Here is a 44,002-nt window from a genome sequence, read left to right as displayed (position 1 = left end):
TAACAGAGGTCGCTTGAGTATTACCTTGCGAAAACACTTGCTCATTAGCATCATTAAAATCACCATCTCTATTGTAATCAATCCACACTCCATAGGCTTCATTATATACAGTACCAGTCCAAGTTGGTGTTACAGTAATTGTATATTGAACGTCCTTAGTTAAAGTGGTAGAGATGCTGGTAAAATCTGAATAAAACTGAGGTCCAGAAGTATTATCAATTGTATTTAATTGAACTCTGCTAATATATTCATCGTTTGTATTTGTACTTGCAGCATTACAATAATTTAATTGAACATCAGTCGTGGTAAAGTTTATTGAACTACTGTAAGCAGAATTACTTCCACCAGAACATTTACTCCTAACTTGAGCCTCATATTGAGTTAATGCTGTTAAGCCATTAATATTTGAAGATATTCCATTTACAGAAGTAGTAATCCAAGAAGGTGCACCAACCTCACGATATCTTAAATCATAACTTGCTCCTGGTACAGCATCCCAACTTAAAGTTGCCGAAGTTGTTAACACATTTGATGCAGCCAATCCTGAAGGCACATCTGCATTACAAACCACTGGTGCTCCAATGGTAAAGTTGGTATTAGAAATATCAAAGAAGATATTATTTGCACCTCTTACCATGACTCGGTTTTGATTACCTTGATTGTTGGGAACTATAATGTCATGTGAGCCATCATTTGTCACACCAGAGGCTAATGTTATTGGGTAAGTATCACCTCCATCTGTAGATAAGAAAATATCAACATTGGCAGCGTTAACTCCGTTTCCTGTGGTTCCCGCAACATCCCAAGTTACAGTTTGAGTTGTTCCTGCATCCCATGTTACATTCGTATTAGGAGAGTTCAGAACAAAAGGACCAGCTGTTCCATTAACATTGACTGCCATATCATCACTATTATTAGTTCCTCCTCCTGCTACATTATCTCTAACTGTTAATCTAAAATTAAGTGTTCTAGCAACATCAGGAACTGCTTCCCATTGCCATGAAGTTGCGCCTGTTTTAATTGTTGAAAGTCTAGGAAAATATCTAAACGTATCTGATGTTGGTTCATAAGCTCTAAACGCAACTCCTGTGGTTGCATTTACACTTGGATATGTAGTTGCAGCATTATTTTCATCCATTTGCTCCCAAACGTATGTTAGTGCATTAGAAGGTGTATCTGCATCTGAAGCTGATCCATCTAAAACAAAAGCCGTTCCTTTTGGAATGGTATAATTAGAACCTGCGTTTACAACAGGAACAGCATTGCCAGTATTGGTATTTGTTTGGCAACTTGTTGTTTTTACATAATCGGTGACTTGTTCAATTGAAACAGCGTGGAAATTAGGTGTTACGTTTTGTTCTACATCAGTAGCACCTGTAATTCCTGCATAACTCATAATTGTTGTGCCACTTCCTGGTTCAACTTGTACATTGGTGCCTTCATTACCATTAAAAGTCCATGTATGGTTGGCTCCGAATTGGTGCCCCATTTCGTGTGCTACATAATCTACATCGAAAAATTCACCTTCAGGAACCGTAGCTGATGTCCAGCCACTTCCTTTTTGATTATTAACACATACACAGCCAATACATCCAGCATTTCCGTTATTTTGAAGATTAGCGAATAAGTGTCCGATATCATAATTTGATTCTCCGATAACACTGGTTAATGTGGATTGAAGCGCACTGTTATAACCACCTGTAGAATTTCCATAAGGATCGCTACTTGTACTTGTATATATAACGTCATCAGTATTATTAATTAAAACCATTGTCACGTTAAAATCTGTTTCAAAAATTCCATTCACTCTAGTCATTGTTTGAACTATTGCTGCCAAAGCCAAGGCTTTAGTTCCTCCATGGTAGTTTGTGTATTCTCCTGTTGTGGAAACCACTAACCTGTATGTTCTTAAAATACTATCATCCGCATTTCTAAAAGATATATTTTGAGAATTCATAGTGTTATTCATACTCTCAGTAACTGAACACTCAAAATCATTATCTATATTGATTTTGTTGGCTCTTGTAAATACAGAATATACTGAAGCATCATCAGTAAGAGTTTCAATAAATGTCGCAGGTTTATTAGCTGAAAATCGTATGCTTTGAAAACCTAAAGGGGTTACACTAAATCTGATTACTGCTGAAGGGTCATCTATACCTTGTCCAGCATAAGATTTAATTTCTGGATATCTTTCAGCAAGTTCTGGTTGCATAACTGAAGCTTCAAAAATTCTAAAGCGTTCAAAATCTCCATTTGCATTTGGAAATGACATCACCACATTTGATCCATTAGTGAATTTACCTCGCTGTGGTACATTAGCTAAAGTTTGCCTTAAATTTTCAGTATTTAAAGCAAATGTTTGAGATCTTGGCAGATCTTGTTTACTTGATTTTACAATAAAATTGTTACTAATTGTTTGTTTTTGCCAAAGCGAATTGCTTTGTGACATTGCAAAACTTGAGCTCATCACAAAGATGAGTAGGAGTAATTTAATTTTCATTTGTTTAGAGGGTTATAAGGATTAATCTAATTGCGAAAAAATTCGATAATGAAAATAGAATATTTTTATCAAAACAAAATTACTTTGTTGATAAGTTTTCAATGAATATTATGTATTTACGGTTTTTCCGTAACAAATTTGAAGAAAACTACTACAATTCTCACTTATTTAGCTTTATTATTAAGTAATTCATAATAACATAAATCTGGTTTTTAGAGTAAATAAAAAGCCGCCAAAGAAAACTTTAACGGCTATCAAACTTGTAAAACTTTACCATCCTTTTACGATGGTATTGTCTATGAATTTCTTACTTAATAATTATCTTTTTACTAATTGTACTAGATGAATTTATAAGTTGAACTAGATATACTCCATTAGAAAAATTAGAGGTATTAATATTATTGGTAGTTGTATCCTTTTCTAAGTTAGTTCTAATAATTTCTCGTCCTTGAATATCATATAAAATGAACGATGTATCTTCTTTTAATTGTCCATTAACAACAATTTGTTTTAGACCAGAATCGTTAAATACTTGAATTGTATCAAAATCAGAGCTTATAGTAGATAAAGTTTGAGGTTCAAATCTCAAATAAAAACGACCAGTTCCTAATAAATCTGAATCTGCTGTTAAATTATAATCAGAAGTGTTTAGTAGTGTAATTACATTTGTTAACGTATCTTCTAAGTATACATTATACTGTAAATCGTCTGTATTCATACTTATAACGACCTGTTGTCCTTGTAAAATATTAATTCCAAGAGGTATTAAAGTCGTACCATTAACATCGTTAAACCCTATGGTTTGTATTGCCATATTTAAATCTTGACCTGCTTCGGTTAATTCGGTATAAATCGAAAACGAAGAAGGCTCTTCTTCAAATAATTCTGCATCATAACCAATATCAAGACCAAGAGATGCATTATTTTCAAAGTAAATATCTGTATTCGAAGTTTTATCTGGTCTACTCATTGTGATGACAAAATGGGCAAGGTTTGAATTTCTTCCAGCAATAAAATCATCAGTGGTTCCTATGCTTCTCATAGAAGGGTTAAAAATTACATTTGAACTACCATTATCTTTTGATGAGACAAAGAATCCTTGACCTGGAGCAATTAAACTTCCAGGGTTATTATCTGAATACGCCATATTCCAAATGGTCCACTCAGTTCCAAATGTAAGATCTGCATCATACCCATATACTGCAACAGTATTAGGATCTAATTCATTCAAGTTAGCCATTAAGAAATCTTCTAATTTTATATAAGAAGTATATGGATTTCCGACTAAATTCCATTTAGTATAATCTGTTCCTGAATATACTATTGGGATACTTAATGCTGTATTTGTAACTGCACCTTCAAAAGTGAAGGTTCCATCATCAGTAGATGCTGCTCGATACCCTTTTGCTGCTTCTAAAGTAGCTGTCTCTGTATTAGAAAATAAAGTATAATCATTTAAAGGTTTTTCGAAAGGCCCAAATAAGTATAGTGTTTCTCCAGTATTGGCAAATATATTTGAGTTATTAGAAATGAAACTGGTAAAAACTTCACCACTTACAGGAGGTGAAATAAGATCATTTCCTCCAGGGTTATCGGTAACATGTCGGTTATATTTCACATTTCCAGTTACTGTACCATCAACAAGTAAACTTGAAAATATTGTAGAACTAGAGTTTAAAACAAGGTTTCCATTATTCAAAACATCAATATCTCCAGCAACCGTAATATTATATGCCTGATCGATATCAATTGAAGCTCCTGAATTTACAGTTAAATCATTTATACTAATATCTGTTGTATTCACATTGTAAATACCATCTAAGATTAATACATTGTCTGCAGTTGTCGTTCCGTCAGGCGCACTTGGATCCCAAGAACCTCCAGAATATAGTAAGCCATCATACTTTACATTTACAGTATAGTCTTCTACTTCACCATCAAAATTTGTTTCACAAGAAGTCGGGTCGGAATTGTATTTAGCAGACACTCTCATTCTTGTATTACCGAAAACCATACTTTCGGGAACTGAAACAGATACAGTTGGTAATGCTCCGTCGGCTACACCCTGTATATCTCCTAAATCATATTCTTCACCAGAATCATCAAAATCTCCATCTTTATTCCAATCAATCCATACAAAAGCATGAACTACAAAATTCCCATCGGTATCTACATGTACCGTGAGGTCTACTGATGTTCCTTGAGTTATATCCGTGCTTATATTGGTAAAATCTTCATAGCCTACATCTTTTGGTGAACCATCTACATTATCTATAGTACCAAAGATTACTCGTGTCACTCCAGTTTCATACTGTGTGTCTCCGAAAGAATCACAATAAACGGCTTCAATAACATTTACAGTTCGTACAACCTCAACAGCTGGATTACCTGCAGCATCACTTACGTTATAAGTAACAAGATAAGTTCCAAGTGTGTTTGGGTTAACTGTATCTCCTGCGATTACAATACTTGATGTTAAGTCGCCATCTTCATTATCAGAAGCAGTTGCTCCTAATTCAGAATATGCTGCACCTAAGCCTAAATTTATTGTGGCTGCTCCATTTAAAGTTATTACTGGAGCTTCTGTATCTGGAATTGGGTCTCCAATTCCAATCTCATCAATTGCTATATCACTAGCAAATCCATTACCAGTTGTACCAATGAACCTCAATTTAATATTTTGATTAAGATATCCTAATCCAACTAAATCAATATTTTGATTATTCCAAACATCACCTTGATCACCAGAAATTGTGAAAATATTTGTCCAAGAAGCACCATCGTCGTTAGAGGCTTCAACATCAATTGAACCTGTATCATCTCCAAACATGTGGTAATAAAAAGAAAGTGTTGCTTGAGTCAATCCATCTAAATCAAAACATGGACTTTCAAAGATTGCTGTTGCGTTAGCACCAATCTCTCCAGGAGAATTATTACTAGAGGCTTCAAGAAATAAATAATTACCTCCACCTGTTATATCATCTGAAGGTCCTGTATTTCCAGAAGGTGTTCCTCCTGCATCTAAAATCCAATCACCATCATCACCAGTTAATTGAGACCAGTCTCCTTCTCCTACATCAAAAGTTTCTAAGTATGGATACGACGTTATTTGAGTACCAGAACATGGAGGTAATGCTGGTGTCGTAAATGTAATTATACTTGAATAAGCAGATGTTGAATTGTCTGGACATCGACTCCTTATTTGAGTTTCATAATCTGTTTCCGGAGTTAAACCAGTTAAATCAAATGGCGTATTACTTGAAGAAACATCTATCCACGTCCCTGAACCAACTACTCTGTATTGAATATCAAATACTACTGCAGCTATTGTGTCCCAAGATAAACTTACTGAAGTTGCTGCAACATTAGAGCTCGCATAATTTGCAGGTACTGATGCTGTACAGCTAATTGGTGCCGCAATAGTAAAATCGGCATCTGAAATATCAAAGAATATATTGTTTTCTCCTCTCACCATGACTCTATTTTGAGTTCCTTGATTACTAGGTACAACAATATCATGTGAACCATCGTTAGTTACTCCTGTTGCCAAAGTTATTGGGTAAGTGTCTCCACCATCAGTAGAAAGAAAGATGTCTACATTAGCTGCATTAATACCGTTTCCAGTTGTACCTGCCACATCCCATGTTACTGTAGCAAAAGACCCTTCATTCCAAGTGATATTTGTATTTGGAGAGTTTACAACAAATGGTCCAGCTGTGCCATTAACTGTGACTTCTACATCACCACTACTGTTTGTTCCTCCTCCAGCAACATTATCTCTAACTGTTAGTCTAAAATTTAAAGTTCTTGCAATTGTAGGGACAGATTCCCATTGCCAAGTTGTAGCGCCTGTTTTAATAGTTTCTAGTCTGGGAAAATATCTAAATGTATCAGAGGTTGGCGCATATGCTCTAAAAGCAACACCTCCTGTTTTTGTTGGACTAACTTGAGTCGATAAGTTTCCATTATTATCTATTTGTTCCCAACAATATGATAATGTATTAGCGGGAACAGAAGCATCAGTTGCTGATCCATCTAGTATAAAAGCAGTTCCATTCGGGATGGTATAATCTGAACCAGCATTTACAACTGGTACAGCATTACCAGTAACGGTTTCAGTTTGACAATTTGTACTTTTCACATAATCTGTAACTTGTTCTATAGATAACGCATGGAAATTTGGGGTAACATTATTTTCAACATCGGTAGCTGGTCCTCCTGTTATTCCAGCATAACTCATAATAGTTGTTCCGCTTCCTGGTTCAGCTTGAACACCAGTCCCTTCACTTCCTGCATGTGTCCATGTATGGTTTGCGCCGAACTGGTGTCCCATTTCATGAGCTACGTAATCGACGTCAAAAAATTCTCCTTCAGGTACTGTTGCTGTAGTCCAGCCACTACCCTTAGATCCATTGACACAAACACAACCAATACAACCTGCATTTCCACTATTTCCACCAGTCCCAAATAAATGACCAATATCATAATTTGCTTCTCCAATTTCTGCTGTTAAAGTAGATTGTAGCTGACTATTAAGATTTCCAGTGTAAGGATCAGATCCTCCATCAGTATAAATTACATCATCCGTATTAGCAATTAATGTCATATTTACATTAAAATCTACTTCAAAAATACCATTCACTCTTACCATAGTTTGAACAATAGCTGCTAAAGCATCGGCAACAGTTCCTTGATTTCCGCTACTGGCATGATAGTCTGTATACTCACCTGTTGTTGAAACTGCTAAACGATAGTTCCTTAAAATACCATCATCTGCATTTCTAAATTGCATCGTATTGGCATCGATAACATTGTTTAAACTTTCAGACACCGAACATTCAAAATCATTATTCATGTTAATTTTCTGATCTCTAGAAAATACGGAATAAACATTGTTATCATCTGTAATGGCTTCTATAAAAGAAGCTGGTTTGTTAGCCGATAAACGCATACTCTGAAATCCAAGAGGTGTAACACTAAATCTAATCACTGAAGTAGGATCATCAACGCCTTGGCCAGCATAAGATTTAATTTCTGGATATCTTGCAGCAAGATCTGGATGCATTTCAGAAGTTTGAAAAATTCTAAAGCGCTCAAAACTTCCATCTGCACTTGGAAACGACAAGACTACATTTGAAGTATTCGTTGTAGATTTACCACGTTGTGGAACATTGGTTAACGCTTGTCTTAAGCTTTGAGTATTTAAAGTAAATGTATGAGATCTTGGAAGATCTTGTTTACTTGCTTTTACATTGTTGATGTTAATCGTTTGCTTTTGCCAAAGAGAATTGCTTTGAGACATTGCAAAACTTGTGCTCATCAAAAAGATGAGTAAGAGTAATTTAATTTTCATTTTTAGAGGCTTAGTTAAACCACAAAAATACTCATAATCAGGTTTTCCTCAAAGAAATAGCTTAATTATTGATGTTTTTCTAATAAAAAAATTAAATATTTGGATTTCTTGCATTAATTTAAAAAATCTCATAGTTATGTCCAATAAAGTTTAGAAAACACATTTTGTTTAAGAAATAAAAAAAGGCTCAGATTAAAATCTGAGCCTTTTTTACTTATGTGGTTAGTATTATCGTAAGATTAGTTTTTTGCTATTCGTACTTGTATTGTTTGTAAGCTGAATAAGATAAACCCCTTTTGAATAACTTGCAGCATCAATAACATTAAAGTTACTATTAATATCCAAATCTGCTGTTAGAATTATTCTTCCTTGAATATCATATAAAACTATTGATGTATCTTCAGTTAACTGTCCTTTAACAACAATTTGTTTCGATGATGAATCATTATAAATTTGAATCGTATCAAGATTGGTTTCTGAAACAGATAATGTTTCAGGTTCAAATCTCAAATAGAAACGACCTGTACCTAATAAATCTGAATCTGCTGTTATATTATAATCCGAAGTATTTAAAAGCGTCGAATTATTTGTTAATATGTCTTCCAAATATACGTTGTATTGTAGATCTTCAGTATTCATACTTATAGCTACTTGCTGCCCTTGTAAAAGATTAACACCTAGAGGCACTAGAGTACTTCCGTTTACATCATTAAATCCAATAGATTGAATTGCCATATTTAAATTTTGACCTGCTTCAGTTAATTCTGAGTAAATAGAAAATGATGAAGGTGTTTCTTCATATAATTCTGCATCATAACCTATATCTAATCCAAGACTTGCGTTATCTTTAAAATAAACATCTGTTTCTGAAACTTTAGTTGAAGAGGTCATTCTGATTACAAAATGAGCAATATTAGAATTTCTTCCTTGTATAAAATCATCACCTGTACCCTTTGTTCTCATTGAAGGTGTAAATGATACGTTTGAACCTGCCACTTTTGAAGATACAAAAAATCCTTGGCCTGGCGCAATTAAACTATTTGGGTTTGCATCAGAGTAAGCCATATTCCAAACAGACCAAACACTTCCATCTGTATCGTTTGCGTCGTAACCATAAACAGCAACACTTTGAGGATCTAACTCATTTATGTTTGCATTTAAAAAATCATCTAATCTTATATAAGATGTATATGGATTACCTACTAAATTCCATTTAGCGTTTTCTGTTCCTGAATGTATAATAGGAACATTCAATGCTCCTGTGGTAACATCTCCTTCAAAAGTAAATGTTCCATTATCTGTTGATGCTGCTCGATATCCTTTTGCAACCTCTAAGTTAACAGCTTCTACATTTGAAAATAAAGTATAATCATTTAATGGCTTTTCAAATGGACCAAATAGGTAAAGTGTTTGTGCTGAATTCGATAATATGTTAGAATTATTAGAAATAAAACTAGTAAATGACTCACCACTAACTGGAGGAGCAATAATATCATTTCCACCTGCATTAGAAGTAACATGACGGTTATATTTAACATTTCCAGTAACCGTCCCATTAACAATTAAACTTGAAAATTCATTTGAATCTGAATTTAAAACAATGTCACCATCATTAATAATTTTTCCAGCTACAGTTGCGTTTGATGATTTATCAACATTAATAGTTGCTCCAGAATTTACATATAAATTATTGATACTAATATCTGAACTGTTAATGTTATAGGTTCCGTTTTCAACTAAAACATGATCTGACGATGTCGAATTGCTAGGAGCATTTGGAGTCCAAGTACCACTATTATAAACTAAGCCATTAAACAAAAAGATATTATAATCCTCAACTTCTCCATATGAAAATGTTTCACATGATCCTGGACGAGCATCATATTTAACTGAGACTCTCATTCTTGTATTTCCTGTTGTTACAGTCGTTGGAACGGTAAAATTAGAACTTTGAGTGCCATTTTTATTAATTCGATTTAAAACACGTTCACTATTAGCAAAGTTGCCGTCTTTATTAAAATCTATCCATACTCTACAACCTATATTGTAGTTAGAAAGTCTTTGAAGCGTTACAGTAACATTATGTGTTGTTCCTTGAATTAAATTTGTAGATATACCTGTAAAATCTGAATATGATGTTGCTCCTGATGTATTGTCAATGGTATTTAATTGCACTCTATTTATTGAAAAAAAACTTGAATCGTTTCCTTGAGATGCACAATAAGTAACTGACGATGTTGAAAAAGCAAACGTATTTGAATACACTGAAGTATTCGCATCACATAACGATCTTACTTCGAACTCATAATCTGTTCCAACATTTAGTCCTGTAAGGTCATGTGTATTTGTAACTAATCCAAGAACATCTGTCCAGGTCGAATTTCCAACTTCTCGATATCTTAGGTCAAATGTTGAACCTGTTGAAGTCCAACTCAAAGTGGCAGAATCTGAAGTTATTGCAGATGCATTTAACGAATTAGGTACAGATGGTGTTAATGGAGTCATTAACACGTCTGATAATGTAATTGTAATACCATCTGTTATTGTTTGGCTACTAACAGTTACTGATTGATAACATGGAGCTTCAAAAATTAAGCTATAAGTACCTCCTTTAATAGGTCTATAAAATGCGCCATGATTATCAGTATATATTTCTGAATTATATGCATCGTGATTAACTACAGTAACTTTTACATCTTCGATAGGGTTATTTGTATTAGCATCAAGCACAAGCCCTCTAAAACCATACGTTCCTTGAGTTAAAAAATCTAATAATGCATCTCTATTATAATACCAATAATCATCTAATAAACTTTCTTGTAAAATTTTTACATCAGACAATTCTATAGTAATCTCTCTACACTGCTGATAATAATTCATGTAATCTTGACGACCACCAAACACACGATACCACTCAGCTCCATGAGTTACACCAGGACTTTGAGCATAATCATTATGCCATGCCTGATTACCTGCATTCTCATCCCAATCATCATCATCAGTCATGTATGATGCTTTGTTGGTGTATGAAGGTGTTGAAGTATTACCAGAGTTTGCATCCGTTTGACAATGCGTGGCATATTCTACACCAATATGTTCAAACCAATCATTATCTGAGTGTATATGTTGAGCTGAATATGCGTTATCAAAAGGATAATTTACTAATTCTGTTCCACCATGAAAATTAGCAGAAATGACAAAGTCATGAGCATCTGCAAGTGCCATAAAAGCCAAAGTTTCTGTTTGATATACTTCTCCATCATCATGAGGACCAGCAATATTATCTGGATAGTTTCTGTTTAAATCTATATTATTTCCATTACCTCTTCTAGCCTGAACAACTGAAGTATTATTAGCGCTGTTATGGTATGTTCCATCTGGATTAGCACTTGGGTTAATCCAAATCTCAGTATTCTCAACTAAGTTTTGAATTCTAGGATAATCTGAATGATTGGGATCATTGTAAACTGTTAATATATAATCTATTAATGTTAACATCATTGGGTAACCAGCAATTTCATCACCATGCATAGATGATGTAAGCATGAGTTTAGGCTCTTGCTCATCTGTTGAAACATTATCTGATATTTTTACAAATAATAGTTTTTTATCACCTTGGCCTGTATTTCCTATATCTACCTTTTCAACCAATCCAGGATAATCATCTTCAAAATCTTGCATTTGTTGTGCGTACTCTGCATAAGTAGGATATGAACTTAAAGGAAAAGTTAATGTTGAAGCTGCAGATCGAGCAGCTAAAGGTCTAACATCATATATTAGAGACTCATCAACTTCATTTTCACTTTGCGGAATATTGTAAGGAAGATTTTTTTCTTCAAACTTTCTGAATTGAGCCTCATTAGCCCATGCTGTGACCGTTTTAGTTACTGGGTCATAATTAATAAGAGACATGTTACGAGTTAGTAATTCTAAATCATTTTCTCTTTCAATCTGAAAAGTAAACGTAAGTTCACCTTGTTTATCAAGGTAATTTTCGGCTTTAATTTTTTCTGAGTTTTGCCCATTTACATTAAGTAAAAGCAATAATAAAGCGGCTAAGGTTAAAGTAATTTTTTTCATTTTAATTTGGGGTTTCAATGAATTTATCGGTGCTAAGATATAACATTTCTGTTATTTTATTCTATGAAGTGCAAAAAATATCGATGAAATGCATTTTGTCAAAATTCATAATGGCTTAAAGCATTGATTTACTGCTGATTAAAATTAAATCTGAAAACGGGAAATATTAGTCTTTTTCTTACAGCGAGTAAAATTCTTAATTTAGAATTAATATTATAATTGTCTATTTTTACACATGCCTAATACAAATTTACTAGATGTTAAAGATCTTTCAATTTCATTTTTTAACGAAAAGGAAACTGAAATAATTCATCATATTTCTTATCATTTAGAAACTAATGAAATATTAGGAATTGTAGGAGAATCCGGTTCTGGAAAATCAGTTTCTACATTGGCTATTTTGGGTCTTCTTCCAAAAGGTATTTCGAAAATTACAAGTGGTAGCATAAATTTTAATGGACAAAATTTAACTACTTTATCAACAAAAGCTTTTCAAAACATTAGAGGGAATGAAATTGGAATGATTTTTCAAGAACCAATGAGTTCTTTAAATCCTTCTATGACCTGTGGCAAACAGGTTGTTGAAATTCTTCTTCAGCATACCAAATTATCAAAAGTTGAGGCAAAAGCTGAAACCATATCTCTTTTTGAAAAAGTAAAACTTCCTTTACCAAAACGTGTTTTTAAAGTTTATCCTCATGAAATTTCAGGAGGACAAAAGCAACGTGTTATGATTGCTATGGCTATTGCTTGTAAACCAAAACTTCTTATTGCAGATGAGCCAACAACTGCTTTAGATGTAACAGTGCAAAAAGACATTATTAAACTTTTAAAGCAGTTACAAACTGAAGAAAACATGAGTGTTTTATTTATTTCTCATGATCTAGCTTTAGTTTCAGAAATTTCTGATCGTATTTTAGTAATGTATAAAGGAGATATCGTTGAACAAGGTCCTGTATTAGACATTTTTCATAAACCTCAGCATACTTATACTAAAGCATTACTTAGCTCAAAACCTTCATTAGAAATACGCTTGAAACGATTACCAACTATAAAAGATTTTATGGAAGGAAAATCAGTTAATGACATGGTTAGTACAACGCAACGCAAATCGGCTCATAAACTATTATATAGTAAACCTCCACTACTAGAAATTGTCAATCTAGAAAAAGAATATCTGTCGAAATCAGGTTGGTTTGGGAGGCAAGAATCATTTAAGGCTTTAAACCAAATCAGTTTTAGTCTATACGAAGGGGAAACATTAGGCTTGGTTGGAGAATCAGGTTGTGGTAAATCTACATTGGCTAATACCATTCTCCTATTAGATAAATCAACTGCTGGGCAAATCATATACAATGGCATAGATATTACAACACTTAATACAACACAAGTTCGACAGTTAAGAAAAGATATCCAAATTATATTTCAAGACCCTTATGCTTCACTAAACCCAAGAATAACAGTTGGAAAGGCCATTATGGAACCGATGAAAGTTCATGGGATAGGCAGCTCAGATTTAGACAGAAAAGAAAAAGTATTAAACCTCCTTTTTAAAGTAGGCTTAGATAAAAAATATTTTGATAGATATCCACATGAATTTTCTGGTGGACAACGTCAACGAATAGGGATTGCAAGAGCTATTGCTTTAGAGCCAAAATTAATTATTTGTGATGAGTCGGTTTCTGCGTTAGATATTTCAGTACAATCACAGGTGTTAAACTTATTAAATGACTTGAAAGATAATTTCGGATTTACATACATTTTTATATCACATGATCTTGCTGTTGTAAAATACATGTCAGATCAATTATTAGTAATGAATAAAGGTGAAATTGAAGAAATAGATGATGCCGACATCATTTATGAAAATCCTAAAAAGGAATACACTAAAAAACTTATTCATGCTATTCCAAAAGGATTATAACATGAATATTTTTTTAGTTAGGGTTAAGATATTTTTGAGCAATCTTAATGAGTTTCTAAAATTAAGTTTAACCTTATTTTCAGAAGTAGTAGGTTTAAGTAGATTTGGGGCAAAAAAATTCATAGGTTAAAGTTTATGATAGTTTTGGGGCAAATCATAAAGTTAAGTTTATGGTAAATTTGGTTTATTATTGTTTCGATTTGGTTTAGCGAATATGTAACAAGTTTTTAATTTATCAGTTAAAACACACAATTAATCGATGAAATACGTTTAATTTTAACATTTATACGGTTTTTTCCTACAAATAAATTGTTTCGTTTTTAATTATAATCATAAAAAAACCACTAACAAAAGTGGTTTATATATCAATATTAAACTGATAAATTAACTTTTAAATTATCATTTCTGGGATATCTCCTTCAATGATTAAAGTCCCTTCAGTGGCACTTTTAATATCGTCTACGGATACACCAGGAGCACGTTCTAAAAGCTTAAAACCTTGTTGTGTGATTTCCATTACAGCAAGATTAGTTACTACTTTTTTAACACAACCAACGCCTGTTAATGGTAGAGAACATGTTTTTAGAAGTTTAGATTGTCCTGCTCTATTGGTATGCATCATAGCAACAATAATATTTTCTGCACTAGCGACTAGGTCCATTGCTCCACCCATTCCTTTTACCATTTTACCTGGAATTTTCCAATTAGCAATATCTCCATTTTGAGCAACTTCCATTGCTCCTAAAATGGTTAAATCTACATGCTGACCTCTAATCATTGAAAAGCTAGTAGCTGAATCAAAGAAACTTGCTCCAGGTAATGTTGTTATGGTTTGTTTTCCTGCATTAATAAGGTCGGCATCTTCATCTCCCTCAAAAGGAAAAGGTCCCATTCCTAAAACACCGTTTTCACTTTGAAACTCAACTTCAATATCTTCTCGAACATAATTAGCTACCAATGTAGGAATACCAATTCCTAAGTTCACATAATAACCATCTTGGACTTCTTTTGCGATGCGTTTAGCAATTCCGTTTTTATCTAACATATCAATCTCTTTGTCTTACAGTTCTTTGTTCAATTCTCTTCTCGTAGTGTTCTCCTTTAAAAATACGCTGAACAAAAATCCCAGGGATATGGATTTGATTTGGGTCTAATGTTCCAACTGGAACAAGCTCTTCCACCTCAGCAACTGTTATGTTTGCAGCGCCACACATATTTGGATTAAAATTTCGTGCTGTTCCTTTAAAAATTAGATTACCAGCTTCGTCACCTTTCCATGCTTTTACAAAAGCAAAATCAGCTTTAAAGGCATGTTCTAACACATACATTTTACCATCAAATTCTCTGGTTTCTTTTCCATTAGCGACTTCAGTACCGTAACCAGCAGGTGTATATATTGCAGGAAAACCCGCTTGTGCCGCTCTGCATCGTTCAGCTAAAGTTCCTTGAGGAATTAATTCTACTTCTAGTTCTCCTGAAAGCATTTGTCTTTCAAATTCATCATTTTCACCTACATAAGACGACGTCATTTTATCGATTTGTTTTCCCTGTAATAACAAGCCTAAACCAAAATCGTCGACACCTGCATTATTAGAAATACACTTAAGGCCTTTAACTCCTATTTGGACTAATTTTGCAATAGCATTTTCAGGTATTCCTGAAAGGCCAAAGCCTCCAAACATAAAGGTCATATTATCCTTAACGCCTTCTAAAGCTTGGGAAACATTTGCTACTTTTTTATTAATCATTTCTATAAATTTTGATACCGAAAAATACAAAATAAAAAAGCCATTCTGAAATGAATGGCTATTGATTTTAAGAGTAATTTATTTTAAAAATCTAAGACATCTTTTAAATCATCTGCAGGATCTTTTTCTTCACTATCTCCTGCTTTAAGTTTTTCACAGTCCACTTCAATAGAAAGCTCTTGAGGTTTTTCAAAGTTGCCTTTTGAAACATTAAGTTCTGAGTCTTCATAACAAGCTTTCATATATAATGCCCATATAGGTAATGCCATTGAAGCCCCTTGACCATAGGTAATACTTTTAAAATGAGCAGCTCTATCTTCAGCACCAACCCAAACACCGGTAACTAAGTTTGGAACCATTCCCATAAACCATCCATCACTTTGATTTTGAGTCGTTCCTGTTTTTCCTGCAATAGGATTAGTTAATTCATATGGATAACCTGTAATAATGTCTTTATAGACAGGAACTCTTGAAGCCCAATTATGCCTTAAACGCTGGCCTGAACCACTTTGAGTAACACCTTCCATTAAGTTAATTGTAGTATACGCTACCTCATCACTTAATACATCACGACTCTTTGGAGTAAACTGGTACAATACAGTTCCGTTTTTATCTTCAATACGCGTAACCATTACCGGCTTATTATACACACCTTTATTTACAAATGTTCCATAAGCTGCAACCATTTCATACACACTCAAATCTGGTGTTCCTAATGATATTGCTGGAACTGGTGGAATATCTGACTCTACTCCTAAACTTCGTGCCAAATCGATTACAGGTTGTGGACCAACCTTATCCATTAGACGTGCTGTTATTGTATTGACAGAGTTTGCTAGAGCGCCTTTTAAAGTTAAAAACCCATCATAACGTCCATCAGAATTTTTAGTTGTCCATGGGTCTGGATTACCGTACTTTTCAGCTTCTATTGTAATTTGTTGTCTTGGCAATGTATCACATGGCGATAAATGCAATTGGTCAATAGCAGTAGCGTATACAAATGGTTTAAATGTAGATCCTACTTGTCGCTTTGCTTGTTTTACATGATCGTACTGAAAATGTCTATAATTCATACCTCCAACCCAAGCTTTCACATGTCCTGTTTGAGGATCCATTGACATCATTCCTGGATGTAAAAATGATTTATAGTAACGCATTGAATCAATGGGCTTCATGATTGTATCAACCTCTGATGCTTGTCCATCTTTCCAAGTAAACACAGTCATTTGTGTTGGCTTCTCAAATGATGCTTTTATTTCTTTATCTGTTTTTCCTTTTTCTTTTAGAACTCTCCAACGTTCACCGCGTCTCATTGCATCATTCATTAACTTATCTATTTCAGATTTATCTAGTTCTAAGAAAGGAGCTGTTTTATTTCGGTCAGGTGTGTTTTGGTGATTAAATTCAGCTTGAAGTCTTGGCATATGAAGTTGTACAGCATTTTCTGCATGTTTTTGCATTCTAGAATCTATAGTCGTATATATTTTAAGTCCGTCATTGTATAGATTGTAGTTTTCTCCATCAGGTTTAGGATTGTTTTTTATCCATTTTTTCATAAACCCGTCTAGGTAGGCTCTAAAATAAGTTGCTATTCCTTCACGATGAGATTCTGGAGAATAATTTAGATCTAATTCTGTTTTTTGAAGTGAATCCTTTTGAGTTTCAGTAATAAACTCATATTTTTCCATTTGACTTAATACAACATTTCTTCTGTTTTTTGTGCCTTCAGGATTACGATGAGATCTCGGATTATACAACGAAGAATTTTTAAACATTCCAACCAACATTGCAGACTCTTTTACGTCTAATTCTTTTGGTTCTTTTCCAAAATAGATTCTGGCTGCACTTCTAATTCCGTCTCCATTATTTCCAAAGTCATAAATATTGAAATACATCACAATGATTTCTTCCTTTGTGTATTGACGTTCTAGACGAATGGCAATAACCCATTCTTTAATTTTTTGTGTTACAGCTTCAAATTTATTTTTAGATCTTACACCTACAAACAATTGTCTGGCTACTTGTTGAGAAATAGTACTTGCTCCACCTTTTTTTCCTAGATAAGCAAAGGCTCTTAAGGTTCCTCTAAAATCAATGCCTGAATGATCGTAAAATCTAATATCTTCTGTGGCTACTAAAGCATCAACTAGATGTTTTGGTAATTCATCATAATCAACTGGAGTTCGATTGTCATTTAAATAAAATTTTCCTAGTGTTTTATCGTCTGAGGAAATGATTTCTGTTGCTAAATGAGTTTTAGGATTTTCAAGAATCGTATGGTCTGGCATTTCACCTAAAAAACCCCAAGATGCGAATAAAAAAGTAAGTATGAATAACAAAACAATACCAGTAAATGTCATCCAAAACCAACGTACATATTTTGAAAAATCAACGGTTGTAGTTGATGCTGATTTCTTTTTTACAGTTTTCTTTGCCATAATTAATTTGAATTATTTCGCTCTATTCTAAAGCCAATATCTGTAATACCTTCAAGGTTCATAACACCATTTACTTGACCATTTTTACGCATAGCATGTTGAACTTTAACTTTATACTCTCCTACTTCACTAAAAACATATGGTTCATTAAAACCTTTATACCATAATTTATTTTCTTTAACATCTGTAAATCCTGAGCCTAAAAAAGATCCATCTGGTGCAGTCATTCTATACTCAAGAGTATCTTTTATGGTTTTTCCATTAGGATAATCTAACTCAACAACTAAAAATAAATTGCTGTATTTGTAATCGTTTGTATTTCTTAAATTTACAAATAGGTTATAATTATTAATAGTATCAGGCGCTGTTATTCCAAAGGAGATGACAGAATCTTTATGCCATTGATTCGGTACAGACTTGTATTGGTCAAAAACGTGATTAGAATCACATGACACAACCATTAGGACCATTAAAACAACAAAGTAATGTTTACTTTTTAGCATTATTCTGAGGCTTTTTTCGACGTCTTTGCTTTCCTTTATTCTTTCTAAGTTTGTTTTTGTGTTTTGGACCATCAAAACGTGTAAGACTATCTTGACCAACAACGTTTTCAAACTCTGTTTTAGTATCTTGAATTAACTCAGCAGCATATTCTTCAAGACTAGCTACTTTTTGTTTTGCTTTATTCTTATCAATAATCTCTTTAACCTGATCAGTTGTAAGCACATGCCAATTCATCCACTCACCTTCATAAGCATACCAAAGATGTCCTTTAAAAATATCCGTTTTTTGGCACACAGCTGTTCCCTTTTCAGTATACAATTTTGTATCATTCTTAGGAAAGGCTTTTAATGCATCTAAGTATGCATCTAATTCATAATTTAAACAACATTTAAGTTTGCCACATTGTCCAGCAAGTTTTAATGGGTTTAAAGACAATTGCTGATATCTTGCTGCGGAAGTACTTACAGACCTAAAATCTGTTAACCATGTAGAACAACAAAGTTCTCGTCCACATGACCCTATGCCTCCAAGACGAGCGGCTTCTTGACGAAAGCCAACCTGTTTCATTTCTATACGTGTTCTAAATTCACGTGCAAATACTTTAATCAGCTCTCTAAAATCGACACGTTCTTCTGCAGTGTAATAAAAGGTAGCTTTACTTGCATCGCCTTGATACTCAATATCTGAAATTTTCATTTTGAGCTTCAAATCAATAGCGAACTGACGTGCTTTCACCTTCATTGGCTCTTCTTTGTCTCTAGCTCCAGACCAAACATCAATATCTTTTTGAGACGCTTTTCTATAGATTTTCATGACGTTTTCCTCATCATTAATGTCTATTTTTTTACGTTTCATTTGTACCCTAACCAATTCTCCGGTAAGAGTTACCATACCAATATCATGTCCTGATTTTGCTTGAGTAGCGACTATATCACCTATACTTAATGATAGGTTTTCTGTGTTTTTATAGTATTGTTTTCTTCCGTTTTTAAAACGAACCTCGACACCTATAAATGGTTCTTCTCCTTGAGGCAATGACATATTAGCCAACCAGTCAAAAACAGTAAGTTTATTACAGCTATCTGTACCGCAAGTCCCATTGTTTTTGCATCCTTTTGGTTGTCCATCCTTTCCAGTTGAGCAACTGTTACAACTCATAAATTTTATATATAAATTCTGAAAGGATCTCTTTCAGAAGACGATTCTTAGTTCTTTTGAAATGTAAAGATAAGATTATTTATTGAGTATGATAATAGAGTAAACTAATTCGTTTTCAGTTTCATAACGAGATATAAGCTGTTGTTTTTCAATATTTTAATAACAAAATACGATCATGTGCTTACAATTTTAAATGTTTTCGATGAGTAGATATAAACTTAAAACCAGCAACTATGACTTCAAAAATTACACTATTCCTTTTTATGATTTTAATCTCATGTTTAGGGACTGCACAAGCACCAGGTAATCCAACTGTTAGTGAAGGACCTCCTGTTGATCAAGATAGAAAAGCGTGCATAACTCCTCAACAAAGGAGAGAGATGATTCAGAATATTCAATCTAGTATTGAAGAATTAAAACGAGATAATAAATTATCATTTTCAGAACAACGTAGAGGTAATCATCCCCTTTTTATATGGCCTGTACAAAAAGCAAGTAATGTAAACTTCAACGAAATTTTTAGCATTTATAATTATGTAGATCACAATACAGGATTTCCAAACCAGCTAACCGATTATAATTGTGGAACGAGGACATATGATACTAATGCTGGTTATAATCATGAAGGCACTGATATTGTTACATGGCCTTTCCCTTGGAAAATGTTAGATGACGACGGCGTAGAAATTATTGCGGCAGCACCTGGACAAATTATTGTTAAACATGATGGTGAGTTTGATCGCAGCTGTACCTTTAGCAATCCAGATCCGTGGAATTTAATCATAGTGCAACATAGTGACGGAAGCGTTGCGGCTTATGGTCATATGAAAAATGGCTCAACCACCACAAAAAATGTGGGCGACATGGTTTCTGCTGGTGAATATTTAGGTATTGTTGGAAGTTCTGGTATTTCTACAATACCACATTTACATTTTGAAGTTTTAACCGATGCGACTTTCACCACAATAGTTGACCCTTTCTTTGGTACTTGCAACTCAACAACTGCTGATTCTTGGTGGCAATCTCAAAGTCCATATGCCGATCCAGGAATTAATGCTGTATTAACCCATAGCGCAGCTCCTGTTGTGTTTCCTCCATGTGGAACAGCTGAAACACCTAATATAAGTAATGATTTCGAAACTGAAGATGAAATATTTTTTACTGTATTTTTACGAGACCAGACTGTAGGCGATAATATTAGTCTTGAAATTCTTAGACCTGATAATTCATCTTTGTTTGGTCCGTGGAGTCTTAATGCGACAACAACATCTCCTAATTGGTATTATTATTGGAATTACACTGGTTTTTTTGATATGGTAGGTGAATGGACTTGGCGAGCCACTTTTGGAGGGGAAACTATAAATCACACTTTCAATGTTACTAGTGTATTAAGTATTGATGACAAAGATTTTAAAAATACTTCTGTGTTTCCAAATCCGTTTAATGATACTATTCATATTTCTTCTGGAAAGAAAGTGGTCAAAACTGAAATTGTTGATGTTCTTGGAAAATCAGTCTTATCAATTGAAGATATAGCTAATGGATTAAACAAAGTGGATGTATCTAACTTATCTGAAGGATTATATTTTATTAGACTTCAAAGTAACTCCAATGAAATTAAAACCATTAGGATGATTAAAGAATAAAGTAAAAAAGCTCCATTATGATAATGGAGCTTTTTCTATTTTTTAATACCCTCAAAAATATTTCTTAAATCCTTTTTATAAGGCAAATGATCTGCCCTACCTTTTTTGAAGATATCATTGCTATTTCCTTGCCCTTTTCGCAAAGCCTTCTGCTCCTCAAAAGGTAACTGGTTAATTTCCATACAATTTGAAGAACAACAGTTTTCCATTTGAGTTTTACAATCCTCACATTGAATGAATAGTAAATGACAAGCTTCATTGGCGCAGTTGGTATGCATATCTGCTGGTTTTCCACATTGATGACAATTAGCAATGACGTGCTCAGAAATACGTTCAGAACGACGTTCATCAAAAACGAAATTCTTTCCTAAAAATTTATTTTCTAAATCATTTGCTTCTACTTGTCGTACATAATTGATAATTCCACCTTCTAGCTGAAATACATTTTTAAATCCTTTGTGTTTATAATAAGCACTAGCTTTTTCACAACGAATTCCACCAGTACAATACATCACCAAGTTTTTATCTTCTTTATGTTCTCTAAGGTCTTCCTCTATTAAATCTAGAGATTCTCTAAATGTATCTACGTCTGGTGTCACTGCATTTTTAAAATGGCCTATTTCACTTTCATAATGATTTCGCATATCAACCAACACTGTATTTGGATCTTCAATTAAATCATTAAACCTTGAAGCATCAACATGAACACCTTTGTTAGTTACGTCAAATGAATCATCATTCAATCCGTCTGCTACTATCTTATGACGCACTTTTACCTTTAGTTTTAAAAAAGCAAAATTATCATGCTCTAAAGCAACATTTAATCTTACGTTTTCTAAAAATGAAATGGTGTCTAAATGATTTTTAAAAATTTGAAAATTTTCTGCAGGAACAGAAAGCTGGGCATTTATTCCTTCTTTGGCAATATATATTCTACCGAGAACTTCTTGATCATTCCAAGCCAGAAACATATGGTTTCTGAATATTTCAGTGTTACCAATTTTTGCGTACTTGTAGAAAGAGATAGTTAAGCGATCTTTTCCCGCTTTTTCTATTAATTCTGCTCTTTCTTTAGCACTTAAGCTATTGTACAGTTGCATGCTATACTAATTTAAGTTGTTAAAAAAATTTGAATTACAAAGATAGGAAAAGCATTGACTATAAATATAAAAAAAGCACTTTGGGTGATCCAAAGTGCTTTTTACAGACTAACTCGTTATTAATATTTTTAATTTTATCTTAAAAATATTTTCCGAGCTAGCCGCCATCGGCTTTACAATTACTGTTTGTTTGAACAGAAACTGAAACACCTAAAGCGTTGTTAAAAATAATTTTTCTAAAAAATCTCATCTTTAATTAAAGAATTATTTTTGGGTGGATATGTCATATTACTGACCTTTTTCATAACAAGATTTCCCAATCGCAATTGGTAGATGCAAAATGTTTAAAAAGGTTGCGTCATAAGATTGAAAAAAATTAAAAGATGTTGTAATTTAGCAGACCTATCAAATAAAAACAGATTGAAATGAGCAGTGAAAAAGACGCAAAATTAAAAGCCTTAAAATTAACCTTAGATAAACTTGATAAAGCTTATGGAAAAGGAACAGTAATGAAAATGAGTGACCAAGCGGTTGTTGATGTTGATGCGATCTCTTCGGGCTCTTTAGGATTAGATATTGCTCTAGGTGTTGGAGGATATCCAAGAGGAAGAGTAATTGAAATATATGGCCCAGAATCTTCTGGTAAAACGACATTAACATTGCACGCTATTGCTGAAGCTCAGAAAGCTGGAGGAATTGCCGCTTTTATTGATGCTGAACATGCATTTGATAGAACTTATGCAGAAAAATTGAATGTAGATATTGATAACCTTATTATTTCTCAACCAGACAATGGTGAACAAGCTCTTGAGATTACTGATAATCTAATTCGTTCTGGCGCAATTGATATTGTTGTCATCGATTCTGTAGCTGCGCTTACTCCTAAAAGTGAAATCGAAGGTGAAATGGGAGATTCTAAAATGGGACTTCATGCACGATTAATGTCTCAAGCTCTTAGAAAACTTACAGGTTCAATTAGCAAAACTAATTGTACAGTGATTTTTATTAATCAGCTAAGAGAAAAAATTGGTGTTATGTTTGGAAACCCTGAAACAACTACTGGTGGAAATGCTCTAAAATTTTATGCTTCAGTAAGATTAGATATTAGACGGTCTACACAAATTAAAGAAACCGATGGGAATGTTGCTGGAAATAAAACAAGAGTAAAAGTTGTAAAAAACAAAGTTGCCCCTCCATTCAAAATGTGCGAATTTGACATAATGTATGGTGAAGGTATTTCTAAAGTAGGTGAGATCTTAGATTTAGCTGTTGAACATGAAATTGTCAAGAAAAGTGGTTCATGGTTTAGTTATGGAGAAACCAAGCTTGGGCAAGGAAGAGATGCTGTTAAGGCTTTAATAAAAGACAATCCAGAATTAATGGATGAACTTGAAGACAAAGTTAGAGCGCTTGTAAATGGTGACTCATAAAAAAGCCAAAACAAACTTAAAAATCCCTTAATTGGGATTTTTTTTATTTTTAGACGCAACCTTTAAGGTGATATTGCATCTATATACTGATTAAGGCTAGTATTGCCTAAATATTTATTTATATGAAAAAAATAATTTTATTAGGTTTTATAATCTGTTCAATGTGGTCATGTAGCACTGGAGACGACAATGCACCAGATTTTTATTATGAAACTCTACCTATTGAAAGTGTTAACTTACCTGAAGAATTTCAACTTGGCAGTACACACCAAATATCAATGACATACCTAAGACCTAGTGGTTGTCATTTATTTAATGATTTTTATTTTGTGAGTGAAGGTAATCAAAGAACTATTGCTATAATAAATACTGTTTTTCCAGATCAAGATTGCGAAACATTTGACTATGAATTGGAAGAAGTTTCCTTTAATTTTCAAGTCAATAGCTTTGAAGATTATGTGTTTAGATTTTGGCAAGGAGAAGACAATAACGGAAATGATATTTATTATATCGTTGAAGTCCCAGTAGTAGATTAATCAAATTCATTTAAATTAATAACACCAATCCGATTGAGTTTAGAACAACTCATAGCACAATGTAAAAAAAATGATGCTCAGGCTCAAAGTCAAATATATAAGCTCTATGCGAGTAAACTGTTTTCGATTTGCTTGAAGTATTCGCGTAACTATGCTGAAGCTGAAGATAATTTACAAGATGCTTATGTTACCATATTTAAAAAAATAAACCAATTTAAAAGTGAAGGCTCTTTTGAAGGATGGTTAAAACGAATAACAATAAACACAGCCTTACAACGCTACAGAACCGTTGGTGTTTATGATATTATTAATGAAGATCAAATTGAAGACGTCTCTGTTGAAATTGATGAAGACAATATTAGTTTAGATTTTTTATTAGAAATAATACAAGGATTACCTAATCGATATAGATTAGTATTCAACCTGTATGCCTTAGATGATTTCTCTCATAAAGAAATTGCTAAAATGTTAGAGATTTCTGTAGGCACATCAAAATCAAATTTAGCGCGAGCGCGATTGATTTTAAAAGACAAAATAGAACAATATAAGGCGAAAAACAATTCGCAAAGTTTATAATGAACGACAAAAAAAATATAGATAAACTCTTTAAAGAGCAACTTAAAAATTTTGAAGTGGCTCCTAAAGATCATGTCTGGGAAAACATTCAAGAACGACTCCACGAAGAACCTCGTAAAAAACGACGTGTCATTCCTATTTGGTGGAAATTGGCAGGAATTGCAGCCGGAATAATTTTATTTTTTACGGTTGCTAATCAGGTTTTTAATACTTCTGAAAAAAATGAGGTTTTAAAAGATGTTATTGTTGATGATTCTAAAATAATAGAGGATACCTCAAAAACTAAAGACGTAAACAAATCTAAAGAGCAATACGATCCTTCAGATGACATATTACAAAATGATTCAGAAGAACAAATTGCTAATTCTAACTCTGAATCAAATGACAAAATATCGGATGAAACAGACGATAAAAAAGAAAAAAATTCAGTTAATAAAAACAAAAGTAATTCTATTATCGGATCAGATCAAAAGGATGATTTTAATATCGCTTCAGAAAGCTCTAATTCTCTAAATGATAAAGAGAATAAATCTCAAAATTCGAATACAACAAATTCAAATAATAAGACCAAATCTAATAACGATTACAAAGAATTACTTGAGGAAAAGAAAACACCACTTCAAAAGCCTTTGACTAAAGATGCTGTTGCTAAATCTTCAAATACACCTTCTTCTGAATCTAATAAAGACTCAAAAAATGTAATAAAAAACAAATCTGAAATTGATAAGATCCTTAAATCAGCTAAATCAGACACTAATACTAGTGTTGTTGATACTGATATTAAAAACAAAGACGTTTCAGATTCAAAAAAGAGTTCTACAGAAGGCGCTAAAAACAATACAATAGAAGGCGCAAAAAACAATGAAGACACAAACACCACTATAGCTGAAACAGAAAACACAGACCAAAAAGAAGACGTAAATGCTATAGAAAATGCTATTGCTGAAGCTGAAGACACAGATGAAAAAGAAGAAGAGGAAGAGAAACTAAACAGGTGGAGCGTTTCGCCAAACGTAGCGCCTGTTTATTTCAGTTCTTTAGGAGAGGGTTCTCCTTTAGACAATCAGTTTGTTGAAAACACCAAAGAGTCAGAAATTAACATGAGTTATGGTATTAAAGGAAGCTATGCCGTAAACAAAAAATTTAAAATTAGAGCTGGTATAAATAAAGTGCAAATGGGTTACAAAACTAATGATGTGTTAATTTTTGAAAACACAAACCCAGTTGCTCGAAGTACGCGACAAATTGCCAATGTTGACTTAGTTGATAGTATGAGTCAACACTCTATTTACAGCGCACGTAGTTTTAAATTTGAAAATGCACCTGCAACCTTATTTACAAAAGAGCAAGGTTCTCTAGATCAACAACTTGGATTTATTGAAGTTCCTATTGAAATTGAATATAGTATCGTCGAGAAAAAAATAGGGCTAAATATTATTGGTGGATTTAGCACATTGTTTTTAAGTGATAATGATGTGTACGCTGTTTTAAACAATGGCGACAGAACACGTTTAGGTGAAGCAAGTAATATCAAAGACTTGAGTTATACTGCCAATTTCGGAATTGGTTTTGATTATAACTTTTCGAAACAATTTCAATTTAATCTTGAACCCGTATTCAAGTATCAAATAAATACATTCAATAATACGTCTGGTGATTTTAACCCTTACTTCATAGGAGTATATACTGGACTAAGTTTTAAGTTTTAGGTTTTTTAGTTGGTTAGATAGTTATTGTTAAACCTCAATAACGACTGAAAAGCTACTCTGTGCCAAGGGTAGCTTTTTGGTTTTTATTAAATACCAATAATTGATTTAATATTAACTCTTTAGATGTTTTATTCAATTGTCTAGTGTCTTCAACAGTCAATCCTTCAGTAGAAATAAATTCATGGATTTTAGCTCTCATAAGTCCAGGGCTTCCGCTAAAGAAAGTATAGGAAAATCGCTTTTTGTTATCTGCAAAAGTTAATGGTACAATAGGTATTTGATGATTAATTGCCATCCTGAAAGCACCATCTTTAAATTCATCTAAAACAATATTATCTTCTGGGACACCTCCTTCAGGAAAAATACAAATACTCATCCCTTGCTTTAATCGACGTTGTGCCCTTAAAAACACGGCTTGTCTACTTTTCTGACTACTTCTATCTACTAAAATACTAGTTCGTTTGTAGAAAAAGCCAAACAATGGAATTTTAGCTAACTCCTTTTTACCAACAAACACAAAAGGATTTTTAACTGCTACTAGCATCAACATAATATCTGCCATAGACGTATGATTAGCAATAAACATATAACTTTTTGAAGCTTCAGGAATTTGCGCTCTTTCAATTTTAACATTAAAACCCATACCTACAAGAATAAAACGAGCCCATAATTGAGCGATCTTAAAAAAGAATGGATACCAAGATTCTTTAAGAATAGAAATAATAAGTAGTGGAAACAGAATTATAATTGGAAGCGCTACCAAAACATAGAACCAAATACGGTATAAAACCCAAAAGATGTACTTAAATAGCTTCATGTGGCTCAAAACTAGTCAAATTTATTCAACAATTCTACTAAAAAAATTACCTTTGCTGACGATATAAGTTGAAATAGTAATTAAATTTATTTCTGGTTTACAGAAAGTAATTATGGCAAGAATACTAACAGGTATACAGAGTACAGGAACTCCACATTTAGGAAATATTTTAGGCGCAATGATGCCAGCGATCAAAATGGCAAATGATGGCACAAATGAATCATTCCTTTTTATTGCAGATATGCATTCCCTAACTCAAATAAAAGATTCTGAAACCTTAAGATTAAACACATATTCTACTGCTGCTACCTGGTTAGCTTTTGGACTAGACATTGAAAAAACAGTGTTTTACAGACAAAGTGATATTCCTCAAGTCACTGAGTTATCTTGGTATTTAAGCTGTTTCTTTCCTTATCAGCGTTTAACACTTGCCCATAGTTTTAAGGATAAAGCAGATCGTTTAGAAGATGTTAATGCAGGATTATTTACCTATCCAATGTTAATGGCTGCTGACATTTTATTATATGATTCTGAAATCATTCCTGTTGGAAAAGACCAGTTACAACATATTGAAATGACACGTGATGTGGCATCACGTTTCCATGCTAAAATGGGAGAAACATTTGTATTACCTGAAGGAAAAGTACATGAAAATACAATGCTCATTCCTGGAACTGATGGTGAAAAAATGAGCAAAAGTAAAGGTAATATTATTAATATCTTTTTACCTGAAAAAAAACTACGGAAACAAATCATGTCTATCGAAACGGATAGTACTCCTTTAGAAGATCCTAAAGAATGGAACACTTGTAATTGTTTTGCGATTTATCAATTGTTAGCTTCAGAAGATGAGATTAATACCATGAAATCTAACTACGAAAATGGTGGTTATGGTTATGGTCATGCAAAACAAGCATTATATGAGTTAATCTTATCTAAGTTCGAAACACCAAGAGAACGTTACAATCATTACATGGAAAACCTCAATGAAATTGATGATGCTTTAGCTATTGGTGCAGACAAAGCAAAGGCTGTTGCTAATGCTGTTTTAAAACGTGTGAGAGAAAAAACAGGTTATTAATGAAACGGTTAATCTGGTTTACAATAATAAATATAACAGCAATGCTGTTTTTGATTGCTTCAAGAATTGATTCTGTAAATGACACCGTTGATTTGATTCTTATTGGTATTGCTATTTTTCTCATAATTGCTAATTTGATTCGCTTTTTTGTAGAGCGTAAGAAATTAAACAAGTTCAAATAGTTTCCCTGGAAGTGGTCGCGCTACACCTTTTAATTCCATAGTAAGTAATATACTAGCAACCTTAAAAATAGGTAGTTTACATTCTAAAGCGATGATATCTAGAAGTTGTTTGTCATTATCCTTAAGATAATTATAAATGATTTGTTCTTCAGAAGTCAACTCAACAAACATCTGTTTTTGAATTACAGATTGTTGTTTGGTTTCTAATTCCCAATTCAAAATATAAGGTATATCCATAGGGTTTGACAACACATGTGCTTGTTGATACTTAATTAAATTGTTACAACCCAAGCTTTGACTGTCAGTAACACGACCAGGAACTGCAAATACATCTCTGTTATAGGAGTTTGCAATGTCAGCTGTTACTAAACTTCCACCTTTTTCAGCAGATTCAATAACGATTGTGGCTTCACTCATTCCTGCGATAATTCTATTTCGTTTTAAAAAATTATTTCTATCAAAAGTGTCAGAACTCCAAAAGTCTGTGAGAAACCCACCGTGTTTTTCAACCAAAGCAATATATTTTTTGTGAGTTTTCGGATAAATTTGATTCAATCCATGAGCCAAACAACCGATGGTTTGTAACTTGTGTCTAATGGCCGACTTTTGAGCAGTAATATCTGTTCCGTAAGCAAAACCAGAGACTATAATTGGATTAAAAATGGCTAATTGTTCAATTAACTTCTCACAAAATGCAATACCATAGGTTGTGATTTTTCTTGTACCTACAATACTTATGATTCGCTGTTGTTTAAGATTTATGTGTCCTGTTTGAAACAATAAAATTGGAGCATCTATGCAATGTTTTAGTTTTTCTGGATATAAATCATCTGAAAAATATAAGCATGAAATCCCATTATCTTTAATAAATTGTAATTCTTCTTCAGCAGCTTTTATATGTTCTGAATTGAATAATCCATTTATTGTGGCTAATCCAATACCATCAATTTTAAGAAGATGTTGATGCTTTTCTTTTAAAACTGCTTCCGCTGAACCACAATAGCTAATTAGTTTTTTGGCAATGATATCTCCTATTTTAGGAACATGTTGTAGTGCTAGTACATACATCAATTCGTTTTCAGTCATTTTTTTGTAGATTATTTTCTATGAAAATAGTAAAAATTCCCTTGTTAATAAATACTTGAATGGATGTTTTATTCGCTTACAAAAATTTTTAACTTTGTTTCTATGCAACTAGAGACTTATATCAGCGATTTATTATATAGATATGATTGTGTTACAGTGCCTAATTTTGGTGCCTGTTTAACACATCGTGTTTCGGCAAAGATTCATGAATCTACTCATGCGTTCTATCCTCCCAAAAAAGTATTGTCTTTTAACGAACAACTACAAAATAATGACGGGTTATTAGCAAACTATATTGCTGATGTTGAAAAGGTTCCTTATGAAGTTGCTGTTGAAAAAGTAGCAAAACATGTAAAATCAATTAAGTCGTATTTAGTTGAAGGCGAAACTATTGCGTTTCAAAACATTGGAGAATTATTACTAAATAATGAAGGAAAAATCAATTTTGAACCTTCGCTTCATATAAACTATTTAACAGATGCGTTTGGATTATCTCAATTCACTTCCGGAGATATCACACGAGAAATCTATAAAGAAGAAACTGAAGCCATTGAGGAAGTAATTCCGTTAACCATTACTCCAGAAAAACGTAAATCTCGCCCTTATCTAAAATATGCTGCCATCGCACTAATTGCTTTAACCATTGGTAGTTTTACTGCGTCTAAGTATTATGCTAATCAAGTTGAATCGCATAATCTATTGGCACAAGAAGAAGCAAACGAACAATTAGAAGTGAAAGTACAAGAAGCTACTTTTATCATTGACAATCCATTGCCAGCTGCAACACTGTCTGTAGAACAAAAACCAATAGGAAATTATCATATTGTTGCAGGTGCCTTTAGAATTGAAGCTAATTCAGATAAAAAGGTAAATCAATTGCGAGCTCAAGGTTATAAAGCTCGAAAAATTGGTGCTAACAAATATGGCCTTCATCAAGTGGTTTATGCAAGTTTTTCTGACAGACTTGAAGCGTTACAAGCGCTAAGACAAGTAAAACGGGAACATAACAGAGACGCTTGGTTGTTAGTTAAGGCTTTAGATTAATATCTACATTCTCTTTTAATAATTACAATTCAACCTTACCTTTGCACTTTCAAAGAAAGAAAGCTTATCTCGATATGTCGAGACTATAATTGTTAAACAAAAATTCATGGAACCAAAAACTGCATTTCAGTCTAAAACCATAATGACCGATTTGGTCTTACCTAGTGAAACTAACCCAATCAATAACTTATTCGGTGGAGAGCTTTTAGCTCGTATGGATCGTGCTGCTAGTATTGCTGCAAGACGACATAGTAGGCGAATTGTTGTAACCGCTTCCGTGAATCATGTTGCTTTTAACCGTTCTGTTCCTTTAGGAAGTGTCGTCACAATTGAAGCAAAAGTTTCTCGTGCTTTTACAAGCTCTATGGAAGTATATATGGATGTCTGGATAGAAGATCGTGAATCTGGTGAATGTATTAAAGCCAATGAGGCTATTTATACCTTTGTGGCAGTAAATGAAACAGGTCATCCAGTAAAAGTGCCTCCATTAATTGCAGAAACAGCTTTAGAAAAAGAACGCTTTGAAGGTGCACTTCGTCGTAAACAATTGAGTTTAGTACTTGCTGGAAAAATGAAGCCTAGTGATGCTACCGAATTAAAAGCCTTATTTGAATAACATACATCCTTAATTAAACGTTTATTGACTAGCGTAGTCATACCATAGAATCAAATATCAAATTCTATGAAGACTTGTATTACATTACTGCTTACAATCGGGTTATTAAGTTTCAATTCTTGTGCTTCTCGTGTGGTTATGTCACCGACAACAGTAGCTGTTATTAAAACACCTCCGAAAACTCACAAAATTGTAAAAGTAAAAGGAAAACGATTTTATTTTTGGAATGGAAAGCATTACAAAAAAACGCGAAGAGGTTAGATTTTTGTGAGGGTATAAGAGGTTTACATTTTATAAACCCAAATGGCAGGATTTTGTGTTTTAGAATCTTTATACACACCAAACCCTAACATAGTTTCTCCTGTTGAACGATTAGTAGACACCTCTCCTATTTCTTGCTTGGTAGTCACTTTATCGCCTTTTTTGACAGAGATTTTAGACATGTTTTTATATACTGTAATGTAATTACCATGTCGAATCATCACCACTGGATTTGCGTTAGGTATCGCTAGAATTTCAGATACTGTGCCATCAAAAACAGCTCTAACTTTAGTCCCTTTTTCTGTAGCAATTTTAACACCTTGACTATTTATAGAGACTGTTCTATCTATTGGCGAAGGTTGTTTTCCATATCGTACTTTAACGACACCTTTTTGAACTGGCCATGGTAGTTTCCCTTTATTAGACTCGAAGTTTCTTGCTAATGCTCTCGCTTCGGGTGTTAAAGCAAACCCTTTTGAAGATGAAGATTTTCCTGCTTTTTTATTTGATGCAGCAATAGCGGCACGAATTAAACGATCTATTTCACGATCTATTCTATTTATTTCTTGTTGCTTTTTCTTTGCCTGAGACGCATAGGTGTTTAAATTTTTACGAATAGAAGCCATCAGCTCTTCTTGTTCTTTGAGCTCTATTTCTAATTGCTTTTTTACTTGTCTATTTTCAAGAACCAACTTGTCTTTATCCTTTTTTTGACGTAATAAATCTGTATTGAGTTTTTGTAATTTAAGCGTTTTAACTTTTATCAATTCACCTTGTTCTTTTTGATGATTTGCATATTGCTTAATGTACTGTAATCGTTTGTAAGCCTGTTTAAAATTATCTGAAGACAGCAAAAACATCACTCGACTTTGTTCAGATTTGTTTTTGTATGATTTGACAACCATATCAGCATAGCTTTCCTTTAATTCTTTAAGTTGGTTTCTTAAGCTCGTAATTTCATTTTGATTAGCATTAATCTCCCGTGTTAAAAGATTCGCTTGGTCATTAGTCACTTTAATTAGGTTTCGTCTTACATTAACCTTTGTGTTTAAGTCTTCAACTAATGACACTAATGATTTCTCCTTTTTTTTATCTGAAAATAAAAGCGCATTTATTTGCTTTAGCTCATTTTGAAACTTTTGTCGCTTTGCTTCTAATTCTTTTTGTTTATCACTTTGAGAATAAGCCACAAGATTACCAAAAATCAAGCATAGTAATACAATAATGTAGGTTGATTTATGGCGCATCTTCTAGTATTATTTCTTTAAATCCTGAAGGAATTTTAAACGGAAAGCGAACTTCTTCATTTAATAAAACAGATTTATATTCCATAGCAATAATCACTTCATCATTATCTTCAACTGCCATAATTTTTATGTCTTTTGGAAGGATTTCCTGATCGACATCTTGGTAGGCTAAATAATCTACTTGAAGAAAACGTCTTTTTAATGGCTGAAGCAATTGTTGAGAATCCATTTTAAAATGAGAAGGATTCAGCAATAAAAACAACTCTAATAATGCAGTTTGCTCTTTAGGCTGCAATATGTAAGATTTATCATTTGTTGAAGCTGTATATTTTCCGTCTTTTAAATTGAAAAGCGATTCACCTAGCAACAAACTCTGCACCTTTTTAAAATTAAGCTCTACACCTAATAAATTACTCAGTAAGGCATAATCACCTTCAAAATATTGGTTATTGATTCTATCGTAAAATCTAACTTGATCTGGAGTAATCATGGCTCTAGCTAAACCCAGTGTTGCATTTATCCAAATGGTTTTGTCTTTTTCCATTCTGAGATTAACTGAATAGCCTTGTTCTTGTAAGTCTTGCGTGTAATCTATCTTTACTTTTGCTTGAAGCGTATTAAATTTAGCGTCTTGCTTAGCGTTTTCTTTAATCAATTGCTTTGCAGAAATTGCATCATTTATCTCACCTGAAGCCGTAATCGTTTTTGCCGATTTACAAGAAGTGACAAATGCAACGAAAAGAATTACGAAATATAATTTATAGAGTTTCATATGATTATTGCTTAGACAAGTCAGCTGCCTTTTTAGCAAACGCTTCAGATTTAGTTATATTATTATTTTGTTTGTATGCTTCACTCAATTGGATGTAAAAATCTGAAAGCATTTTAGGATCGTCTACCACAAAATCAACTCCCATTTCTAAAGTTTCAATTGCTTTCTTAGGTTGATTCAATTTATTATTTGCTACACCATTTACTAAATATAAAACAGGTTGTGCTGGATATAACTCTAAAGTCTCTGCGCTTAATTTTTCAGCTTCAGAATCTTTGTTTAAATCTAAACGCAACATAAGCACATCTTTTATAGTATTAAAATCGTTTGGGTCTTCAGTTAATATCTCTTCTAAATAGCCAAGTGCCTTTACTTTATCATTTACTTTTAGGTGATATTGCGCTAACTCTCTTAATGTCTTTGGGCTCTTGTCGTCATCTATTAAAGAGGTGATTTCAACAAGTTGAGGTTCGTATTCTGGATGTTTAGAAACAAAGCTCACAAAATCATTCAACACTTTTGCTTTTGCTTCTGGTTTTATGTTTGGACTTGTTAATACAATTCTCATTGAGTTTATAGCGTCATCTGTTGCATTATCATCTAAATAAAATTTATACAACGCCAAATGCACTAATTTAGATTCAGGATTTGATTCAAGTAAATTCTTTGCAGTATCAAATGCTTTTTTTGTGTCACCTGTTTCACTATATCTGTAAATAAGTCTAAGATACGTTGATTCGTCTTCAGGATTGCTTTTAATACGGTCTTCTAGGTTTTCAATACGATCATCATCGTTACCAGTAAGATCATAAATTTGATTTCTTAAATAGTCTCTATCTTGATTGTAGCCAAACTCAGAATCGAGTTCATCTAAAATATTAAGAGCATTATTATACTTCTTGGCTTCAATATATAGACTCGCTAAATCCTGCTTATAATCTGGATGAAACTTCACCAGCTGTTTAACAGTCTTTAAAGCCTTATCAAGGTCATTTTGTTGCATATACACATCGTAAAGCTCATCTAAAAACCATTCGTTTTCTGGAGATTTTGAAATTGCTTCTTTTAATGCATCTTCAGCAGCGCCAAAGTTTTTAAGCATTTTATAATTTTTCCCTAACTCAAAAAACAAAGTGGGATCTGTATCGTTAATTTTAATACATTTTAGCAAAGACTTAACCGAACGGTCATAGTTTTCAATTCCTTTTTGTTTTAAAGCTTCAAAAAAATGTTCTTGATAAGCATCTTCGTAATTTCCTAAATCATCATCAGGTAATTTATTAAAATCTACTTGAGCATAATTTATCTGCGGAAAAAAGACTATTCCGAAGACTAAAATAAATATGCAAGCTTGTTTATTCATATGTGTTTTAAATTCTTTGCTTACGCTCTGAATGATAATTAATTCAATTTTTATTCCAAAATGGAATAATCACCAATACTAATACTTGAAAAGTTTCCATCATAGCTAACGTGATTACCAATCATTGCATTGTCTAAATTAGCATTTTTAATGGTTGTATGTGTTTGTATTAAGCTATTTTTAACTGTTGAATTTTCAATTGTACAATGATGTCCTATACTAACATTAGGGCCTACAGTTGTATTATTCAAAACGACATTTTCTCCAATACAACAAGGTTCAATAATTGTAGAATTGTTATTAGAAACTGAACTAGCGACTAATTGTTCTTGATTATCTGAAGCTAAGAACCCTAACATTTTAGCATTGGTCTCAAGTGTCACTTTTTTATTACCACAATCCATCCATTCATCTACAGTTCCAGTTTTGAAGATTCTGCCTTCGGCCATCATACGCTTAATACCGTCATTAATTTGGTATTCACCTCCATTCATTATGTTTTCGTCTAAGATTTCTTGAAGCTTTCCTTTTAAAACGGCAACATCTTTAAAGTAATATATGCCAATTACGGCTTGATTACTAACAAAAGTTTCTGGTTTTTCGACCAATTCAACAATTTCTTCCTTCTCATTAAGTTTAACAACACCATAAGCTTCAGGATTTGCTACACGCTTCGTCCAAATCACACTATCGGCTTCAGGATCTAAATCAAATTCTGCTCGAATAAGCGTATCAGCATAAGCAATTACTGCTGGACCAGATAATGAGGGTTCTGCACTCATAATCGCGTGTCCAGTACCTAAGGGTTGATCTTGACGATAAATTGAAGGTTTAGCTCCTAAACTTGTAGCCAAACTTTTTAAACTATTTACAACATCATCTCCAAACCAAGCTGGATCACCTAACACAAATGCAATTTCTTCAATAGGTTGCTTTAATACTTTTGCGATATCTTTAACTAATCGGTGAACAATTGGTTGTCCTGCAACTGGAATTAATGGTTTTGGAACTGTTAAACTGTGAGGTCTAAGACGAGAACCTCGTCCAGCCATTGGTACTATTATTTTCATGCTTTATGTTGATTCGTTTATTTTTTAATTTTCTTTATTTTACTCCTGTGCTACCAAAACCACCTTCTCCTCTAACAGTTTCTGATAGTTCTGTAACTTCTTCCCATTCTGCGCGATCATGTCTTGCAATCACTAATTGAGCGATACGTTCACCATTATTAACCTCAAAATCTTCGCTTGATAAATTGACTAAAATCACTCCAATTTCACCTCTATAATCAGCATCTATAGTTCCGGGTGCATTTAAAACAGTGATTCCTTTTTTTGCTGCTAATCCACTTCGTGGTCTTACTTGTGCTTCAATACCAACAGGTAATTCAATAAAAAGTCCTGTGCCAACAATGCTTCTCTCTAGAGGCTTTAAAACTCTTGATTCAGAAATACTGGCTCTTAAGTCCATTCCTGCTGAAGCAATAGTTTCATAATGCGGTAAATCGTGGTTAGATTTATTTATTATTTTAATCTTCATTTTAAATTGTTTAGAGATTCTTCGCTAATGCTCTGAATGACAAGTTAATTTCGGTTTAGCAATAGTTTTAATTCCTTTCGTTCTAAAAAAGCAATAATAGCTACAAAGATTAGCAAAAATACAGTTCCTAATAACATATTTCTATCGAAATAGTAATAAGTTATAAAACTAAATGCGGTACTAATTAACAGGTATAATGAAATTCGTTTTAAATCATAAGGCACTGGGTAATATTTTCTACCCAATACGTAAGAGATTAACATCATCAAACCATAAGCAATGAGCGTTGCATAAGCACAAGCCATAAATCCAATTTTTGGAATAAAGATGACATTAAAAGTGATAGTAATGGCTGCTCCTATTAAAGAAATATACATTCCGAATCGAGTTCGATCTGTCAGTTTATACCAAATAGAAAGGTTGTGGTAAATACCTAAACATAGATTGGCTAATAATACAATTGGAACAATGTCAAGAGCAATTAAATAACTTGGACTTTTAATTATAACGGAAGAAATGAAATCAATATATATAGTAACAACAACTAATCCCAAAGCACCAACAATGGTAAAGTATTTTAATATTGTTGCATACGTTTGAGTGGCGTTTTCTTTGTCAGAATGATTAAAGAAAAACGGCTCTGCTCCCATTCTAAATGCTTGTATAAACAAGGTCATGAACACTGCGATTTTATAACAGGCACTATATGCACCATTAATCTCTTGTCCTAAAACATCAGGTATAAACCATTTATCAAAATTTTCATTTATCACAAATGCCAATCCAGCAACCATAATTGGTATTCCATAATTAAGCATTTGCTTAAAGATTGAGATATCAAATTTAAGTTTCGTTTTTAAGAAATACGGAGACACTAAAACTAACACAATAACACTAGCTATCAGGTTTGCTATAAATGTATATTCTACTTTTTCTGAAATAGTAAATAACTTTTGGATACTTTCTATACCATAAGATTCTGAAAGAAATATGATATTTAATCCTACAATTATTAGAACATTGATAATCTTAATCGCTGCAAATCGTACTGGACGACCAGTGACTCTTAGGTACGCAAAAGGAATGACTATTAATGCTTCTAAAAGAATAATACTTACTAATATGACATAGAATTCTGGATTAATACGAAGCGCTTCAGAAATTTGTGCTTTTAAAGACAATAGTAATCCACCAAACAATACTGTTGTGGTTAATAATGAAATTAATGCTGTAGAAAGGACTTTTTCCTTGTCTTTATGCTTACTGAAAAATCTAAAAAATGAGGTTTCCATCCCATAACTTAAAATGACATTGAAAAAAGCTACAACAACATAAAATTCTGTATTTTCCGAGTACTCATCATTTTTAAAAACACCTGTATATAAAGGAACCAATAAAAAATTTATAAGCCTAGGAAGCACTATGGCTAAACCATAAATAACTGTGTCTTTAAAAAAAGTTTTTAAAACGCTCAAAAGTTGTGTTTTGGTCTGCTAAAAATACGTTTTTAGCTAATGTTAACCAAAGATATGTTATTGTCTGCTAGGAGGAGCACTAGGATAGTGTAGAGGTTGCTTAATTTTAATATTTGAGATTTTAAAGTATAACGTTTCATTATTCTTAAGATAAGAAATTACGCATTCATTTTCATTAAGTTCAAATGGAGCTTCTTTAATAAGTGGAGGTAATTTGTTTTTTGATTCTTCATACATATCTGAACTCAATATGATGTCTTGTGAATGATTCTCTTCGTTATAAAATTGTCCAACATATACATCCTTATTACCATTAACAAAATCAAGTGTTGCTTTTTGTCCCCTAAAAAATATACTATCTAAAACAACTGAATTATTAGCGACTGGAATGTAAACGTTAATTCCTGAACCGCCTTTCTTAGTTCCTGCTGCCCATTTTTGAGCATATACTTCACCTATTGCAATTGGCGCATGCTTCTCTAGTTTTTGAGCTGAAGAACATTGGGAAAAACTAGTCGTAATAGCAAGCATTAATAATAGTGAGAAAATATATTTGAAAGATTTCATAGCAAAATAATAAGTTTTATAAAGATACAATTTCAAATTTAGTGCCATAAAAAACCTAACTCATTTAAGTTAGGTTTTAATCTATAACGTTACAATGTGATGCATCTAATTTTTAATTTGTTGTAAAATTTCAAGCTCTTTTTTTATTTGTATTCCAATAAAAAAGCCTAAAATCAATAACACAAATATTCCAGAAATTGAAATATAAATATAAAACCCATGAGATAAATTATCTTTAAAAAAAGGCATTAAAATTATAAAACCAACGATATATAGTATTAAAATAATAGGTGTAAAGATATAGTGTGTTTTAAGTCTGTTTTTATAATACTTGGTAATATCTTGCTTAAAAGATGTAACGTTAGTAGTAACATCCAATTTATTGAGTTTACTCATACTTAAGTATTCTAAAATGATTCTAACTAATAATACACTAATCATTAAGAAAAGAGCAAATGAAACTAAGGCGTGACTATACGCATTAATATAAAAGAAAAATACTACTAAGATTAAGACTGTTATTGATAAAACTATGTTCGCTATTTGCTGCTTCTTTTTAAGAAATGAAATTCTTTTAATGATGTCTTTCGAACCATTATTTGGTGCTTCTGTTTTTGGCTGTTGAGTCCATTGAGACTTTAAATCGTTGAATTCTGTCATTGCTTTACACATTTAGTTAATTCATTTTTTATTCTATGTATTCTAACCCTAATGGTTTCATGTTTTAATCCCATAATGTCTGCGATCTCTTTTTGGGGCAAACCTTCTAATTCGAGTAAAATGATACTTTTGTTTTCTATTTTAAGTTTATTTATACACCTATATAGTTGGTTTAATTGTAACTCTTTTTCTTTTGAATTTTCGTCAATAACTAATTCCAAATGACTTAAATGCTGTTTAATTGGCACTGGTTTTTTCTTCCGTAATTCAATTAAACAAGTATTTACCGTAATCCTGTAAATCCATGTGGATAAACTAGATTCATTTCTAAAAGAGCTTAAATTATTCCAAACTTTAATAAAGGTTTCTTGCGTCAAATCTTTGGACAAAACTTGGTTACCATTGGTGTATCCTTGACAAATTCGAAATACCTTCCCGTAGTTTTCAGTATAGATCGCTTCAAATTTAGATTCTAAGTTGCTCATGGATTATTCTAGTTCTTTTTGTATTTGTTTTAAGAGCCATTCTGGCTGATCAAACATTACAAAATGAGCGGATGCTTCGGCATAATTAATTGTATATGTTTTTAAGTGTTGATATTGGTCTTCATAATTCTTTTTGACCATATCCAATCCATAGGGTTGAGTTGCAGCTAAAATCGCTACAGGCACAGTTACTTTAGCTAATGTATTCCTTAGATCTAATTTAAGTAAATCTGTATAGCCATATACATAAGTTTCTCTATCAGACATAATTATCCAATCTTTAATTTGTTGTTGCTTATTTTTTTTCAATACCATACCAGATGCCATTTGGTTGGCCATGATTTCAAAGTTTGTCTCATCCATATCTATAATTCTCTGATTATACGGATTATCATAAACGATGTTCTCACTATTGAAATTGGGCATCATTAATGCGCCTATTGAAGGTAATGCGTCTACTACAATAACTTTTTTATAGGTAGCACCTTCTTCTGAAGCTAACCACATACCCAATGTTCCCCCTAAACTGTGCCCAATAATTGTAGCTGTTTCAAGTTTATTTTCTGCAATATAAAGAGATAGTCCTTGTTTAATTTTTGACAACCACGGTTTCTCAACTGCTGGGACATTTCCAAAACCTGCGAAAGTAAAAATATGACATTGATTTGTTTTAGAAATTTCTTCTACTAATTCATCCCAGACTTCGCCAGTACATGTAAATCCAGGAAACAATAATACTGGAGCTCCTTTTCCAATAACATCTACATCAAATACTCTATTATCGGCTTCTAAGCTGAAGCTTATAATACTTATGGTAACTAAAATAATTTGCTTTATTAATTTCATCATCTAAATTTTAATTGATTTTCTCTTTAGATACAAAACCATAAAAATGTTACAGAAAAGTTTAGATATAAAAAAACCTAACTCGTAAAAGTTAGGTTTTTAAATATAATTTGAGATACTAAATCAGATTTAGTAGACTACTTTATTCTAATTATTTAATGCTTCAGCTCCACCAACAATTTCTAAGATTTCATTTGTAATGGCAGCTTGACGTGCTTTATTGTAAGTTAATTTCAACTGATCTCTCAATTCTGTTGCGTTATCTGTTGCTTTATGCATTGCAGTCATACGGGCTCCATGTTCACTAGCAAAACTATCTCTTATTCCCTTGTATAATTGTGTTTTCAATGATTTAGGAATTAACTGCTCAACGATTTCAGCTTTAGAAGGTTCGAAAATGTAATCTAGATTGACATCAGAATCACTTTCAAAAGGAACAATTGGTAAAAACTGTTCAGTCATTACAATTTGTGTAGCTGCATTTTTAAACTTATTGTAGATAATTTCAATCTTATCGAATTCACCTTCAACAAATTTTTCCATCAGCATTTCTGCTATTTCAGCTACATTATCAAAAGTTAAGTCATCATAAACTTCGCTTTTATTTGCAATAACCTTATTCGTTTTTTTAAAAGCATCATTTCCTTTCTTACCTATCGCTAAATAAGACACCTCTTGATTAGCATACTTTTCGGAAGCCAATTTAGTAACTTCTTTAATGATGTTAGAGTTAAATGCTCCTGCTAAACCTCTATTAGAAGTAATAGCAACCAACAACACTTTATTTACTTCTCTTTGGTCTGAATACTTACTCCCAGAATCAGCATCTAAAGTTGCGCTTAAGCTCTGTAAGAGCTCGGTTAACTTATCTGCATATGGTCGCATAGCAGTAATAGCATCTTGGGCTTTCTTCAATTTAGCAGCAGATACCATTTTCATGGCACTGGTAATCTGCATCGTTGAAGATACTGAAGATATTCTATTACGTATTTCTTTTAAATTCGCCATATTATTAAATATGAAATCATCCTGTTTCCTTTTCAGGAAACAGGATTATTAGTTATGCTCTATATTTTCCTGATAAATCCTTAGCAACAGTAGTTAAGGTATCAATTACTTCATCAGTTAATTTACCTGCTTTTAAAGTCGTTAACACACCATTGTGCTTCGCTTTAAGGAATTCGATATAATCTCTTTCGAATTCTTTTACTTTCTCAACAGGAACGTCTCTTAATAAGTTTTTAGATCCAGCGTAAATAATTGCAACTTGATCTTCAACTGTAAACGGATCGTTTTGACCTTGCTTTAAGATTTCAACGTTACGTTTTCCTTTTTCAATTACATTTAACGTCACAGCATCTAAATCTGAACCAAACTTAGCAAACGCTTCTAATTCACGATATTGAGCTTGATCTAATTTTAATGTACCTGCAACTTTTTTCATTGACTTAATCTGTGCATTACCACCAACACGAGATACAGAAATACCTACGTTAATTGCTGGACGAACACCAGAGTTAAATAAATCTCCATCTAAGAAAATTTGTCCATCAGTAATCGAAATTACGTTTGTTGGAATATATGCAGAAACGTCACCTGCTTGAGTTTCGATAATTGGTAAGGCTGTTAAAGAACCTCCTCCTTTTACCAATGGCTTTAAGCTCTCTGGTAAATCGTTCATTTCTTTAGCAATGTTATCATCGTTAATCACTTTCGCAGAACGCTCTAATAATCTAGAGTGTAAATAGAATACATCACCAGGATACGCCTCACGTCCTGGTGGACGACGTAATAATAAAGATACCTCACGATATGCAACCGCTTGCTTTGATAAATCATCAAATACAATTAAAGCTGGTCTACCAGTATCTCTAAAATATTCTCCAATAGATGCTCCTGTAAAAGGTGCGTAAACTTGCATTGCAGCAGGATCTGATGCATTTGCAGCTACTATTGTTGTGTATGCTAATGCTCCTTTTTCTTCTAGAGTTTTAGCAATTAAAGCTACTGTTGAAGCCTTTTGACCTACAGCAACATATATACAATATACAGGCTCACCTGCATCGTAAAATTCTTTTTGATTTAAAATGGCATCGATACAAACCGCTGTTTTACCAGTTTGTCTATCTCCAATAACCAACTCTCGCTGACCTCTACCAACTGGGATCATAGCATCAATTGCTTTAATTCCTGTTTGTAATGGCTCAGTTACTGGCTCACGGTAAATAACCCCTGGAGCTTTACGCTCTAATGGCATTTCGTAAGTATCACCAGTAATAGGTCCTTTACCATCAATTGGAGTACCTAGAGTATCAACTACACGACCAACAATTCCTTCACCTACGTTAATAGATGCAATTCTATTGGTTCTTTTTACTGTTGATCCTTCTCTCACTGCTACTGAAGGGCCTAACAATACGATACCTACATTATCTTCTTCAAGGTTAAGTACAATTCCTTCTAATCCACAATCGAATTCTACCAATTCTCCGTATTGTGCATTTGAAAGTCCGTAAGCACGTACAATACCATCACCAACAGTTAATACTGTTCCTACTTCGTCTAATGAAGCACCTGCTTCAAAACCTGAAAGTTGCTGTTTTAAAATTGCTGAAATTTCAGCTGGTTTTACTTCTGCCATCTTTATTTAGATATTAGACGTTAGACACTAGACGTTAGACGCCTACTCTGACGTTTTTTAATTTAATGTAAATTCTCTTTTTAATTTATCGAGTTTATTTGCAATACTAGCATTATACTGAATATCACCAACTCGTAAAATGAAACCACCTAAAATGCTTTCATCTATAATATTTTCTACTTCTGCTTCCTTACCAGTAAGTTCTTTTACTTTAGCTAACACTTTAGTTTTTAAATCGGCTGTCAAAGGGATTGCTGTTGTAACTGTCGCTACTTGCGTTCCTCTCATCTGATCATATAACTGCGTATAACTAGCGGCTACATCATTTAAAAGTACTAGTCTCTTATTAGAGATTAAAGTGTCTATAAGATTTGTTGTGGCAACATTAGCATTTTTAAATACAGATGTTAATACCGCTTTCTTATCTGAAGATCTTACCACAGGACTTTGAAGCATTTGGTTTAAATCTTCGCTCTGAGCAATAGCAGTTGTGATAGATTTCATATCACTACTTACAGCTTCAGCAGATTTTTGATCTGTTGCTAAGCTTAAAACTGCTTTTGCATAACGTATTGCTGCTCTGTTCATATCTTTAGTTGTGACTTCGACTACGCT

Annotated in this window: 35 protein-coding genes; 11 read left to right on the top strand and 24 right to left on the bottom strand. The window is 32.9% G+C overall.

Annotation, left to right across the window (positions count from 1 at the left end):
• From AB8B90_RS02535 to AB8B90_RS02525, 3 genes are all read right to left on the bottom strand, one after another.
• The coding region (locus AB8B90_RS02535; protein WP_405333327.1) for a reprolysin-like metallopeptidase at positions 1-2,503 on the bottom strand (2,503 nt) is incomplete at its 3' end.
• Between the two features lie 307 nt (positions 2,504-2,810).
• Positions 2,811-7,856, bottom strand: a complete 5,046-nt coding sequence (locus tag AB8B90_RS02530; RefSeq protein ID WP_405333325.1) for a reprolysin-like metallopeptidase — start codon at positions 7,854-7,856, stop codon at positions 2,811-2,813.
• A gap of 228 nt (positions 7,857-8,084) precedes the next feature.
• Positions 8,085-11,936, bottom strand: coding sequence for a M14 family zinc carboxypeptidase (locus tag AB8B90_RS02525; protein ID WP_405333323.1), 3,852 nt, complete (start codon positions 11,934-11,936; stop codon positions 8,085-8,087).
• Between the two features lie 235 nt (positions 11,937-12,171).
• On the opposite strand from AB8B90_RS02525, the gene AB8B90_RS02520 reads away from it, so the two are divergent.
• Complete coding sequence (locus AB8B90_RS02520) at positions 12,172-13,860, top strand: ABC transporter ATP-binding protein (RefSeq protein WP_405333321.1); 1,689 nt, start codon at positions 12,172-12,174, stop codon at positions 13,858-13,860.
• Between the two features lie 391 nt (positions 13,861-14,251).
• Here the strand turns inward: AB8B90_RS02520 and AB8B90_RS02515 are convergent, their stop codons facing one another.
• The 5 genes from AB8B90_RS02515 to AB8B90_RS02495 form a co-directional block, all read right to left on the bottom strand.
• Positions 14,252-14,905 carry a 3-oxoacid CoA-transferase subunit B gene (locus AB8B90_RS02515; protein WP_405333319.1) on the bottom strand — a complete coding sequence of 218 codons (654 nt, stop codon included), beginning with the start codon at positions 14,903-14,905 and terminating at the stop codon, positions 14,252-14,254.
• A 1-nt stretch (position 14,906) separates the two neighbouring features.
• Entirely contained in the window at positions 14,907-15,608 is a 702-nt protein-coding gene (locus AB8B90_RS02510) for a CoA transferase subunit A (protein ID WP_405333317.1), read from the bottom strand.
• Positions 15,609-15,691: 83 nt separating this feature from the next.
• Positions 15,692-18,046, bottom strand: a complete 2,355-nt coding sequence (locus AB8B90_RS02505) for a penicillin-binding protein 1A (protein WP_405333315.1) — start codon at positions 18,044-18,046, stop codon at positions 15,692-15,694.
• A gap of 2 nt (positions 18,047-18,048) precedes the next feature.
• Positions 18,049-18,549: a gliding motility lipoprotein GldH gene (locus AB8B90_RS02500; protein WP_405333313.1), complete on the bottom strand. Its 501-nt coding sequence runs from the start codon at positions 18,547-18,549 to the stop codon at positions 18,049-18,051.
• Positions 18,536-19,708: a stage 0 sporulation family protein gene (locus tag AB8B90_RS02495; RefSeq protein WP_405333311.1), complete on the bottom strand. Its 1,173-nt coding sequence runs from the start codon at positions 19,706-19,708 to the stop codon at positions 18,536-18,538. Before AB8B90_RS02495 ends, AB8B90_RS02500 begins: the two co-directional genes overlap by 14 nt.
• A 233-nt stretch (positions 19,709-19,941) precedes the next feature.
• Between AB8B90_RS02495 and AB8B90_RS02490 the strand changes: the two genes are divergently transcribed.
• Positions 19,942-21,354: a peptidoglycan DD-metalloendopeptidase family protein gene (locus AB8B90_RS02490; RefSeq protein ID WP_405333309.1), complete on the top strand. Its 1,413-nt coding sequence runs from the start codon at positions 19,942-19,944 to the stop codon at positions 21,352-21,354.
• A 35-nt stretch (positions 21,355-21,389) separates the two neighbouring features.
• Here the strand turns inward: AB8B90_RS02490 and AB8B90_RS02485 are convergent, their stop codons facing one another.
• The gene (locus tag AB8B90_RS02485; RefSeq protein WP_405333307.1) at positions 21,390-22,454 is read right to left on the bottom strand and encodes a rhodanese-related sulfurtransferase; all 1,065 of its coding nucleotides are present in this window, start codon (positions 22,452-22,454) and stop codon (positions 21,390-21,392) included.
• 425 nt (positions 22,455-22,879) lie between these two features.
• On the opposite strand from AB8B90_RS02485, the gene recA reads away from it, so the two are divergent.
• The 4 genes from recA (at position 22,880) to AB8B90_RS02465 (ending at position 26,705) form a co-directional block, all read left to right on the top strand.
• Positions 22,880-23,884: a recombinase RecA gene (recA, locus tag AB8B90_RS02480; protein ID WP_405333305.1), complete on the top strand. Its 1,005-nt coding sequence runs from the start codon at positions 22,880-22,882 to the stop codon at positions 23,882-23,884.
• A 122-nt stretch (positions 23,885-24,006) separates the two neighbouring features.
• Entirely contained in the window at positions 24,007-24,420 is a 414-nt protein-coding gene (locus AB8B90_RS02475) for a hypothetical protein (protein ID WP_405333303.1), read from the top strand.
• A gap of 33 nt (positions 24,421-24,453) precedes the next feature.
• On the top strand, positions 24,454-24,996 hold the full coding sequence (locus tag AB8B90_RS02470; RefSeq protein WP_405333302.1) for an RNA polymerase sigma factor: 543 nt from the start codon (positions 24,454-24,456) through the stop codon (positions 24,994-24,996).
• The gene (locus AB8B90_RS02465) at positions 24,996-26,705 is read left to right on the top strand and encodes a hypothetical protein (RefSeq protein WP_405333300.1); all 1,710 of its coding nucleotides are present in this window, start codon (positions 24,996-24,998) and stop codon (positions 26,703-26,705) included. Before AB8B90_RS02470 ends, AB8B90_RS02465 begins: the two co-directional genes overlap by 1 nt.
• 52 nt (positions 26,706-26,757) lie before the next feature.
• Here the strand turns inward: AB8B90_RS02465 and AB8B90_RS02460 are convergent, their stop codons facing one another.
• Positions 26,758-27,522, bottom strand: coding sequence for a lysophospholipid acyltransferase family protein (locus AB8B90_RS02460; protein ID WP_405333298.1), 765 nt, complete (start codon positions 27,520-27,522; stop codon positions 26,758-26,760).
• A gap of 112 nt (positions 27,523-27,634) precedes the next feature.
• Here AB8B90_RS02460 and trpS point away from each other — a divergent pair, with 112 nt between their 5' ends.
• Both trpS and AB8B90_RS02450 read left to right on the top strand, forming a co-directional pair.
• Entirely contained in the window at positions 27,635-28,603 is a 969-nt protein-coding gene (gene trpS, locus AB8B90_RS02455; protein WP_405333296.1) for a tryptophan--tRNA ligase, read from the top strand.
• Entirely contained in the window at positions 28,603-28,785 is a 183-nt protein-coding gene (locus AB8B90_RS02450) for a hypothetical protein (protein WP_405333295.1), read from the top strand. The genes trpS and AB8B90_RS02450 overlap by 1 nt, the downstream gene beginning before the upstream one ends.
• On the opposite strand, the gene dprA is transcribed toward AB8B90_RS02450, so the two are convergent.
• Entirely contained in the window at positions 28,768-29,871 is a 1,104-nt protein-coding gene (gene dprA / locus AB8B90_RS02445) for a DNA-processing protein DprA (RefSeq protein ID WP_405333293.1), read from the bottom strand. The genes AB8B90_RS02450 and dprA overlap by 18 nt on opposite strands.
• A 102-nt stretch (positions 29,872-29,973) precedes the next feature.
• Here dprA and AB8B90_RS02440 point away from each other — a divergent pair, with 102 nt between their 5' ends.
• The 3 genes from AB8B90_RS02440 to AB8B90_RS02430 all read left to right on the top strand — a co-directional run bounded on the left by AB8B90_RS02440 (position 29,974) and on the right by AB8B90_RS02430 (position 31,792).
• Entirely contained in the window at positions 29,974-30,915 is a 942-nt protein-coding gene (locus AB8B90_RS02440; RefSeq protein ID WP_405333291.1) for an SPOR domain-containing protein, read from the top strand.
• Between the two features lie 106 nt (positions 30,916-31,021).
• Positions 31,022-31,531, top strand: a complete 510-nt coding sequence (locus AB8B90_RS02435; protein ID WP_405333289.1) for an acyl-CoA thioesterase — start codon at positions 31,022-31,024, stop codon at positions 31,529-31,531.
• A 66-nt stretch (positions 31,532-31,597) separates the two neighbouring features.
• On the top strand, positions 31,598-31,792 hold the full coding sequence (locus tag AB8B90_RS02430; RefSeq protein WP_405333287.1) for a hypothetical protein: 195 nt from the start codon (positions 31,598-31,600) through the stop codon (positions 31,790-31,792).
• 23 nt (positions 31,793-31,815) lie between these two features.
• On the opposite strand, the gene AB8B90_RS02425 is transcribed toward AB8B90_RS02430, so the two are convergent.
• From AB8B90_RS02425 to atpH, 13 genes are all read right to left on the bottom strand, one after another.
• Positions 31,816-33,039, bottom strand: coding sequence for a murein hydrolase activator EnvC family protein (locus tag AB8B90_RS02425; protein WP_405333285.1), 1,224 nt, complete (start codon positions 33,037-33,039; stop codon positions 31,816-31,818).
• Entirely contained in the window at positions 33,029-33,811 is a 783-nt protein-coding gene (locus AB8B90_RS02420; protein WP_405333283.1) for a DUF4292 domain-containing protein, read from the bottom strand. Before AB8B90_RS02420 ends, AB8B90_RS02425 begins: the two co-directional genes overlap by 11 nt.
• 4 nt (positions 33,812-33,815) lie before the next feature.
• A complete protein-coding gene (locus tag AB8B90_RS02415; protein ID WP_405333281.1) occupies positions 33,816-35,174 on the bottom strand; it encodes a tetratricopeptide repeat protein in 1,359 nt (452 codons plus the stop codon).
• Between the two features lie 50 nt (positions 35,175-35,224).
• The gene (locus AB8B90_RS02410) at positions 35,225-36,244 is read right to left on the bottom strand and encodes a sugar phosphate nucleotidyltransferase (RefSeq protein ID WP_405333279.1); all 1,020 of its coding nucleotides are present in this window, start codon (positions 36,242-36,244) and stop codon (positions 35,225-35,227) included.
• A 34-nt stretch (positions 36,245-36,278) separates the two neighbouring features.
• Entirely contained in the window at positions 36,279-36,713 is a 435-nt protein-coding gene (gene dut / locus AB8B90_RS02405; protein WP_405333277.1) for a dUTP diphosphatase, read from the bottom strand.
• 44 nt (positions 36,714-36,757) lie between these two features.
• Complete coding sequence (locus AB8B90_RS02400; RefSeq protein WP_405333275.1) at positions 36,758-38,188, bottom strand: polysaccharide biosynthesis C-terminal domain-containing protein; 1,431 nt, start codon at positions 38,186-38,188, stop codon at positions 36,758-36,760.
• Between the two features lie 57 nt (positions 38,189-38,245).
• Positions 38,246-38,755, bottom strand: a complete 510-nt coding sequence (locus AB8B90_RS02395; RefSeq protein ID WP_405333273.1) for a hypothetical protein — start codon at positions 38,753-38,755, stop codon at positions 38,246-38,248.
• A 105-nt stretch (positions 38,756-38,860) separates the two neighbouring features.
• Positions 38,861-39,415 carry a hypothetical protein gene (locus tag AB8B90_RS02390; RefSeq protein WP_405333271.1) on the bottom strand — a complete coding sequence of 185 codons (555 nt, stop codon included), beginning with the start codon at positions 39,413-39,415 and terminating at the stop codon, positions 38,861-38,863.
• On the bottom strand, positions 39,412-39,900 hold the full coding sequence (locus AB8B90_RS02385; RefSeq protein ID WP_405333269.1) for an RNA polymerase sigma factor: 489 nt from the start codon (positions 39,898-39,900) through the stop codon (positions 39,412-39,414). Before AB8B90_RS02385 ends, AB8B90_RS02390 begins: the two co-directional genes overlap by 4 nt.
• 3 nt (positions 39,901-39,903) lie before the next feature.
• Positions 39,904-40,749, bottom strand: coding sequence for an alpha/beta fold hydrolase (locus tag AB8B90_RS02380; protein ID WP_405333265.1), 846 nt, complete (start codon positions 40,747-40,749; stop codon positions 39,904-39,906).
• 144 nt (positions 40,750-40,893) lie between these two features.
• Complete coding sequence (gene atpG, locus AB8B90_RS02375; protein WP_405333263.1) at positions 40,894-41,754, bottom strand: ATP synthase F1 subunit gamma; 861 nt, start codon at positions 41,752-41,754, stop codon at positions 40,894-40,896.
• Between the two features lie 52 nt (positions 41,755-41,806).
• On the bottom strand, positions 41,807-43,387 hold the full coding sequence (gene atpA / locus AB8B90_RS02370) for a F0F1 ATP synthase subunit alpha (RefSeq protein WP_405333261.1): 1,581 nt from the start codon (positions 43,385-43,387) through the stop codon (positions 41,807-41,809).
• A gap of 57 nt (positions 43,388-43,444) precedes the next feature.
• Positions 43,445-43,975 carry an ATP synthase F1 subunit delta gene (atpH, locus tag AB8B90_RS02365; RefSeq protein WP_405333329.1) on the bottom strand — a complete coding sequence of 177 codons (531 nt, stop codon included), beginning with the start codon at positions 43,973-43,975 and terminating at the stop codon, positions 43,445-43,447.
• Between the last annotated feature and the right edge of the window lie 27 nt (positions 43,976-44,002).

This window comes from Psychroserpens sp. (assembly GCF_045105015.1).
Lineage (GTDB): Bacteria > Bacteroidota > Bacteroidia > Flavobacteriales > Flavobacteriaceae > Psychroserpens.
The sequence above is the reverse complement of the archived record's forward strand: the minus strand, read 5'-3'. Positions and strand labels throughout refer to the sequence as shown.

Excerpts from the sequence above, each read along its gene's own strand:
- AB8B90_RS02420 (WP_405333283.1), bottom strand. The coding sequence starts at position 33,811 with ATGAAACTCTATAAATTATATTTCGTAATTCTTTTCGTTGCATTTGTC.
- AB8B90_RS02440 (WP_405333291.1), top strand. The coding sequence starts at position 29,974 with ATGCAACTAGAGACTTATATCAGCGATTTATTATATAGATATGATTGT.
- AB8B90_RS02465 (WP_405333300.1), top strand. The coding sequence starts at position 24,996 with ATGAACGACAAAAAAAATATAGATAAACTCTTTAAAGAGCAACTTAAA.
- trpS (WP_405333296.1), top strand. The coding sequence starts at position 27,635 with ATGGCAAGAATACTAACAGGTATACAGAGTACAGGAACTCCACATTTA.
- AB8B90_RS02460 (WP_405333298.1), bottom strand. The coding sequence starts at position 27,522 with ATGAAGCTATTTAAGTACATCTTTTGGGTTTTATACCGTATTTGGTTC.
- dut (WP_405333277.1), bottom strand. The coding sequence starts at position 36,713 with ATGAAGATTAAAATAATAAATAAATCTAACCACGATTTACCGCATTAT.
- AB8B90_RS02415 (WP_405333281.1), bottom strand. The coding sequence starts at position 35,174 with ATGAATAAACAAGCTTGCATATTTATTTTAGTCTTCGGAATAGTCTTT.
- AB8B90_RS02450 (WP_405333295.1), top strand. The coding sequence starts at position 28,603 with ATGAAACGGTTAATCTGGTTTACAATAATAAATATAACAGCAATGCTG.
- AB8B90_RS02475 (WP_405333303.1), top strand. The coding sequence starts at position 24,007 with ATGAAAAAAATAATTTTATTAGGTTTTATAATCTGTTCAATGTGGTCA.
- atpG (WP_405333263.1), bottom strand. The coding sequence starts at position 41,754 with ATGGCGAATTTAAAAGAAATACGTAATAGAATATCTTCAGTATCTTCA.
- atpA (WP_405333261.1), bottom strand. The coding sequence starts at position 43,387 with ATGGCAGAAGTAAAACCAGCTGAAATTTCAGCAATTTTAAAACAGCAA.
- AB8B90_RS02485 (WP_405333307.1), bottom strand. The coding sequence starts at position 22,454 with ATGCAACTGTACAATAGCTTAAGTGCTAAAGAAAGAGCAGAATTAATA.
- AB8B90_RS02430 (WP_405333287.1), top strand. The coding sequence starts at position 31,598 with ATGAAGACTTGTATTACATTACTGCTTACAATCGGGTTATTAAGTTTC.
- AB8B90_RS02410 (WP_405333279.1), bottom strand. The coding sequence starts at position 36,244 with ATGAAAATAATAGTACCAATGGCTGGACGAGGTTCTCGTCTTAGACCT.
- atpH (WP_405333329.1), bottom strand. The coding sequence starts at position 43,975 with ATGAACAGAGCAGCAATACGTTATGCAAAAGCAGTTTTAAGCTTAGCA.
- AB8B90_RS02510 (WP_405333317.1), bottom strand. The coding sequence starts at position 15,608 with ATGATTAATAAAAAAGTAGCAAATGTTTCCCAAGCTTTAGAAGGCGTT.
- AB8B90_RS02500 (WP_405333313.1), bottom strand. The coding sequence starts at position 18,549 with ATGCTAAAAAGTAAACATTACTTTGTTGTTTTAATGGTCCTAATGGTT.
- dprA (WP_405333293.1), bottom strand. The coding sequence starts at position 29,871 with ATGACTGAAAACGAATTGATGTATGTACTAGCACTACAACATGTTCCT.
- AB8B90_RS02435 (WP_405333289.1), top strand. The coding sequence starts at position 31,022 with ATGGAACCAAAAACTGCATTTCAGTCTAAAACCATAATGACCGATTTG.
- AB8B90_RS02425 (WP_405333285.1), bottom strand. The coding sequence starts at position 33,039 with ATGCGCCATAAATCAACCTACATTATTGTATTACTATGCTTGATTTTT.
- AB8B90_RS02395 (WP_405333273.1), bottom strand. The coding sequence starts at position 38,755 with ATGAAATCTTTCAAATATATTTTCTCACTATTATTAATGCTTGCTATT.
- AB8B90_RS02490 (WP_405333309.1), top strand. The coding sequence starts at position 19,942 with ATGACTTCAAAAATTACACTATTCCTTTTTATGATTTTAATCTCATGT.
- AB8B90_RS02390 (WP_405333271.1), bottom strand. The coding sequence starts at position 39,415 with ATGACAGAATTCAACGATTTAAAGTCTCAATGGACTCAACAGCCAAAA.
- AB8B90_RS02525 (WP_405333323.1), bottom strand. The coding sequence starts at position 11,936 with ATGAAAAAAATTACTTTAACCTTAGCCGCTTTATTATTGCTTTTACTT.
- AB8B90_RS02515 (WP_405333319.1), bottom strand. The coding sequence starts at position 14,905 with ATGTTAGATAAAAACGGAATTGCTAAACGCATCGCAAAAGAAGTCCAA.
- AB8B90_RS02530 (WP_405333325.1), bottom strand. The coding sequence starts at position 7,856 with ATGAAAATTAAATTACTCTTACTCATCTTTTTGATGAGCACAAGTTTT.
- recA (WP_405333305.1), top strand. The coding sequence starts at position 22,880 with ATGAGCAGTGAAAAAGACGCAAAATTAAAAGCCTTAAAATTAACCTTA.
- AB8B90_RS02505 (WP_405333315.1), bottom strand. The coding sequence starts at position 18,046 with ATGGCAAAGAAAACTGTAAAAAAGAAATCAGCATCAACTACAACCGTT.
- AB8B90_RS02520 (WP_405333321.1), top strand. The coding sequence starts at position 12,172 with ATGCCTAATACAAATTTACTAGATGTTAAAGATCTTTCAATTTCATTT.
- AB8B90_RS02385 (WP_405333269.1), bottom strand. The coding sequence starts at position 39,900 with ATGAGCAACTTAGAATCTAAATTTGAAGCGATCTATACTGAAAACTAC.
- AB8B90_RS02380 (WP_405333265.1), bottom strand. The coding sequence starts at position 40,749 with ATGATGAAATTAATAAAGCAAATTATTTTAGTTACCATAAGTATTATA.
- AB8B90_RS02495 (WP_405333311.1), bottom strand. The coding sequence starts at position 19,708 with ATGAGTTGTAACAGTTGCTCAACTGGAAAGGATGGACAACCAAAAGGA.